Source organism: Bradyrhizobium sp. 14AA (genome assembly GCF_054185205.1).
Genome location: NZ_JAVAYM010000035.1, coordinates 1 through 57,671 on the forward strand (window position 1 = coordinate 1; position 57,671 = coordinate 57,671).

46 protein-coding genes and 2 pseudogenes (1 of these 48 running past the window's edge) are annotated in these 57,671 nt (G+C 57.8%); 41 read left to right on the top strand and 7 right to left on the bottom strand.

Annotated elements, in window-relative coordinates; all coding sequences use genetic code 11:
• Positions 1-220 precede the first annotated feature (220 nt).
• A complete protein-coding gene (locus tag RAD15_RS39070) occupies positions 221-394 on the bottom strand; it encodes a hypothetical protein (protein ID WP_458184028.1) in 174 nt (57 codons plus the stop codon).
• Between the two features lie 501 nt (positions 395-895).
• Here RAD15_RS39070 and RAD15_RS39075 point away from each other — a divergent pair.
• Positions 896-1,903, top strand: coding sequence for a D-2-hydroxyacid dehydrogenase (locus tag RAD15_RS39075; RefSeq protein ID WP_458184029.1), 1,008 nt, complete (start codon positions 896-898; stop codon positions 1,901-1,903).
• A 374-nt stretch (positions 1,904-2,277) separates the two neighbouring features.
• Here the strand turns inward: RAD15_RS39075 and folD are convergent, their stop codons facing one another.
• On the bottom strand, positions 2,278-3,231 hold the full coding sequence (folD, locus tag RAD15_RS39080; RefSeq protein ID WP_458184030.1) for a bifunctional methylenetetrahydrofolate dehydrogenase/methenyltetrahydrofolate cyclohydrolase FolD: 954 nt from the start codon (positions 3,229-3,231) through the stop codon (positions 2,278-2,280).
• Between the two features lie 590 nt (positions 3,232-3,821).
• Here folD and RAD15_RS39085 point away from each other — a divergent pair.
• From RAD15_RS39085 to RAD15_RS39140, 12 genes and pseudogenes are all read left to right on the top strand, one after another.
• Positions 3,822-4,010: a hypothetical protein gene (locus RAD15_RS39085; protein WP_458184031.1), complete on the top strand. Its 189-nt coding sequence runs from the start codon at positions 3,822-3,824 to the stop codon at positions 4,008-4,010.
• Between the two features lie 494 nt (positions 4,011-4,504).
• Complete coding sequence (locus tag RAD15_RS39090; protein ID WP_458184032.1) at positions 4,505-5,578, top strand: ABC transporter substrate-binding protein; 1,074 nt, start codon at positions 4,505-4,507, stop codon at positions 5,576-5,578.
• A gap of 47 nt (positions 5,579-5,625) precedes the next feature.
• Positions 5,626-6,474: an ABC transporter permease gene (locus tag RAD15_RS39095; RefSeq protein WP_458184033.1), complete on the top strand. Its 849-nt coding sequence runs from the start codon at positions 5,626-5,628 to the stop codon at positions 6,472-6,474.
• A gap of 8 nt (positions 6,475-6,482) precedes the next feature.
• Complete coding sequence (locus tag RAD15_RS39100) at positions 6,483-7,322, top strand: ABC transporter permease (RefSeq protein WP_458184034.1); 840 nt, start codon at positions 6,483-6,485, stop codon at positions 7,320-7,322.
• A gap of 713 nt (positions 7,323-8,035) precedes the next feature.
• Positions 8,036-9,220, top strand: coding sequence for an ABC transporter ATP-binding protein (locus RAD15_RS39105; protein WP_458184035.1), 1,185 nt, complete (start codon positions 8,036-8,038; stop codon positions 9,218-9,220).
• Between the two features lie 136 nt (positions 9,221-9,356).
• Positions 9,357-9,883: pseudogene (locus RAD15_RS39110) on the top strand (IS5/IS1182 family transposase); the annotation flags it as partial.
• Positions 9,884-10,928: 1,045 nt separating this feature from the next.
• Positions 10,929-12,065 carry a M24 family metallopeptidase gene (locus tag RAD15_RS39115; RefSeq protein ID WP_458184036.1) on the top strand — a complete coding sequence of 379 codons (1,137 nt, stop codon included), beginning with the start codon at positions 10,929-10,931 and terminating at the stop codon, positions 12,063-12,065.
• 1,161 nt (positions 12,066-13,226) lie between these two features.
• Positions 13,227-14,384, top strand: a complete 1,158-nt coding sequence (locus tag RAD15_RS39120) for a M24 family metallopeptidase (protein WP_458184037.1) — start codon at positions 13,227-13,229, stop codon at positions 14,382-14,384.
• Positions 14,385-15,145: 761 nt separating this feature from the next.
• A complete protein-coding gene (gene ehuB / locus RAD15_RS39125) occupies positions 15,146-16,030 on the top strand; it encodes an ectoine/hydroxyectoine ABC transporter substrate-binding protein EhuB (protein WP_458184038.1) in 885 nt (294 codons plus the stop codon).
• Positions 16,031-16,052: 22 nt separating this feature from the next.
• Positions 16,053-16,703, top strand: a complete 651-nt coding sequence (locus tag RAD15_RS39130) for an amino acid ABC transporter permease (RefSeq protein ID WP_458184039.1) — start codon at positions 16,053-16,055, stop codon at positions 16,701-16,703.
• On the top strand, positions 16,700-17,359 hold the full coding sequence (locus RAD15_RS39135; RefSeq protein WP_458184040.1) for an amino acid ABC transporter permease: 660 nt from the start codon (positions 16,700-16,702) through the stop codon (positions 17,357-17,359). Before RAD15_RS39130 ends, RAD15_RS39135 begins: the two co-directional genes overlap by 4 nt.
• A gap of 74 nt (positions 17,360-17,433) precedes the next feature.
• Positions 17,434-18,198: an amino acid ABC transporter ATP-binding protein gene (locus RAD15_RS39140; RefSeq protein WP_458184041.1), complete on the top strand. Its 765-nt coding sequence runs from the start codon at positions 17,434-17,436 to the stop codon at positions 18,196-18,198.
• Positions 18,199-18,398: 200 nt separating this feature from the next.
• Here the strand turns inward: RAD15_RS39140 and RAD15_RS39145 are convergent, their stop codons facing one another.
• Positions 18,399-18,710: a hypothetical protein gene (locus RAD15_RS39145; protein ID WP_458184042.1), complete on the bottom strand. Its 312-nt coding sequence runs from the start codon at positions 18,708-18,710 to the stop codon at positions 18,399-18,401.
• A gap of 192 nt (positions 18,711-18,902) precedes the next feature.
• Between RAD15_RS39145 and RAD15_RS39150 the strand changes: the two genes are divergently transcribed.
• The 18 genes from RAD15_RS39150 to RAD15_RS39235 all read left to right on the top strand — a co-directional run bounded on the left by RAD15_RS39150 (position 18,903) and on the right by RAD15_RS39235 (position 45,014).
• A complete protein-coding gene (locus RAD15_RS39150) occupies positions 18,903-19,256 on the top strand; it encodes a hypothetical protein (protein ID WP_458184043.1) in 354 nt (117 codons plus the stop codon).
• 276 nt (positions 19,257-19,532) lie between these two features.
• Positions 19,533-20,783: a sarcosine oxidase subunit beta family protein gene (locus RAD15_RS39155; RefSeq protein ID WP_458184044.1), complete on the top strand. Its 1,251-nt coding sequence runs from the start codon at positions 19,533-19,535 to the stop codon at positions 20,781-20,783.
• A 15-nt stretch (positions 20,784-20,798) separates the two neighbouring features.
• Positions 20,799-21,074: a sarcosine oxidase subunit delta gene (locus RAD15_RS39160; protein ID WP_458184045.1), complete on the top strand. Its 276-nt coding sequence runs from the start codon at positions 20,799-20,801 to the stop codon at positions 21,072-21,074.
• The gene (locus tag RAD15_RS39165) at positions 21,071-24,052 is read left to right on the top strand and encodes a sarcosine oxidase subunit alpha family protein (RefSeq protein WP_458184046.1); all 2,982 of its coding nucleotides are present in this window, start codon (positions 21,071-21,073) and stop codon (positions 24,050-24,052) included. Before RAD15_RS39160 ends, RAD15_RS39165 begins: the two co-directional genes overlap by 4 nt.
• Positions 24,045-24,665, top strand: coding sequence for a sarcosine oxidase subunit gamma (locus RAD15_RS39170; protein WP_458184047.1), 621 nt, complete (start codon positions 24,045-24,047; stop codon positions 24,663-24,665). The genes RAD15_RS39165 and RAD15_RS39170 overlap by 8 nt, the downstream gene beginning before the upstream one ends.
• 74 nt (positions 24,666-24,739) lie before the next feature.
• On the top strand, positions 24,740-25,603 hold the full coding sequence (purU, locus tag RAD15_RS39175) for a formyltetrahydrofolate deformylase (protein ID WP_458184048.1): 864 nt from the start codon (positions 24,740-24,742) through the stop codon (positions 25,601-25,603).
• Positions 25,604-26,168: 565 nt separating this feature from the next.
• Positions 26,169-27,053, top strand: a complete 885-nt coding sequence (locus tag RAD15_RS39180; protein WP_458184049.1) for a 3-keto-5-aminohexanoate cleavage protein — start codon at positions 26,169-26,171, stop codon at positions 27,051-27,053.
• Between the two features lie 98 nt (positions 27,054-27,151).
• Complete coding sequence (locus tag RAD15_RS39185) at positions 27,152-28,348, top strand: acyl-CoA dehydrogenase family protein (RefSeq protein ID WP_458184050.1); 1,197 nt, start codon at positions 27,152-27,154, stop codon at positions 28,346-28,348.
• Between the two features lie 46 nt (positions 28,349-28,394).
• Positions 28,395-29,552, top strand: a complete 1,158-nt coding sequence (locus RAD15_RS39190) for an acyl-CoA dehydrogenase family protein (protein ID WP_458184051.1) — start codon at positions 28,395-28,397, stop codon at positions 29,550-29,552.
• A 300-nt stretch (positions 29,553-29,852) separates the two neighbouring features.
• On the top strand, positions 29,853-30,671 hold the full coding sequence (locus tag RAD15_RS39195; RefSeq protein WP_458184052.1) for an enoyl-CoA hydratase-related protein: 819 nt from the start codon (positions 29,853-29,855) through the stop codon (positions 30,669-30,671).
• 1,419 nt (positions 30,672-32,090) lie between these two features.
• Positions 32,091-33,149, top strand: a complete 1,059-nt coding sequence (locus RAD15_RS39200; RefSeq protein WP_458184053.1) for a polyamine ABC transporter substrate-binding protein — start codon at positions 32,091-32,093, stop codon at positions 33,147-33,149.
• 977 nt (positions 33,150-34,126) lie between these two features.
• Positions 34,127-36,205, top strand: coding sequence for an acetate--CoA ligase family protein (locus RAD15_RS39205; RefSeq protein WP_458184054.1), 2,079 nt, complete (start codon positions 34,127-34,129; stop codon positions 36,203-36,205).
• A complete protein-coding gene (locus RAD15_RS39210; protein ID WP_458184055.1) occupies positions 36,198-36,977 on the top strand; it encodes a carnitinyl-CoA dehydratase in 780 nt (259 codons plus the stop codon). The genes RAD15_RS39205 and RAD15_RS39210 overlap by 8 nt, the downstream gene beginning before the upstream one ends.
• A gap of 64 nt (positions 36,978-37,041) precedes the next feature.
• Positions 37,042-37,962: an acyl-CoA thioesterase domain-containing protein gene (locus RAD15_RS39215; protein WP_458184056.1), complete on the top strand. Its 921-nt coding sequence runs from the start codon at positions 37,042-37,044 to the stop codon at positions 37,960-37,962.
• A 1,470-nt stretch (positions 37,963-39,432) separates the two neighbouring features.
• Positions 39,433-40,389 (top strand): D-2-hydroxyacid dehydrogenase, encoded by a 957-nt coding sequence (locus RAD15_RS39220; protein WP_458184057.1) that lies wholly within the window; start codon positions 39,433-39,435, stop codon positions 40,387-40,389.
• Between the two features lie 889 nt (positions 40,390-41,278).
• Positions 41,279-42,316 carry a 3-hydroxyacyl-CoA dehydrogenase NAD-binding domain-containing protein gene (locus RAD15_RS39225; RefSeq protein WP_458184058.1) on the top strand — a complete coding sequence of 346 codons (1,038 nt, stop codon included), beginning with the start codon at positions 41,279-41,281 and terminating at the stop codon, positions 42,314-42,316.
• 447 nt (positions 42,317-42,763) lie between these two features.
• Positions 42,764-43,858 carry an ABC transporter ATP-binding protein gene (locus RAD15_RS39230; protein WP_458184059.1) on the top strand — a complete coding sequence of 365 codons (1,095 nt, stop codon included), beginning with the start codon at positions 42,764-42,766 and terminating at the stop codon, positions 43,856-43,858.
• Positions 43,859-43,946: 88 nt separating this feature from the next.
• Positions 43,947-45,014, top strand: coding sequence for an ABC transporter substrate-binding protein (locus RAD15_RS39235; RefSeq protein WP_458184060.1), 1,068 nt, complete (start codon positions 43,947-43,949; stop codon positions 45,012-45,014).
• 430 nt (positions 45,015-45,444) lie between these two features.
• On the opposite strand, the gene RAD15_RS39240 is transcribed toward RAD15_RS39235, so the two are convergent.
• Complete coding sequence (locus RAD15_RS39240; RefSeq protein WP_458184061.1) at positions 45,445-46,203, bottom strand: SDR family NAD(P)-dependent oxidoreductase; 759 nt, start codon at positions 46,201-46,203, stop codon at positions 45,445-45,447.
• 408 nt (positions 46,204-46,611) lie between these two features.
• Here RAD15_RS39240 and RAD15_RS39245 point away from each other — a divergent pair, with 408 nt between their 5' ends.
• From RAD15_RS39245 to RAD15_RS39270, 6 genes are all read left to right on the top strand, one after another.
• Positions 46,612-46,899: a hypothetical protein gene (locus tag RAD15_RS39245; protein ID WP_458184062.1), complete on the top strand. Its 288-nt coding sequence runs from the start codon at positions 46,612-46,614 to the stop codon at positions 46,897-46,899.
• A 257-nt stretch (positions 46,900-47,156) separates the two neighbouring features.
• Complete coding sequence (locus RAD15_RS39250) at positions 47,157-47,588, top strand: TOBE domain-containing protein (RefSeq protein ID WP_458184063.1); 432 nt, start codon at positions 47,157-47,159, stop codon at positions 47,586-47,588.
• 134 nt (positions 47,589-47,722) lie between these two features.
• On the top strand, positions 47,723-48,787 hold the full coding sequence (locus RAD15_RS39255) for an ABC transporter substrate-binding protein (protein ID WP_458184064.1): 1,065 nt from the start codon (positions 47,723-47,725) through the stop codon (positions 48,785-48,787).
• 83 nt (positions 48,788-48,870) lie between these two features.
• On the top strand, positions 48,871-50,124 hold the full coding sequence (locus tag RAD15_RS39260) for an ABC transporter permease (protein ID WP_458184065.1): 1,254 nt from the start codon (positions 48,871-48,873) through the stop codon (positions 50,122-50,124).
• A 2-nt stretch (positions 50,125-50,126) separates the two neighbouring features.
• A complete protein-coding gene (locus tag RAD15_RS39265; RefSeq protein WP_458184066.1) occupies positions 50,127-50,957 on the top strand; it encodes an ABC transporter permease in 831 nt (276 codons plus the stop codon).
• 383 nt (positions 50,958-51,340) lie between these two features.
• On the top strand, positions 51,341-52,213 hold the full coding sequence (locus tag RAD15_RS39270) for a Crp/Fnr family transcriptional regulator (protein ID WP_458184067.1): 873 nt from the start codon (positions 51,341-51,343) through the stop codon (positions 52,211-52,213).
• 21 nt (positions 52,214-52,234) lie between these two features.
• Here the strand turns inward: RAD15_RS39270 and tnpB are convergent, their stop codons facing one another.
• A complete protein-coding gene (tnpB, locus tag RAD15_RS39275) occupies positions 52,235-52,459 on the bottom strand; it encodes an IS66 family insertion sequence element accessory protein TnpB (protein ID WP_458184068.1) in 225 nt (74 codons plus the stop codon).
• A 237-nt stretch (positions 52,460-52,696) separates the two neighbouring features.
• Between tnpB and RAD15_RS39280 the strand changes: the two genes are divergently transcribed.
• Positions 52,697-53,062, top strand: a complete 366-nt coding sequence (locus tag RAD15_RS39280) for a LysE family translocator (RefSeq protein WP_458184073.1) — start codon at positions 52,697-52,699, stop codon at positions 53,060-53,062.
• Between the two features lie 227 nt (positions 53,063-53,289).
• A complete protein-coding gene (locus RAD15_RS39285) occupies positions 53,290-53,742 on the top strand; it encodes a pyridoxamine 5'-phosphate oxidase family protein (RefSeq protein WP_458184069.1) in 453 nt (150 codons plus the stop codon).
• Here the strand turns inward: RAD15_RS39285 and tnpC are convergent.
• A pseudogene (gene tnpC / locus RAD15_RS39290) lies at positions 53,721-54,463 on the bottom strand (IS66 family transposase); the annotation flags it as partial. The gene RAD15_RS39285 and the pseudogene tnpC sit on opposite strands and share 22 nt — an antisense overlap.
• A 414-nt stretch (positions 54,464-54,877) precedes the next feature.
• Between tnpC and RAD15_RS39295 the strand changes: the two are divergent.
• Positions 54,878-56,449, top strand: coding sequence for a porin (locus RAD15_RS39295; protein ID WP_458184070.1), 1,572 nt, complete (start codon positions 54,878-54,880; stop codon positions 56,447-56,449).
• A 709-nt stretch (positions 56,450-57,158) separates the two neighbouring features.
• On the opposite strand, the gene RAD15_RS39300 is transcribed toward RAD15_RS39295, so the two are convergent.
• Positions 57,159-57,347, bottom strand: coding sequence for a hypothetical protein (locus RAD15_RS39300; RefSeq protein WP_458184071.1), 189 nt, complete (start codon positions 57,345-57,347; stop codon positions 57,159-57,161).
• Positions 57,348-57,519: 172 nt separating this feature from the next.
• Between RAD15_RS39300 and RAD15_RS39305 the strand changes: the two genes are divergently transcribed.
• Positions 57,520-57,671, top strand: partial view of an IS66 family transposase zinc-finger binding domain-containing protein gene (locus RAD15_RS39305; protein WP_458184074.1) — the 5' portion only. Its footprint extends 64 nt past the window's final position; only the first 152 of its 216 coding nucleotides appear in the window; its start codon is at positions 57,520-57,522; its stop codon lies off the right edge, out of view.

Consider the following 57,671-nt stretch of genomic DNA (forward strand, 5'->3'; position numbering starts at 1 on the left):
GAGCAATGCCGCACGGGGATATTCTCGGATTCGCCCCACCTCTCGTCGTATCCGAAGCCGAGATCGACGAAATCGTCGATCTCGCCTACCGAGCCACTAAGCAAGTCATGGACGAAATCGCAAAGAAACCGGCGTAACTGCGTCTTTGCTTACCGCACTTGAATTGTCGCCCTACAATGCCGGTGGGCAACAGCAGGTGTTTGGTACAAAGGGCATGCCATCAATCGGATGGGCTGGTTTTAAAAAGGCATCCTGTTGCTCCAAAGAGGAAAAGTTGACCTTCTTCCCCTAGCTTCACCGCATTTGCCATCCAGCAGGCGATGATCAATGGCGTTCCTTGAGTCGCTCTCCAAAGGACGGACGTATCGATAGCCTCTGCAAGCTGCACCTGCATGTGGGCCCACCCCATCCAGCTGCGAGCGCAGAAGGGCCGCCTGTCTCCAATATTGTGTCGCTCTCTTCTCGTCCTGCATCATGACATCGGATACCCCCGGGTTGGCGAGATAAGCTAGAACTCAAACTCACGCTTCTCTCGGTACAAGCCAGGGCATATCCTTCGGCCGATTCTGTCCTTGTAGCTCGTCGATATACTGGATCCCGCATCTTGGGCCGATTCCATTTTTTGGGCTGATCGGGACGCTTTGTCGCGCTCTGTTGAGTCGATCCGAAAGTAACGTGGAGAGTTAAGGCTGCTACGCTGCTCTTGAGCGGCGCGTCAGCAAGCGCGCAAGCAGCCGGTTCTGCGCGGTATCGCGGCGCTGGCGCGCTTTGTTTTGCACAGTTCCTCCAGAAAACTCGTCAATTTTGCAGTATTTAAGCGCTAAACAGCTTCTAAGGTCCGGCTTTGCTAGGCTACTCTAGAATGAGAGAGGCCTTGGGGAACAAGGAGAGACCATTGGCAGATAAAGGTGAGGGAACCCGTTATCGTCTGATTGATGTCAACCGCGCGGACAAATCCCGCCTTCGGGTGCTGATATATCACCCTAAGTGCCGCGAGTTCGTTCATGTGCTCGGCAAGGATCTACGCATCGAGGACGTCACAGGCAGTCTGCTCGATCAGGAAAACCTAGCCGATGTCGACGTGCTATTCGCCTTTAGTTGTCCTGGCGATGTTCTTGCTCGCTTGACCTCTCTCAAGTGGATCCAGAGTACCGGGGTCGGGATCGACGCCTTTGTTCCCCATTGCCGCAGCAATCCGCAGATCCTGGTCACGGCTGCGAAAGGTTTTGCCGCTGAATCGGCAGCCAGCGTCGTCCTGATGGCTACCCTTGCGTTCCACTGGAATTTGTTTGGCAGGTTGAAGGACCAGCAACGGCATCATTGGGAGCCCCACGCGAATTACACGTTGGAGCCGCTGATTTCGACCCGCACCATGGGCGTCATCGGCCTGGGGCAGATCGGAGCCATGATTGCCAGCCACGCAAAGCACCTTGGTATGCGTGTTGTTGGTACCAAGCGACAGCCTACGCCCGTTGCCGACGTCGATGCCGTCTATGCTCCCGAGGAACTGCACCGCCTGCTGGGCGAGTCGGATTTCGTAGCAGTTGCACTTCCGCTGGTTGCGGATACGCGCATGCTGCTCGGTCCGGCCGAATTCAAGGCGATGAAGCGAACCGCAGTCCTCATCAATGTCGCGCGCGGAGGAGTAATTGACGAGGCGGCGCTTCTGGCGGCCTTGCGTGATGGCACGATCGGAGGCGCTGCGCTCGACGTGTTTCCCGTCGAGCCGCTTCCATCGGACAGTCCGTTCTGGGATGCGCCGAACACCCTTATCACGCCGCACATCGGTGGGAACCGGATCGATGTCTACGATGCAAGTGCGGCCCTCTTAGCCAGCAATTTGAAGGCCTATCCCGATAAGCAAAACATGTCCGGTCTCTGTAACACCACACTCGGCTATTGAGGTGGCGCTTGGGGCGGTAATCCTCAGCGTCGATCAAACCGGACGGTGGCCCGAGGCAGGCTCCGGCCCGGGTCTCGCTCCCGAATAGCCTTGCGGCTGTCGGGCCTGGGAAAGTCCATGGTATCGTGATCGCGGTCCCAAACAAACATCGACATGTCGGTCGACTACGGGCGAATTGGTCGCGATCTGAAGATCTTTCCGGAAGGCGAGCTCATTACCACTCTTTCGGCGCAAAGGCGCTCCATTGGAGTGGTCTTCCGGGCAGAGCTGATATCCACAATCGACGGCAGCCTCGCTCGCGGTCTGGTAGCTGACCAGACCCCCGCCCTCAACGACGTAGGAGGGCGTTCCTTTCTGTCTCATCTAGCAAGCTGTCAAGTCTGAAGGGGGACAGCGCCTGTGCTCCACACCGGCCCCACACCAATGGGCGATTGAACCCCGCGACGCCGACAGGCGGCTTCGATCGTATTCCTAAGTAGACAAGCAATCGTCATTGGGCCAACTCCACCCGGCACCGGCGTAAGTGCGCCGGCTACGGCGCGGGCGCTTTCGAAATCCACATCACCTACCAGGCGCTGCGTTCCGTTACGTTCGACGCGATTGATCCCTACGTCGATTACGATCGCACCGGGCTTTATCCAATCGCCACGAATTAGCCCGGTCCGTCCGACCGCGGCCACTAGAATATCCGCGCGGCGACAGGCCGAAGAAAGATCTTCAGTTCTGGAATGCGCGACGGTGACCGTGCAATTTTCGCGAAGGAGAAGTTGCGCAAGGGGCTTTCCGACGATATTGGAGCGGCCAACTATTACAGCATTGAGTCCAGCGAGATTGTTCCGAACTCCCTTAATTAGCATCATGCACCCGAGCGGAGTGCAAGGGATCAGCGCATCTGCCCCCAGCGAGAGATTACCCACGTTCATGGGATGAAAACCATCCACGTCCTTGGCCGGATCAATCGCAGCCGTCACCACATGTGCGTCGATATGAGAGGGTAGCGGCAGCTGGATGAGAATGCCGTCGACATCGGGAGCTGCATTCAGGCGAACGATCAATGACAACAGATCTGCTTCGCTCGTAGTGCTCGGCAATTCATGATGAAACGAACGGAACCCAGCCTCAATAGATCGACGTATCTTGTTGCGGACATATACCGAACTAGCTGGGTCGTTGCCGACCAGAACCACGGCCAATCCGGGTGTAAGACCGCGCGATGCAAGATTCTCTACTGCGCTTCGCAACTCAGAATGTAGCTTTGCCGCCTCCGCGGCGCCATCGATGAGAATGGCCTCCCCTTGCTGCGTGGCCGGAATAGTTTGGATACTCATCGATAGATCACCGTACATTAGAACTGATGTTTGTTTTCCGATGGGACATTCGATTTGAACTTGGCGTATTTTGCCAGTTTTCCCACCTAGTCACAAAGAGAGCGCGCTCGTGCGGCAAGCTCGGATCATGGCCCCCGGCGATTGCTCGCTCGTCGCCGTTGTTCTCTCGCAACTCAGCAAGCGTGCACGCGCGACCTGTTTCCCAGAGCTTACCCGTATCGTAAGTTAAGTTCGTGCTGTTTTTGCAAATACTGGGATCATTTCCTGCGCAGTGGTCGGAGCTAGCCATGAAATTCACCACAAGTGCGGGGCGGGAGACTTACGAATCGACGCTCGCATCATGGAGCTTCTGCAAATGATCAAGTCGGACTAAACTCGATGTGTGAGGCTGACGAGGTCGTGACGCTCAGCCCGCGGCACCCGCGTGCTATTGAATTGCGATCAAGCGACCGTGCTAAGAAACAAAGCCCTTGCATCGCAGGCGGCTTGATCTTGTCGGTCCTTCTGCGTGGATACGCGCGAGGTCGCGATCGTCATGGGGTCGCTCTGCGCTGAGAATCTGCAGAAAATGCAGACTTTATGCAGTATTTATGCGCAAACTGCTGGCTTTTAGCCTGTTTTGGGCGATCACTGTCGCCTATGTTTTCGCCCCGTCAAGCTTCCAAAGAAGAGGCTGGCTGATGTTCCTAATCGGTAAAATGGCCGGATCGCGGATGTCTGCTCTGGGAGGTGTGATCTATGTGCAAGCCGCCGATTGCGATCGAGCCAATGATCGATGAGCCTGCACGACTCCCTCGACTGGTCGCGCAAAGCTTGCTGGCTCGCGCTCGAGATGAGGCGCCCCCTGCGCCGGGCCTTGATAGGCAGGAGATCTGCGCAGAGGCGCCTGCGCCCGGAAGGGGGCGACGCGCTGTTTTGTGCGCTCAATGGCGTGGCGGTCGGTGAGGTGCCCTTCACGATCCATTGCGCATGGAAGCTCGCGGTCTGTGGTCCTATTGGATCCTGGCAGTCGAGCTCTCGTCCGGCTTGCTTATCGACGAAAAGCGCGCATTTGCCTGCAGGGCCGGAAGTCAGTCTCATGGGCACGTATCAACGCCGTGAGTCGTGGCCAGAAGACCGGTTTTGGAGGCGCGATAGTTTGAATGGTGGCTCATTGTAGCCATCGCGGCGAAGTGGGCATTGGCAATCGAGCTTCATTGAGAATGGCTCGGTGTTCCGAATTGCGCTTTTCCCTCTGACCTGAAAAAGCACTGTTCTTAGGAAAGGAAACGTTATGTCATTGAACAAGAGACCCGACCTTCAGCGGCGCAGGTTAGTTCAAGGTGCCGGTGCAGCGATCTTGTCCGGCGTGATCGGGGCGCCCATGATTATTCCCTCTCGTAAGGCGTTTGCCGCGAGCAACCTGATTCTGGTTTCGTGGGGCGGAAACTATCAACGCGTCATTGAGGAAGTGTATGTCAAGCCTTTCGAAAAGGAATTTGGGGTGCGGGTGACCATAGTCAGCACGCCGGATCTTGCGAAGGTGAAAGCGCAGATGATGACTGGTAATGTGGAGTGGGACGTCTTCGAGGGCACTGGCGCAATGACGTTCAGTGGGTCGAAGAACGGTTACTGGGAACCGCTAGATCCGGCGCTCTTTAAGAGCGAAAACCTGATTGCGCCAATCACCAAGGATGCTGTGCCGATTGAAGCATCCTGTGGTGGCATCTGTTGGGATAACAGCAAGTTCCCGGATGGCAAACATCCGGAGACATTCATCGAGTACTTCGACGTAGGGAAGTTCCCCGGCCCGCGCACGCTGCGCAACCGACCTAGCGAAACGCTCGAGATCGCGTTGCTCGCTGACGGAGTGCCGCCCGACCAGCTCTATCCGCTCGATGTCGATCGTGCATTCCGTTCGTTGGATCGCATCAAGCCGCACATTGCGCACTGGGTCGAGCAAACTCCGCAAACGGGGGCGCTCGTAAAGACTGGTGAGGTCGATTTCAGCTACACTTATCCCGGGATAATGCTTGCAGCGCAGAACCCCGCCAAGTCACTCCGCTTCTCGTTTAAGCAGAACTTGCTATTCTTTAACTATCTCTCGGTGATGAAGAACGCGCCGAATAAGGCCAACGCGGTAAAGTATCTCCAGTTTGTGCTGCGACCCGACCGGCAAAGTGCACTTGCGAACGCGTACTTCGGGATTGTCCCGTCGAGTCGAGCCGCGGTGCAGTCGCTCACCTCCGAAGCGCGCAAATGGCAGCCCGACTTGGACAACAAGATGAACGTAAAGCTCAACGACAATTGGTGGTCTGATCACTTTGATCAGGTGACGCAGCGATTCAAGGAATGGCAGTTGAGCTAGGTCGAAAGCATGATCTCGGGGCAGGTTTCCAGTTGGAGAACGAAGAAATGAAGGGGCGTAACGACGTGCTGCTGTATGTCGGGCCTGCAGCCCTGCTCTCTGTTGTCGTGCTGTTGCTGCCGCTGATCTACGTCGTATACACCAGCCTCTGGACAGAAACTGGGTTGTCTCTGTCTGCCTATGAGCGGTTATTTGGGAGTTCGTTGTTTCTCCGTACGTTGTGGAACACGTTCGCGATCAGCATCAGCGCGGCTGGTGTGAGCCTGCTACTTGGGTACCCGATCGCGATGCATTTGGCGCGCCAGGCGCCGCGCGCGCGTGCGGTGTACAGCGTGCTCGTGCTGGTGCCGTTTTGGACAAGTATTCTCGTGAAGAGTTATGCATTTTTGGTGCTACTTGGCCGCGACGGGCTCGTCAATCGAATGCTGTCCGCGCTCTTTCACGTACATGTCGAACTGCCGATGCTCTTCAACCGGTTCGGTGTTATCGTCGGCATGACAAACTATCTGATCCCCTTCATCGTGTTCCCGGTGTTGGCGAGTTTGCTCGCGATCGATCGGTCGCTCTATCTCGCCGCAGAGATCGCGGGTGCGAAGCCCGCACGGATCTTCTTTCAGATCACGTTGCCGCTCAGTATGCCGGGGGTCGTGGCCGGCGCGTTCAGCACGGCGGTAATGTCATTGGGCTTCTTCGTAATTCCAGCCCTTCTCGGCGGACGCAAGGAGGCGATGATGTCTAATCTCGTCGACTTCTACACGCGTGAGGTGCTGGACTGGAATATGGCCTCAGCAATCGGTGTGGTGCTCCTTGGCATCGTGACCCTCGCCGCGGTCGGATCGGACTGGCTTCAGAAGCGCAACAGTAGACTTGGGGCACAGAGGCGAGTGCTGGTATGAGGGCATCCATGGAAATGGACGCGTTTGCGAAAGGCGGCGAGCTCCTAGTTGATCGGCTCGCGCGGCGTTATGCGCGGTTGACTAGTGCGATCGCGTTCGCTGTCTATCTATTTATTCTTGTGCCTACGTTGATCGTGATTCCAATCTCTTTCGGCGGTGGTGGGGAGCTGAGTTTTCCCCCGCGTGTGTGGACGCTCGAATTATATCGAGAGCTGTTTTCGTCGAGCAGCTGGATGAGCGCGATTCTTCAAAGCGCGAAGGTCGCTTCGATGACGACGTTGGTGGCCACGTTGATCGGCGTGCCCGCCGCCTACGGCCTCGTACGGTTTGAATTCCTCGGCAAACGCTTGGTGATGCTTATCTTGATGAGCCCGATCGTTGTGCCGGTGATCGTGGTTTCGCTTGGACTGTATTTGTACTTATCGCGCTTGCATTTGGTTGGCACAACCGCAGGCTTGGTCATGAGTCACATAGTCTATGTGACGCCTTTCGTGCTGATGACCGTAATGGCTGGCGTCAAAAAGCTTGACCCGGCGCTCGAATTCGCAGCATCAATTCTGGGGGCGAAGCGGATCATCGTTTTGGTGAAGGTGGTCCTGCCGCAGCTCCGTCCGTCTATCTTTGCGGGGGCGCTCTTCGCGTTCCTCGTGTCGTTCGATGAAGTGGTAATTGCCTGGTTTATCACCGGCCCGACCACGACGACCCTACCAGTGAAGATGTATAGCAGCGTTCAATGGGAGATCTCCCCAGTGATTGCCGCGGTTTCCACGCTGCTGACCGTGCTCTCAATTATATTCTGCTGTGCCTCGACGTTTCTGCAACCCGGTACGCCGGAGCCCACACGTTAATGCGGGCCCAAACGATCTCACAGTCGTTGATGAAAGACGCAGACCCGTGTTTGGCCGTTCAATCACCCGAATACGGGAGGTCGCGCAGGGCGTCCGCCGCAGCTGGCACGAACAACAACCTGATCCTATTTGCCGGGCTGGGCAAGACATACGAAGGCTGGAGCTCCTTTACGCCAATGAACTGCCGTGCGCGAGGACGAATTCCGGAGCTGGCTTGGGCCGAGCGGCTCGGCGGAGGACTACAGCCTTCAGCGTCATTGCCGGCCCGATCGCGCAGTCGAAAGGGCAGATTTTTGCTAAGCAGCAGGGGCCTCTTCAGTGCAGCACTGCGCGACCGGGACTTGGGCGTCGCCTTCCAACATTATGCTCTGTCACCGCATCTGAATCTGTTCGCGGATGTTGCGCTCCCCTTGCGCACTCGCGCTTTCGGAAACGAGGGGATTAGAGGACGCGCGAGTAATGTGCTGCAGCGCGTCGGCTTGATCCGCTGCTCGCCGGTGCGCCAGTCACGGTTAGCTCGGCTGTTAGCGAGGGCAAGGTATTCAAAAGCTGGACCAGGCGCGAGACGTGCTGAATCGTTGTCCAATCGCCTTGGTTTTGAGGAGGGAGGGCGGCGGCTCGACTCTCTCGTCGCGTCTCACCGTTTCGCCGGTCGTCCGGTGTTGCCTCTCAAGCATTCCGGACATGGCTCTCATTGAAGGCTCGAAGAAATCATGGGCATGTCCAGAAAACCGTCTCTCGCACTGATCAACTCACAACCAGCCGGGCTCCAATCGCCGGTTCGTGGAACGCAGGTCGGCGTTGCCGACGTTCATTGTGAGCGCAACATGATCGTGCTTAAGGGCGTTGGAAAATCGTACGGCTCATTTGTGGCGGTTCACGAGACAGATCTCGCCGTACGTGAGGGGGAGTTCTTGAGTCTGCTCGGCCCTAGCGGCTCTGGCAAGAGCACCATTCTTAACATCATCGCCGGCGCTGTTTCGCCGACGAGCGGGCAGATTCTTCTAAATGGCCGAAATGTATCGAGGATGCCTCCGCGCGAACGCGGCCTTGGAATGGTGTTTCAGAACTATGCACTTCTGCCGCATCTGAATGTTTTTGACAACATCGCCTTTCCGTTGCGCATCCGGCGAGTTGGAAAAGAGGAAATCGGGAAGCGCGTGCGCGACGCCCTGGATCGCGTGGGCCTTGTTGGTTACGAGCACCGCAAGCCCAGGGAGTTGTCAGGTGGACAGCAGCAGCGGGTGGGAATCGCTCGATGTATCGTGTATTCTCCGTCGGTTATCCTAATGGATGAACCGCTGGGCGCGCTGGACAAGAAATTGCGCGAGCAGCTGCAGGTCGAGATCAAACGGCTTCACAGGGATCTTGGCACGACGATTGTGTACGTCACTCACGACCAAGAAGAAGCGCTAGACCTGTCCGATCGCGTGTGTTTGATGAACCGTGGCCGCATTGCGCAGATCGGTGCGCCTCAAGAACTCTATTTCGAGCCTACTAACACGTTCGTAGCGGATTTTGTGGGTGAATCGAATCTTATCGAGGGGATAGTGAGCGATAAGGATACGGTAATTACGGGGGGCGGCCTCACGCTCGCGGTGCGCAGCACAGAAGGGCATCCCCCCGAATCAAAAGTCAAAGTGCTGGTGCGGCCCGAGAATATTCGCGTGACTGAGGGCATTGAACAACGGGTCGTGCCGGCTCAACAAAACCATTGCACCGGCGAAATAACACAAACGTCCTTCGTCGGCGGTATGACTCGAATCGAGGTTTGGTGTCAGGGAGACATGATCTTGCGTATCAAGACAGTCTCGTCGCGCGCCGCCGATCGTTTGCCCCCCGAGGGTCAGGTCACGGTCAGCTGGACGGCGAACGATAGTGTGGTGCTCAAGAGCTAGAGCACATGTGGGAGGTATTCGCTGGTGATCGGACCACCGAACAAGCTAGGCGCGATGAGGCGGTCGCAGCGCAAAGCGCCAGGATCAGTGTCCGCCAGTGGCCGTGTGGCGCGAAGCTCCGCACCGGCTCGCCTTTTGGCCCCACCGCGCAGTGGGGCCATGTTGGACTCAATCCAGGTCTCGTCGATTAACACCAGATCTCGTGCTGGCGCAGCCCAAGATGAAGAAGCTTCTGTCGAGCGATCACTTCTTCACTTCTCCGTCGATGGCACGCTGATCGAGGCTTGGGCCTCGATCAAGAGCGTCAAGCCGAAGGGCGGCTCTGGCGAACCTCCGGCCTCACGGCGGCGGGCACATGCCGAAGCGGACTTCCGTGGCCAGAAACGCGCGAACGACACCCATGCTTAGACCACGCCGCATGCGGCGCAGAACACCAGCGGACGCAGCCCTGCGATTGACGGGAGAACGCCCCGGCTCGGCGGCTACGCCGTCAGCCAGCGCATCCGCAAGCTCATCGAGGAGACATTTGGCTGGATCAGGACGGTCGGCGGGCAAGAGCAGACCAACTTCCGTGGTCGTGATCGCGTTGGATGGACCTTTGCCATCGCTGCCGCCGCCTACGATCTGGTGCGGTTGGCCAAGCTGATAGAGGAGGCCGGCTGATAGCCAAGGTGCCCCGGTTCGCCAAGGCTTTTGCCGGCCGCGGGCGTATCGTCGAAATGGACGCTGTGACGGCGACTTCCTCGATCGCGTGGAAGAGGGCACCTCACGCTTGCGCGGAGTTCTCATGGAAATGGCACGACGGGTACAATCCCGCCTACAGTCGCGGATGGGTTATGATCGGCACTGCTGGCAGACTCGTTGGCCATCTCTACGTACGCCACGGCGACGATTCAGGCTTCGTTTGCGAGCGCGGCTTTGAGTTCTTCAACAGCCTACTTGGATTATGCCCTGCGCTGTTACCTTGTGCGCGATCCTTCGAGCGCGGCTTGCTCCGGCGGGAGGCTAATATGGCCAGCATGTCTCTGGCCTATATGGCCAGCAAAGTTGCTCATACCGCGGCGCTCTTCTATAGCGCGACAATCTGGATGCCTGGATCCGAGGTGGACCGCTAGTACAGCCGCTTCCACAATCTGCTCTGCATTTGGCACTGCGTCCTTTAAAGGCGCATATCTTCAGATAGGCGGTAAGCGTCGTCCACCGCGCGGTCTCCTTTTAGATCTGGGCGCATACCTGCAAATCGCAGAAGTAAAGCAGTGCGACCATCGAAGTTGCAGAATTCCTGCGTCTAAGGGGAAAGGAATGGCGTCAATGATGACGAGGGACTGAGATAATAGCAACGTCTTTGACTTTGAACCTCGCGACTTCGAGGCAACTATATCTCCACAGAGGTTGAAGTTTCAAAGCTTGTTGACACGGGCAGGATTCGAATTGGCAAAAATTCAGCGGTCGGACGATGCTTAAAAGATTGTCGCGCGGATAATCCGGGCGCCGAACTCGACAGCAGAGTTCGACGCTTCGATAAGTCTGCGTCGGCCAAACCGCAAAACGAGCATGGATTGCTCTTTAGCCCACGATCTCCTCCATGAGTCGTCGTTTGTGGACACAGTGAAGTATCGCGGAAGCAAGATCATCTCATTATGTGACGCCAAACGTTCGCTTGAGGCTTCCGGTTTCAGATTCAGTAAAACTCATAAGGAGCAGGTCGATGACAATATCGGTCGGAGAGTATCGTCGCCGCGTTGTTAGAACTCAAAGCGAGATGGAAAAGGCTGGACTTCCGGTCCTGCTCCTGCATCAACCTCAAAACATCATTTATCTGACGGGTTTTGATATTGGCCCCGGATTTTACGCTTACCATGCGGTCGTTCTACCGGCGAAAGGCGATCCAATCCTGATCGTTCGCGACGTCGAAATTCCTGCGGCAAAACTCGGCTCTTGGGTCAAGGAATGGACGTTCTATAGTGACGCCGTTGACGCGCTCGAACCAGCAATAGGCGCGGCGAAACGAGCACTCGATCAACTTGGGCTTGGCGGTGGAAAGATTGGAGTAGACGAGCACTCCTGGTTTTTGACACCAGAGCGATATAAGCGTCTACGATCTCAGCTGCCTCACGCGTCCTTTGTTGCAGAACCCAAGATCGTAGACCACCTGCGAATTATCAAATCACCGATCGAGGTGGAATGTATTCGCAAGGCAGCCGCTTTTGTCGAGGCCGGCGTTAAAGCGGGCATTGAACGAGTTAGGGTTGGCACAACAGAACGCGAGCTCGCAAGCATCGTTTTCGGCGAGATTATCGTAGCCGGGGGCGACCCGCCGATCAATGGAGTAATCATCTCGGGGGATCGGGGCGATGTGGTCCATGGCGGTTATACCGACAGGCGGCTCCGGCGCGGAGAACAAATCTACTTCGAGCCGACCGGCATCCATCAAAACTACCATGCTCGAATCATGCGGACTACCATCGCAGGTAAGCCGAATGCGGATCAGCTGAGGACGGCCGAAGCTCTCATTCGTATCCAAGATGCTGGGATCGCGTTGATGAAACCGGGAACAAGTGCGGCGCATGTTGATAATGCATTTCGGGAGCCTGTATTGGCAGCGGGGCTGCGGGAAAGCTATACCAACAAGACAGGTTATTCTCTAGGGCTTAACGTGCGGCCATCTGCAACCGAAGAGTTGAGAGAGTTCTCGCCTGGCGCCAATTGGGTCTTGGAGCCTGGAATGGTGTTCCACATGCTCGTGATGGCAAAGGGCATCGGTATCAGCGAGATGGTGCTCGTCACACAGGACGGCCCTGAGCGGATCACGAGCATGGAGCGTAAGCTCTTTTGGAACGAATAGGTCCTCTCGGCTAATTGGCTGCCCTCAGTCGATATGCTGCTAATCCCTCCTTGCGACCCAGAACGGCGTTGATTCCGACAAATGACTTTACCTATTGAGGATAAGGATCAGACCGAGCACGCCGCCATGCACTTGGTTGAGGTGTTGGCGGCAGTGGTCCGGGAAGATTGCTATGACAATGCTCATGGAGACCTTCTTTCACACCCTCAAGACGGAGCTCGTCCAACACAGGCACTATGCAACACGGGCAGAAGCCACACGGTCACTCGGCTATCGGCTTTATCAGCGCGATTGAGATGGAGTTAAAAGCAGCTTCGTCGAGTTTTTCGGGGGAAGATCACTATGATGGACATCTCCTCGGGTTGGATGCGTCAGCGCTGTCTTCATAGGCAACGTAACTATCTTCCGCGCTCAGCGGCCGGTTAGTAGTTAAGCTCGGGCGGCGTGCTGCTAGACGGTTTTCTGGACCGTTCTCGGTGCAAACTGTTGAAGCTGCTCGCCGCCGGATTTCGCAGCCTACTATGTTGCGAGCCTTGGCCGCCATAACCATTCCAAAGAAAGTTACCGGGGCTGAAGAGAGTCCATCGCGTGCGATGGGCGTGCGGCAACAGCCCCAATGCGATCGTCACATCACCCAAACATACTAGCTGTTGGACGCAGGAAGATGTGAGGTAAGAGCCGGTGATCGGCCGTGTTGAACGCTGGCGCAATGTGCCGCCGTCCTCCGCAGAGCACGCCCGATCGCGGCTTGCTATCCAGATTGTCGGCGCGACACGCCAGGTATCCTCGCGAGAAGCGTACGGCCTCTTTCGGTCGGGACCATTACGGCGCCGTTATCCCCTTCTGCGAAGGATTCCCGAAATTCAAACTCCGGGTGCCTGGTGATCGGCGTCGAAGACGCGGCGTTTCAGGGGCTGTGGTCACACAAACCAAGTATGCGATTGGATCGGAAGCGTACCACCACAGATCCAAGCTCGCTGGCTGTGGTGGCGCAACTGCGTGCATTTGGCTTGCAATGAGGAGCCGAATTCTGCAGGATTCCGGCGAAACTTGCCGTCGTTTACGGTTTTTGTGCGTCTATACGTGTTAGTTCTTGAGGATCGCCGCGTCGGCAGATGCCGTGCATTGCCGAGAAGCAACTAACGTCAGGAGAAAGCACACATGCCCGCATTCGGTCAACAGGAGTACCGCCAGCGCACTGCTCGGCTGCGCCAGCGCATGGCCGAACGCGGTTTGGACGCGATCCTGGTCCTTAGCGAGTCGAACATGAACTATCTCACCGGCTATGAGGGGTTTTCGGATTACGTTCCGCAACTCGCTCTTGTCTGTCAAGATGAGGAAGATCCGTGGCTGATTTTACGCGAGATGGATGTCGCATGCGCCGCGGCCAGCTCGTACCTGCCCCAATCGCGTGTCCTCAGTTATCCCGAGAAATACATCGGTTCGAGCCAGCGAACTGCATGGCAGCCGATTGGCGATCTGATCCGCGAGCGTGTCAAGTCGCGCCGAATCGGCCTCGAGCTAACGGCTAGGCTGTTTGGAGTGAAGGCCCATGCCGCGTTAAGCAGCAGCTTGGACTTGTCGCAGTCCGTCGATGCAGATGGGATGATTTCCGAACTGAAGGCGATAAAATCACCAGCTGAGCTGGCCTACATGGAGCAAGCCGGAAAGATCGCGGATAGGGCCGTTCAGGTCGGCCGCCTCGCAATCGCTGTCGGTGCCCGCGAATGCGACGTGGCCGCTGCCGTTACGCATGCGTTGTGCGCGGGTACACCGGAATTCCCGGGCGGAGCCAATCGATATCCTCTCACCATGCCGGTTGGCTCTCCAGCCAATGCGCCACATCTTAAGTGGTCCGATGGACACTACAAGGCGGGCTGTCAGACCAATTTCGAGATCGGTGCCTTCCGTCACCGATATTGCTGCGGCTTGTCACGGACGGTCTTTCTGGGGGAGCCATCTGTTCGGGCGCGGCACGTGCACCAAGCATGTCTCGATGGCTTCCTTGCGGCATTTGAAACTATACGGCCGGGGGCGCAGTGCGGCGATGTTGAGCAAGCGTTCCGACGAGTGTTTGCTCCTCGTGGCGTACGCAAGGAATCCAGGATTGGCTACTCGATTGGCATCGACTGGACGGATGGGGGGCCAAGCTTTCAGGAGGGAGATGAGACCATCATTCAACCCAATATGACCTTCCACCTCCTTATGGGTATCTGGGAGAAAGATGATGGCTACATCTTCAGTGAAACGGTTCGCGTTACGGAGCATGGCGCGAAATCGCTGAGCAGCATGTCACGCGATCTGCTGGTCAATTACTGACTTTCCGCCGTCTCTCGCGGACGCCGACGCCTTGCAGCGTCAATGTGTTAGCGTGCAGGATCATCGTCCGCGTTGGACCTCCAAAGATTGCCCGACGGCGGCCGGTAATTCTTTTCCCCTGGCGCGCCCGGGTGCTCTGAAGGAGCCGATTTAATCCCCTTCTCTGCCGAGATGGAGGCGCCGGAGCCGGCAGAGTGCCTGAGCGCGCGGGCCGCCGCATAGAGCGTAACCTCCGCGCGACGAGCTTTGAGAATGATCAGTGAACTGACAAACCCGTGCACGGTTGCTCTCTCGAAAGAGGCGCTCTGGTGCACGGGTTTTGATGGGACCTGAGCCCAGTTTGCTCGCCGTGGACAGAGGCGCGAATGCAATCAATCAGCGCTTTTTTCAGGGAGGTTGGGAAAGTGCAATTCCTCCTGTCCAGTGACACGACTGCGATCTCTAATTGGCGCGTCGCCTCATGATCATCTGTTGGACGTCCGGCGTGAGCAGGGCGACGGCGCGTCGCCATTGAATGGCGGTCCTAATACATATATCGTTGAACTTCATGCCGCCGCGGGCGATGCTGACCGGTCGTCACACCGATGCACGGGAGCCGGGCGATGCGCCGTCGTCTGTGTGGGTACGCCAGCGCCGGAATTCCTTTCGTTTTGGGCGCTTCACGCCGAATGTCTGCGCCGATATACCGAATCCCGCTCGAAATGGCCGGCGAGGTACTGTCAAAATACTCCTGTCCATCACCAATAATATCGGGAGGTTAAATGACGGGACACGAGTTGGGCAGGCGAGCAATATTGCTCGGTGCAGCCGTAATGATGGTCAGCGTTGGGGCTTCTGCCATTGCGCAGTTGATCCCTAATCGTGTGCTCAAGGAAGGTAAGATCACGATAGGTATCCACAACCGGCCGCCGTGGGGATTCAAGGCAGAGGATGGTAGCGCTTCCGGCTTTCAGCCGGATTTGGTCAAGGCGGTGCTCGCTCCGCTTGGGGTCAAGGAAATCGACTTCGTAATTACCGATTTTTCCGCTCTTATTCCCAGCCTCATGTCCAAACGAATTGATGCTATCGCCTCTGGTATGTATATCACGAAGTTACGGTGCGATCAGGTCATTTTCAGCAACCCCGATCTTGCAATCAAGGCTGCACTCGGCGTCCTCTCAGGCAATCCGCACAACATTCACAGCTTTGCCGATGTAGCAAAGAACCCGGCCCTTCGCATTGGTGCTATTCGAGGCGCAACCGAAGCTGATCTTGCCACCAGGGCAGGTGTCCCAAAAGAGCGCACGCTACTGCTCCCGGATTACAACGCACTTGTCAGCGCACTTTTGGCTGACAGGATCGAGGGGATCCTCTTGCCTTCCGCGTCTGTCGGCGAACTTCTCAAAGATCCAAACCTGAGGGGGAAGCTCGAGCGCGCAGTTCCCTTCGTTGGACTGGTCGAGAATGGCCGAGAAGCGGCCGGCTACACGGCTATTGTTTTTCGGCCGGAAGACTCGCAACTGCGCGATCTCTACAATGACGGCTTGGCAAAGCGGAAAGCCGACGGGACGCTGAACAAGATAGCAGAAAAATATGGTTTCACCGATGCCGACATTGCTCCGGAAGGTGTAACAGCCAAAGACCTATGCCCTGATAACTACCACTAGACCGAGTTAGCAGAGCGAGCGGATGAGCTTTTTTGAAATCATGCGCGCCATATACCAAGGCTTTGGAGTGACTGCGAGCGTCACTATTCTCGGCCTCCTATATGCGATCCCGTTCGCTCTGCTGGCTGGCGTGCTGCAGCACTTCTCAACTGGTGCGTATCGTGGAGCGATTACTGCGGTCATTGAGTTTTGGCGAAGCTCTCCGGTCATCGTTCTACTCTACGCGTTCTACTATTCGTTACCAGCTTTTGGCATCTATCTCTCAGCAATTGCCGTTGGCGCAATGGTGCTCGGGCTGAATGTCGGGGGGTACGGTAGCCAGTCTGTCCGTGCGGCATTGCAGGCCCTTAATCGTGGGCAGTGTGAAGCTGGGCTGGCTTTGGGCTTGAGCCGCTTCGATGTTCTTCGCTTGGTCGAATTGCCTCAGGCCATCGCGGCAATGATCCCGACGTTTGTCAACGAGGCGATCCAACTGATCAAAGGAACATCATTGGTCTCGCTCATCGCGCTCACGGACATGACCTTCCGCGCAAAGGAAATCTCCGAATTGAGCTACAATCCAGTCGGGGTCTATTCCGGTCTCCTCCTTGCGTATCTGATTATCTGCTATCCTGTCACTATTCTCGGCCGCTATCTGGAAAGGTCTTTCGGCGAAGGACGAGCGCGCTCATGAAATTTGACTTTGTGTTTGCCGTACGAATTGTGCCACTGGTGTTGGAAGGGGTCGAGAACACGATTCTGGTCACGATACTGACGTTCTTCGGCGCGACAGCACTCGGCTTCTTCTGGGAGATGCTGAGGCGCTCTCATCGGCTTGTGCGTCCGCCCACGCAGTTTTTAATCGACGCGATCCGATCCACACCCGTCCTGGTTCAAATTTATTTCCTATTCTTCGTTTTGCCCTATTATGGCGTAACATTACCAGCACTGTCTGTAGGCGTTTTCGGCTTAAGTTTTTACTTCTCCGGATATATATCGGAAGTCTTCAAAGCTGGGATAGACGCCGTACCGGCGGGACAGAGTGAAGCTGCGCAAAGCCTCGGGCTTTGTCGGCTCGACACGGTCGTGTTCGTGGTCATGCCGCAGATGTTGCGTAACATTGCAGCGCCGCTCGGCGCCTATTCGATCTCTATCCTCAAAACCACGCCACTACTTGCGGTGATTGCGGTTCCGGAAATGCAGGGGAGCGCGTTTGATGTGGCGTCGGAAACTTATCGGTATGCCGAGCCGATGTTTGTTACGGAAATTCTCTTTCTTATTCTGGCCCTCGTCGCAGTTGCTTTAATCACAATCCTGGAAAGGCACCTCCGACTCGGCGCGCGCTCTTGATAGAAATAAGTAACGAAGATGGTCGCGAACGAAATATAGAACCGACCCCGCGGTGTGGTCGCGGAGGAGCGAAGATGGCTAGTGCCGAACTGCCGAGAATCGCGGTCCCGATCGCAGTGCTTATTGATAGCGTTTCAAAGTACTACGGAACTTTTCAGGCGCTGCGTGACGTCACACTTGACGTCCGCGTGGGAGAACGGGTTGTGGTGTGTGGCCCGTCAGGCTCGGGAAAGTCCACTTTGATCCGGTGCATCAATCAGCTTGAAAAGCATCAGAAGGGCAGGATCGTCGTGAACGGGGTCGAACTACGCCCCGGCATGAAAGGCTTACAGGAAGTCCGGCGTGATGTTGGGATGGTTTTCCAGCAGTTCAATCTCTTTCCGCACTTGACGGTCATCGATAACTGCACTCTGGCTTTAGTCCGTGCGCGTAAGGTGGCGCGCGATGTGGCAAAAAAAATCGCGATGGAAAACCTCGATCGAGTCCGAATACCCGAGCAGGCGAGAAAATATCCAAGTCAATTGTCAGGTGGTCAACAACAGCGTGTCGCCATCGCTCGCGCGCTTTGTATGAACCCGAAGATCATGCTGTTCGACGAGCCGACCTCGGCGCTTGATCCGGAGATGGTGAAAGAAGTGCTCGATGTAATGGCCGCACTTGCGAAAGAGGGCATGACAATGATTTGCGTGACACACGAGATGGGCTTCGCTCGCGAGGTCGCCGACCGAGTAGTGTTTATGGATGGAGGCGAAATAATCGAACAAGCAGCGCCCGCGCGTTTCTTCAGACATCCAGAGCATGCCCGCACCAAAAAATTTCTTAGTCAATTATTGCATTGACCCGCACCAAATAGATGGGACGTAGAGGCGGGCGAGGCTTCGAATGCAGGCGCGATCTTTTTATCAATCACGAGCGAAGCCTCTCGAAAAAAGGTCTAAGTTTTAGGATGCGAATTGATGTGCGCTCGCTCTTCTTGCGCGGCGCGCTCTCGCTTGGACTGCGCGAAACCCAAAGAGACTTCAGAACACCAGGGGCGCCGCTAGGACCGAACTGGCGCAACGGAAGGGCTAATGATTGCCGTGTCCTGTACGCCCTTGGGCAGCGAAATTACCGACCGGCGACATTTGGAATCATTTCCGTGTGCCCGACGAAGGGCGGCCATGACTTCGTCTACCGTCTCGATCTCTTTGATACTCTCCGGAAATTCCACTGCTTTCCGTTGCCGCGCTTTTTCCAACACGCCTTCCGTGCATTGGAAGAACTTCTCACGTAGATCCGTATCGAAAATGCGTGTCGACTTATCCTCGCCGAGCGGCTCGCCGCCAGCGACCGCGGCCTTCAGCGTCGCCACGTCGACCGCGCCCGCAATCCGATCCGAGCCGCGGCCGCAAACTCGATCTCGGTCGCGCCGCCGCCGATAGGCCCGATTAGACGCCCTTGGTTCTACGACTACCATTTGCTGGTACGAAGCCCAGTTGATGTGTGGCATCCCTTCGGCTCCGGGCGAAACGACCGCAGCCATCGCAGCAGCAACGAGCGCGACATGCCGTATCGCCGCACCGTGGCCGCGACCTGGCGCGGCGCCTATAACCTCTCAAGGATAATCTTGAGCTTCTCATCCTCGAACCGGCACCGCTGGCCCGTGTCCGCCATATCAAGCCGTTCGATCTCAGCACTGCGTCGTTCACTGTCCATAGGGAAAATCAACAACATGCCTCATTCGGCGATGGCTCTGACGGCCCGTCCCGGTTCAGCGGTCAAGTACTCATTTGGACCTGATGTGCTGGATGAAATTCGGCGCGAAATCGCGGCGCTTTGCATAAAATCGTCTCGGAAGGCGCAGAATGCGCGCAAATATCTTGATAAGATAGGTATCGTGAACCCGCAGACACTTTAGATGAGCCGATGACCTTTCAAGTAGTCGATACACAAATCCACAGTTTGGTCGGGTGCGGAGAGCCGCTCGCAGGGCCTGCGGCTGTGTGAGTTTGTTGCGGAGTGTAGCGTGGTCGCATTCTCGTTAAGCTCCCTCGAGCTGCTTGCCCGAACAGCTTTGATGTGGCGTTTGGCGACAATGAAAGGCGTCGCCTCTCGCGAGGTCTCCGACGTCGGCCGGTTGGCCGTTGTGGAAGCCTAAGAGTATGGTCCTGCAGCTTGATATGGAACGAGCCCAATGCGCTATTCTTTCCTCACTCTAATTGCCGAGACTTTGAAGGGGCATACTGGGTGGCAGCCGGCGTGGCGCGATGCTGCCCCTAAATCCGCATACGACGTCCTGATCATCGGCGGCGGCGGTCATGGTCTCGCTACAGCTTACTATCTTGCCAGCCGATACGGCATCAACAACGTGGCCGTGATCGAGAAAGGCTATATTGGTTCTGGTAACGTGGGGCGCAACACAACAATTGTCCGCTCGAATTATCTGCTGCCTGGAAATACGCCGTTCTACGAATTGTCGATGAAGCTCTGGGAGGGGCTTGAGCAGGAGCTGAACTACAACGCGATGGTCAGCCAGCGCGGGGTGCTGAACCTCTTTCATTCGGATGCTCAGGGTGATGCATACGCGCGGCGTGGCAACGCGATGCGGCTTGCTGGCGTTGATGCCGAGCTCATGAACGCCGAGCAGGTGCGCACAATGGTGCCCTTCCTCGACTACGAGACGGCACGCTTTCCCATTCGGGGTGGCTTGCTGCAGAGGCGTGGCGGTACTGCGCGGCACGATGCCGTTGCCTGGGGTTACGCGCGAGCCGCGGACAGCCGCGGGGTCGATATCGTGCAGAACTGTGAGGTGACCGGTATCACCCTGAAGGATGGCTGTATCACCGGCGTCGAGACGACGCGTGGGCAGATCAAGGCAAAGAAGATCGCGCTCGCTGTCGCAGGTAATTCTTCGCGTGTGGCCGCTATGGCTGGTTTGCGTCTACCGATTGAGAGCCATGTTCTGCAGGCGTTCGTGTCCGAAGGGCTTAAGCCGTTGATCGACTGCGTGGTGACCTTCGGGGCGGGCCATTTCTACGTCAGCCAGTCAGACAAGGGCGGTCTCGTCTTTGGCGGCAATATTGACGGCTATAATTCCTACGCCCAGCGCGGGAACCTCCCGGCGATCGACGATGTAATGGAAGCGGCAATGGGCCTGTGGCCTGCCTTAGGTCGAGTGCGGCTGCTGCGCCACTGGGGCGGCGTCGTTGACATGTCTATGGACGGCTCGCCGATTATCGACCATGCGCCGGTCCAGGGGCTCTACTTGAATGCGGGCTGGTGCTACGGCGGCTTCAAGGCAACACCGGCTTCTGGTCTCTGCTTTGCCCATTTGATTGCCAAAGACGAGCCTCATCCCGTCGCCGCTGCGTACCGGCTCGACCGCTTCGCTGCGGGGCGCTTGATCGACGAGAGGGGCGTAGGCGCCCATCCAAACCTGCACTGATGGATCCTTAATCAAATGCGCATTGCCTGCCCCCATTGCGGACTTCGTGACGTCCAGGAATTTACCTATCTGGGCGATGCGGGCCCGCAGCGTCCCGATGGCCTCGCTGCAACGGAAGCTGCAATGTTCGATTATGTTTATCTGCGCGACAATCCGCGCGGTCTTCACGAGGAGTTCTGGTATCATGGCGCCGGCTGTCATTCTTGGCTTGTGGTCCGCCGTAATACATTGACCCACGAGATCGACGCGGTGGTGTCGGTCAAGGACCGAAGGGCGGGGGCGCCAGCATGAGCAGGCAGCCCCTCCGTATCGCCAACGGCGGCCTGATAGACCGCAACCGGGCGCTTCGTTTTCGCTTCGATGGCAACAGCTATGACGGCTACGCCGGCGACACCCTGGCGTCGGCGCTGCTCGCCAATGGCGTGCGCGTCTTCGGTCGCTCGTTCAAGTATCACCGCCGACGTGGCCTCTTGTCGGCCGGCCCTGAGGAGCCCAACGCGCTCGTGGAGCTGCGCACCGGGGCGCACCGTGAGCCGAACACGCGAGCGACCACAATCGAGCTGTTTGAAGATCTCGATGCGACGAGCCAAAACCGCTGGCCATCGCTTGACTTTGATGTGCTGTCGATCAATGGCCTCGCTGCGCCTGCCTTGGTTGCCGGGTTCTACTACAAGACGTTTATGTGGCCCGCAGCGTTTTGGGAGAAGCTTTATGAGCCGCTGATCCGGCGTGCCGCTGGTTTAGGGCGCGCCGCCCAGCTCGAGGACCCCGACCATTACGAAAAGGCATTTGCGTTTTGCGACGTTCTGGTGATTGGTGCTGGCCCCGCGGGCCTGGCCGCCGCCCTCGCGGCAGGTCGCAGTGGCGCGCGTGTCATCATCTGCGATGAGGATTTTCGGCTCGGTGGGCAACTGCTCGCCGAAAGGCGGGAGATCGGCGGACGTCCCGCCGTCGATTGGCTCGCAGCTACGCTGGCTGAGCTCGCCAGCTTTTCCGACGTGCGCATCATGCCACGGACCAGTGTGTTCGGGGTTTATGATCATGGCGTCTATGGTGCGGTCGAGCGCGTCAATGACCATGTCGCCGTCCCGCCGGCGCATCAGGCGCGCCAGCGTGGCTGGCGAATTTATGCGAAACGGGCAATCCTTGCCTCCGGCGCGCTCGAACGCCCGATCGTCTTTCCGGGCAATGACCGGCCGGGCGTTATGCTGAGCGGCGCCGTGCGCGCATACGTGAACCGTTTCGGAGTTTTGCCTGGCCGCGAGGCGGTTGTCTTTACGGCGGGTGACAGCGGCTGGGCAACTGTGCGCGATCTCGCGGAAGCCGGGGCCCATTTGGCCGCGATCGTTGATTCTCGCAGCGAGGTCGATCCGGAGTTCAAAGCCCTCGCCTCGCGTATCGGTGCCCCGCTGTTCGCAGGCAGTGTTGTCGAGATGACCCATGGCCGCAGCAGCTTACGTGGCGTCACCGTCCGCGACGCCTCTGGCAAACGCGCGGCGCTGGCCTGCGATTTACTTGCGGTCTCGAACGGCTGGAACCCGACACTCCATCTCACATCGCACCTGAACGGCAAGCCGGTTTGGGAGGAGGCGATCCAAGCCTTCGTCCCGGGTGCACTACCACCGGGTCTCGCGGTCGCCGGCAGCGCCGCAGGCCGCTTCAAGCTCGCGGACGCGCTGCAAGACGGCACACGACTCGGCCGCGAGGCGGCGGCTGAGACCGGCTTCGCGTCGTTGCCGGCTGAGCCCATTCCCGCGACGGACGCGGAGACGAGCGGCCTGAAGCCGATCTGGCGCGTAAAGGGTCAAAAAGGCAAGGCCTTTGTCGATTTGCAGAACGACGTCACCGACAAGGATGTTGAGCTGGCGGCGCGGGAAGGCTTCCGCTCGGTTGAACATCTCAAACGCTACACAACACTTGGCATGGCGACCGATCAGGGTAAGACCTCAAATCTCTCTGGTCTTGCTATCATGGCCGAGCAGACGGGCAGGGCGATTCACCAGACGGGCACGACCACCTTCCGTCCACCTTACACACCGGTCGCCATCGGTGCGCTCGCCGGGCATCACCGCGGTAAGGATTTCCGGCCAGTACGTCTGGCGCCGACCCATGAATGGTCGCGCGAGCAGGGAGCTGTCTTTGTCGAGACTGGCCAGTGGCTGCGCGCGCAAACCTATCCCAAGCCCGGTGACCAGGACTGGCTCGCCACGGTCAACCGCGAGGTGCTCGCCACGCGCAGCGGCGTCGGTATCTGCGACGTGTCGACGCTCGGCAAGATCGATATTCAGGGCACCGACGCAGCCGAGTTCCTGGAGCGGGTGTACACTAATGTCTGGAAGACGCTGCCGATCGGCAAGGCTCGATACGGAGTGATGCTGCGCGAGGACGGATTCGTCATGGACGACGGCACCACCTCACGGCTCGGCGAAAATCACTTCCTCATGACCACAACGACAATCAATGCGGTCAAGGTGATGCAGCATCTCGAATTCTGCCATCAAGTCCTTTGGCCGGAGCTCGACGTGCAGATGGCCTCGGTCTCCGAACAATGGGCGCAGACGGCAGTCGCCGGTCCAAGATCGCGTGACGTTCTGCGCCGTGTGGTCGACGCCGAGCACGACATCTCCAATGACGCCTTCCCCTATCTCGCTGCGCGCGAAGTCACGGTTGAGGGCATCCCGGCTCGGCTGTTCCGGATTTCATTTTCGGGGGAGTTGGCCTATGAGCTAGCGGTCTCGGCCGATTATGGCGAGGCGATGATGCGGGCCCTAATGTCGGCAGGCGAGGCGTTCGGTATCACGCCTTATGGCCTGGATGCGCTTAACGTGATGCGCATCGAGAAGGGTCACGCCATCGGCAGCGAACTCAATGGCCAAACCACAGCTCGCGACCTTGGTCTCGGCAAGATGATGTCGTCCAAGAAGGACTTCGTCGGCCGCCTGATGGCAAAACGGCAAGCGCTCATACAAACTGATCGACCGACTCTCGTGGGTTTCCGGCCAGTCGATTTGAACAAACGCCTCTCGGCCGGTGCGCATTTCATCGGCATTGATCGGGCAGCTAACATGGAGAACGACGAGGGCTACATGACCTCCGTCGCCTATTCGCCTAACCTCAAGCACTGGATTGGTCTCGGCTTCCTGAAGAATGGACCGACCCGCATTGGCGAGCGCATCCGGGCCGTCGACTTGGTCCGCAATGGCGATGTCGAGGTCGAGATTTGCTCGCCGGTGTTTTTTGACCCTGAAGGTGCCCGTCTCCATGGCTGAGCAACTAACTTCGATTTGGCGTCCACGGAGCTGTTGGGCGGGTATTGCGCAGACGGGCTTCCTCGGCGCGAGCAGGGCACCCGGTGTCAATGTGCTAACCTTAGACGGCCTGGGTTTGGCGACCTTGATCGCGAGCGCTAGTTCACCCGGCCTAGAATGTGCCACCAAGCGGTTGCTCGGTCTCGATCTACCGCGGAGCCCCTCTGTTGTCCTGTCGGCGACGCACGGTTTGGTCTGCTCAGGGCCGGATCAATGGTTGCTCCTTGCGCGAAAGAGAGCGGGTTTTCCCGATCTCCTCAGTGCGCTTTCGGCTCATGCTGCTGTCATCGACCAGAGCCATGCCAGGGCCGCTCTTCGCCTGTCGGGAGAACGAGTACGAGAGGTTCTCTCGAAGGGCTCGATGGTCGATATACATCCCTCTGCATTTCCTGTCGGGGCCGCGGCGTCGACGAGCTTCGCGCATATTGGTGTGCAGTTCTGGCGTACCGAGGACGGACCGGATGGCGCCGTGTTCGAAATTCTGGTGGCCCGCAGCATGGCGGGGAGTTTTTGGTCCTGGTTCGCCGCGTCCGCAACGGAATTCGGCTGCCGTGTGACAACGGACCGAGGTTGATAGCGCAAAGCGTTTCATCCCGAGCCTCGACCTTTTCTCCATCGCAGTTCGCCTCTCTATCCACGGTAACACGTATGTCCGATCGTTTCATGGTTCTCGCCTTGTCCTGTCCTGATGGTGCAGGAATCGTAGCGTCTGTTTCAAACGCTCTGTTTGAGGCCGGATGCAATATCATCGACGCTCAGCAATTCGGCGATACCGAAACAGGTCGCTTCTTCATGCGTGTTGTCTTTGATCGACTTGAGCAGGCTAAGCCACAGGCCGAAATTGCTGCCTCGATCGAGGATCTCGCCAAGCGGCTCAACATGGCCTTCACTCTGAGGGCGGGTTCGGCAAAGAAGCGTGTGATGCTGTTGGTCTCGAAGTTCGACCATTGCCTGGCTGACTTGCTTTATCGTTGGCGAACGGGCGAGCTGCAAATGGAAGTGACGGCAATCGTTTCCAATCATGCGCTCGAGCATCTCTCCTCGAGCGAACTCGGCGAGTTGCCTTTCTACCATTTGCCGGTCACAAAGCAGAATAAGATGGAGCAAGAGGCGCGTATCTGGGAGCTCGTGCAGGAAACGGGGGCTGATCTGGTTGTTCTCGCCCGTTACATGCAGATTTTATCGGACGGTCTTTCAGCCAAGTTGTCTGGGCGCTGCATTAACATTCACCACTCCTTTCTACCTGGCTTCAAAGGCGCCAAGCCATATCATCAGGCCCATGAGCGAGGCGTCAAACTAATCGGTGCGACAGCGCATTATGTGACCTCCGATCTCGACGAGGGCCCCATCATTGAGCAGGATGTTGAACGGATCACGCATCGCGATACGCCCGAGGATCTGGTCCGCAAAGGCCGCGACATCGAAAGACGCGTGCTCGCCAGCGCCGTGCGCCATCACCTCGAAGATCGCGTGATGCTCAACGGCAGGAAAACTGTCGTCTTCACCGGGTGACTGAAGCTTGCCAAGCTCCATAAAGCGCTATTGTGATGATCGACGGTGGTTTTGAATTATTTATCGGATCGCCAATACGACAAGCTCGGCGCGGCCAACCTGAGAATTCCACCGCTCCATTCGTTCGCGATTGACGAGTGGCTTCTGCCCGTCATTGACGGCCCGTAAGCGAGCAGTGCAAGCCGGGATTTCTTACGAAAATCGTCATGGTGGTGGCGTTGTTACGGCATCGTCGCGACTTCGGCGGCGGGTCTGCCGTCCTAAAGAGCTCCTATCGCGTCCTGCCTCCTTCAAACTCGGGCCCAGCGTTGGTGGAAAGCTGCAGAATCGCTTGGTAAATGCTGCATTTCTTCGTGCCTGGAGGAAATCGCGCGCGGAACTTGTCTCCAACCATTTTAAGGTATGCCGCTTTTCGAAGCGAACATGAAAGCGGATGGGTCCACGCGTGGCAAGCGCAGAGGTCATCTTGTCGAATCGAGGCCAGCAACATGTGCTGCCCGAAACGAAGAAGATGCCAATAGCCTGCCAGCACTGGCTCTCACTGAAATTACAACAGGAGTTCTTGATGTCCCAGAAGGTCATCATCACGTGCGCGATAACCGGTGGCAATACTGCAGTTCTTGCGAAGCACCCGAACATTCCTAAAACGCCATCGCAAATTGCGGATGCGGCGCTGGAAGCTGCGAAGGCGGGGGCCGCGGTCGTCCATATTCACGTTCGCGATCCAGACACCGGTCATGCGTCGAACCAACTAGAACTCTATGAACGGGTCGTGAAGAAGATTCGGGATGCCGCGATTGACGTCGTCATTAACTTGACGTGCGGAATGGATGGCGAGCTGGTGCTCGATTCTATCGACCCCATAAAAATCGGTAAGGCCAGCACACTCAAAAATCCTATGGAGCGCTGTCTCCACGCCATCAAGCTGCAGCCGGAGCTGGCCACTTTGGATTGCGGCACGATGAATTTCGGGGAGCGAATCTTTGTTGGACGTATGTCCGATTTGCGAGAGATGGCGACCCTTATGCGACAAGCCGGGGTCAAGCCTGAGCTGGAATGCTTCGATGTAGGTCACGTGCAAACTGCCAATAAACTCGTATCGGAAGGCTTGATTGATAGTCCTGCTGTCTTCCAATTCTGTCTCAGTACTCCGTATGGCGCTCCGGGGACCCCGCTCGTTCTCCAGGCGATGCGCGAGCTGTTGCCTTCGGGGGCCGTTTGGGCTGGATTCGGCTTGGGCGCTGCTGAAATGCGCATGGTAGGGCAGATAGTGTCCATGGAGGGGCATGTTCGAGTGGGGCTGGAAGATAACATTTATCTTCGACGCGGTGTACTCGCGTCCAACGCCGAGCTCGTCGAGAATGCAGTCGGAATCATCGAACGCATGGGTGCCAGTGTTGCGACACCGGCCGAGGCGCGAGCAATTCTCGGAGTTGTGAAGCGCGGATAGCTACGCTTGGATTGCGCCGCGTAGTTGCGCTATGGGGTAGTGCTCCGCATTCCGGCATCACGATAGCTCGAAGCTGAATGGGTCGTTAGAGAGACAAAATGAACATCGCTTTCACAGAAGAGGAGCAGGCATTTCGTCATGAGATCCGTTGTTTCCTGCTTGATAACGTGCCGGAGGAGCTGCGGCGCAAGCTGGTTGAAGGCAGGCAACTGACAAAAGATGAAAGAGCGGTCGGCGCGTGCATCCTCCATAGGAAGGGTGTCCCGAGCTGGCCAAAGGAATATGGAGGAGCAGGGTGGTCCCCTCTGAAGCAATACATCTTCGAAGAAGAGGTGCGAGCGTGCTCTGCGCGAATTAGGTTCGGTTATGGCGTGTCCCTGGTGGGCCCTGTCATCTATACCTTTGGCAATGAAGCGCAGAAAAATTATTTTCTGCCGCGCATTGTCAACGCTGAGGACTGGTGGTGCCAAGGTTTCTCGGAGCCTGGCGCGGGTTCCGACCTCGCTTCTCTCAAAACCCGCGCCTTGCGCAGCGGCGACCACTACGTCGTTAACGGTCAGAAAACCTGGACAACGGGCGCCCAATACGCCGATTGGATTTTTTGCTTGGTTAGAACAGATCCCGACGCCAAGAAGCAGGCGGGTATCTCGTTCCTCCTTATCGACATGAAGACGCCTGGTGTCAGTGTACGGCCGATCCAGTTGATTGATGGTGGTTACGAAGTCAACGAGGTCTTTTTCTCTGACGTGCGCGTGCCTGCCGTGAATCTCGTCGGCGAAGAGAACAAGGGTTGGGGCTATGCCAAGTTTCTGCTCGGCAACGAACGCTTCGCCGACGCCGGCGTGGGCACATCGAAGGACTTCATCCAGCGCGCCAAAGATGTTGCCGCACAGTGTTGCATTGGTGGCGAGCGGCTGATTGATCAGCCGGCCTTCCGTGAGAAGCTCGCCGCAGTTGAAGTCCAGCTGAAGGCGTTCGAGATTACGCAGTTGCGAGTGGTCACAAAGGCGTCGAAGCAGCAGGAGGGTTCGCAAGACCCTGCGAGTTCCATCCTTAAGCTGAGGGGCTCGGAGGTCGAGCAGGCGGCAGCGGCCCTTCTGATGGACGTAGTCGGGCCGTACGCGCTTCCCGAATTTTTAGAAGAGCAACGAGAGAGTGGGAATGAGTTGCCGATCGGCCCCTCCTGGGCCGGGACGATCGCGCCCACTTACTTTTTCAGCCGCGCGGCGTCGATCTATTCGGGCTCAAGCGAGATTCAGAAGAATATCATCGCAAAGGCGGTCCTCGGTCTTTAGCTCGAGGCCAGGGCAACCTCGCCAGAATTCCGGAGACTTTTTCACAGTGAACTTTGATTTATCGGAAGAGCAGCGGCTCCTCAAGGAGAACCTCGAACGGTTGCTGCTGGATAAGTATGGCTTCGCGAACCGGCGCGTGTATCAGGCGGAAGGTCGGGGCTACAGCGGGGCGATGTGGTCGCACTATCTCGAGCTCGGCCTACTTGCGCTGCCTTTCCCCGAGGAATATGGCGGCTTCAGCGGCGGTGCCGTCGAAACCATGATCGTTATGGAGGCGTTCGGCAACGCGCTGGTTCTGGAACCCTATTTCGCAACCGTGATCCTTGCCGGCGGCATCCTTCGTCACGGGGCCAGCGAGGCACAGAAGGCAGAGTTCATCCCCGCCATCGCGGAAGGCCGGACGAAATTTGCCTTCGCGTATGCCGAGCCGCAGTCGCGGTATGATCTTTCTTGGGTCGAGACGCAAGCAAAGAGGAACGGAGGCGGATGGATCCTGAAGGGCACGAAAAGCCTCGTTCTCCACGGCGACACGGCCGACAGGTTCATCATATCGGCGCGAACGGCCGGAGCGACATGGGAGAAAGATGGAATCGGGCTCTTCATCGTCGACGGCAATACGCCGGGCCTGTCGCGCCGCGGTTATCCAACACAGGACGGTCTGCGTGCGGCCGAGATCAAGCTCGACAATGTGCGCGTTGAGTCAGTCAATGTAATCGGGGATCCGGCAGGGGCGTTTCCAGTCATCTCGCGTGTGGCCGACGAAGCGGTCGCAGCGCTTTGTGCGGAAGCGGTCGGCTCACTTGCTGGAATGCAGGCCATCACGCTCGAGTATCTCAAGACCCGAGAGCAGTTCGGTAGGAAGATTGGTAGCTTCCAGGTGCTGCAGCACAGGGCGGTCGACATGTTGGTCGAATTGGAGCAGTCGCGCTCGATGGCCATGTACGCGGCGCTTATGGTCAGCGAAAGTGACGCGAGCGAGCGCATGCGAGCGATTTCAGCGGCAAAGGTTCAGATTGGCTGGTCGGCCAAGTTGATAGGCCATCAGTCGATCCAGCTCCATGGCGGCATCGGAATGACAATGGAGTACAGCATCGGTCACTACTTCAAGCATGTCGCGATGCTTGAGACGCTCCTCGGCGATACAGATTACCACTTGGGACGACTAGCCGCGTTCGGAGGAATCAATGGCGAGAAGGCGAAGTAGATAGGAAGTTCAAGAAACTTGAGCGTGAGCTGATAGTGGAATGACCTGAGGTCGGCCACCAACGTTGCGTTCGCGCCCAACGTCAAGACGCCGATTGTGCTGGTGAGTACTGCTGTGACCTGAGATCGCTGTGTTCGGCGTCAACGCAGCAGCCTCTATCATCACGCTGCCGAATAAGAACGGATTTTTCGCTGGGACCCCGTCCCAGCAACGACGAGGATGCTGGCCCCACAAGGCCTGCCGTCGGGGCCTCTGAGGAGAAGCCGCCAACTGTGCGGCGTACTACATGGAGCGAGAAGCATGACAGAGAGTTTGGAAAGCAAATCAGGGGCAGGTGAGTTGTTGGCGGAAGTCCGCGATCGCGTCGCCATTGTCACGCTCAATCGGCCTGAGGCGCGGAACGCGTTGTCGGATCGTATGATCGCGAAATTGTGCGAGTTGATCAAGCGCTTCGGTGAAGATTCGGAAGTCGGTTCGATTCTCATCACCGGCGCGGGAAGCGCTTTCTGTGCCGGCTATGACGTAAACGGGATGGGCGAGACAAAAGCCGACCTGACTTTCGAACAACGGGTTGCCAATTTTCGGATCGAACAGCGAAAGCTAAACGGTACGCTGATCGCCATCAGAAAACCGACTATCGCGGCAATTCCTGGTGCAGCAGCGGGCATGGGTCTTGCGCTCGCCCTCGCCTGTGACATGCGAATAGCTGCACGGTCAGCCATGCTGACCACCGCATTTGCGCGCGTTGGTTTGGCTGGCGATAGCGGAATCTCTTGGCTGTTGACCCGACTGGCGGGATTCTCCCGCGCGCGCGAATTGATGTTACTGTCCGAACGGATCGATGCGCAGCGGGCGGAAGCGCTGGGTCTCGTCAACCGCGTGGTGCCGGATGCGGATTTGCTGGTGACGGCATTCGCCTTGGCGGCCTCGCTTGCAACAGGACCACAGATCGCGTTCGGTTTGATCAAGGACAGTCTGGATCATGCTGTGACCTCCACATTCTTGGAGTCGCTGGATTATGAGGCCGAGGCCGTGCTCAGGACAGGACAGACGCTCGATCACAAGGAAGCTGTTCGCGCGTTCGCGGAGAAGAGAAGGCCCATTTTCAAAGGACATTGAAGCTTAGTGTCGTCGAGGTAAGTATGAGTTCTGGGCCGTTCATCGCCGGTGCCGTTGCGGATACAGCGAGCCGGAGCTTTCATCTTCCAACGCCCCAAACGGATCGTTGGCGCTTCGCTCAAGGCGACGAGGCCGGTCCGGCTTGTGGTGCAGTTTCACGTGCGCGATCCGAAACCCGCCACCGCCGACAGATAACGTACTCTATCGGTGAGTGGTGCGGCGCATTAGAAATACGGATGTGAGTCCCTAGTTGGAGCTATCATCTTAGGCTTCGCGCGATAGCGCTCCTCTGCCGCAGAATTGGCGAGCACTCTTGAGTGACTGGAGCATTTAAAAGAGCTGCAGATCCGAGATCTTGCACACTGGATTGCGGACGATGGACTTGGGCGCCTGTAGTGACCGGTTCTTCCAAGTTCTCGATCCTTGTGCCCGATGCGCCGTCCAGACAGGGACAACACTCATGTAGAACTCTGTCGGAGTCGATCGTGCCTCGATAAGGATTTTGTCCAAAACAGACCATAGGTCGCGCAATGTTGGCCCTGACAGCTTTACATAGTATTCAGAAATGTCGGCCAACCTGCGCGCGTGCCGGCCATACGACCTATCTGCGGCCGAATTCGCGGAAAGGACAAAAGGCTTCACTTTAAGCATTAGCAGAAGTCGTCACATGATTCTGGAATAAGTCGCCGCATCATCGACCCAAAGCTCAGGGTCGGCTCTCCCCTGGTTGCACATGAAAGTCGCGTTTCGCCGAATTAACGCAGCATTGCGGCTCAGCGAGGCGCTACATCAACAAAATTCAGCTGTCGCAGACGTGTAGTGTTTCCTGAGAGACCGACGTCTGCCATCAAAGGTCGCCAACGAGCGCAGGAAAGGGAGGAAATGCGCCATCGGAGCAGCCTCAGAAGCGCATGCAGCGCTGTCCCTCGCGGTTTCGACCGTGGGCTCAGCAGACCGCTAGTTCCTGGGAAAGAGCATTGCGATTCGGTACCCGCCGGCGCCGGAACGGCAGAAGCGGAGAATGGGTCGATGTCAGGCAGCAATGGTGCCTTCTTCAAGCTTTTGGGATCCAAGAGACTTGCGGCCGTGAAACGCTACTCGTCGAATATCTCAACTTCGACATCGCCAGCGGTGAGTTCTTGAACGCGCTGGAACCCCTGGGCTCCGGCAGCGACGCCCCTCACGATGCTCACCATTTTCGATGCTCCGACACAAGGCGACTAGGCGATTTCTCCGCATAGACCTGAGAGGAGAATCTTGCCTTGCGGCTCAAGTTTCGCAATGGCGGGGAAGAGATCGCGCGGGTGCTCGAACGTTCGGTGGTAACCATATTTGACAGGGGATTGTTCGCATCGGTGCGACGGCTGCAAGCTTTAACGCCGCCTCGATCCTGGCGGCACAGCACGGAGAGAGTGGACCATGAAAAAATCATTGATAGTTGGGAGCGTCTTGGCTGTGGCCGCTGCGGCGGCGGGGGGGGCGGTGCAACGCGCGCTTGCGGGCGATCACTTGACGATCGTCTCCTGGGGCGGAGCCTTGCAGGAGAGCCAACGCAAGGCGTTTTTCGAACCCTTCTCAAAGGCGACCGGGATCGAGATCACCGACGACGAGTGGGCCGGCGAGGGTGCCAAAATTCGCGCTATGGTCGAGTCCAGGAGCGTGAGCTGGGACTTGGTCGACAACAGTGCGATTCAGACAACCAAACTATGTGCCGAGGGCATCATTGAGACCATCGATTGGAACAAGCTGGGCTTCGATCGTGCCAAATTCGCGGGAGCCGACAAGCAGGATTGCGGAGTTCCAACCGTGGCCGCTCCCAACGTCATCGCCTACGACCAAGACAAACTGCCGAACGGACCCAAGACCATCTCCGATTTCTTTGATCTGGAGAAATTCCCCGGCAAGCGCGGGTTAACGAAGGGTCCTCAAGGCATTCTCGAATGGGCGCTGATCGCTGACGGCGTGGCAGTAAAGGACGTTTACAACGTTCTCAGCACGCCCGAGGGTGTCGACCGAGCCTTCAAGAAGCTCGACACGATTAAGAAGGACGTGGTCTGGTGGACGTCCGGCGCCCAGCATGTGCAACTTCTGGCCGACGGTCAGGTCGTCATGACTCATGCCTGGAGCGGCCGCATCTACGATGCGGTCAAGAACTCCGGCAGGCATTTCCAGATTATGTGGGACGCTCAGCAACCGGAGTGGAATTACTGGACCATTCCCAAGGGTACTCCACGGCGGGATGCGGCGTACAAGTTCATCGCTTTCGCCGCTTCGCCCCAGGTGCAAGCCGCCCAAACTCGCTACATACCGTACGCTCCTAGCAACAAAGACGCCATGACGTTTGTTGATCCGGCGATCCTGCCTCAGCTGCCCACCACTCCCGACCATATGGCCAATGCGCTGATCAGAGACTACGCTTTTTGGGCTGAGAACCTTGACGCGCTGAGTCAGCGTTTTACCGCCTGGCTCGCAAAATAAATCCGAGCAAACGAATTACCGGCCGCGTAGAGGCGCTGCCTGGATCTCCAGGCCATGGGCGCGCTGATGAGCATCACCGGTCATATGGACGGCACCTTGGGGGTTGCCCGATGAGGGGCGGCCCCCCCGTCGTCGACTACGTGATCGGCGCGAAATTTCCAGCCCAATTCCGCCGTGCTCTTAGGCGCGTTCACCCAATTGCAAGCAGTTAGAAGCTTTAGCGACTTCAGTGTTTGCCGGCACCCCGAGCTTATGCGGATGTCCCGCTGCTGCCGCCATAGTTCATAGTTCAGTGCTCCGCACCCGCGCCTTTGCGATTCTCTGCGATCAATGCGCGCCGCTCGCTTACCATGCAAAGGCCTCATCGTTCTTCCACCGAGCAGACAGCTGCAAACTTGACCATTGACAAACCTCCTAGGCAGCATCTGTCTGACCACAACGCTAAGCTGGAGACGCAAAACCTCATGCCTATCCAACTGGGCGCAGAATTGCTGCTCGCGAACTCCGTATATTGGTTAAATCCGCAACTTGCGGCGCTGTAATTGTTTCGGGCGGCCTGACGACAGGTCGAGCTTTAGCGACGTAAAGGGTCGGAATGGCTTTCGCAGTGTACACTTCCTGCCAGTTCTCAACGGCTGGGGGAGCGGTTAGGCTTAGCTCGAGCATCCTAGTCTCCGCTGGAAAGCACGCGGAGTCGGTTACGAGGAGTACGCTGGCTGTGGTTCATATCAATGATGCAGCGCATTTACGAATTGAATGTGAATCCAGCCTGGCTGCGGAAGTGAGCGGTCAGTTCGTGCTCGGTGGCCCGGACTCTATCCAGGTTCTAAATTCACGGCGGCATTTACCTCATGCACGATCTGCCGTTGGAGTGCAGTTGGCTGGACGCTCGCATCGAGCACGCGTGGGGTGCCGCGCCGAAATTTCAGTGCCGCATCTTTTGGTTGCCGCGACTGCCCACGCGCGGAGTCGGATTAATGCTTAGACTGGAACGTCTTCTGCGGCCGAATTCGATCGCGGTGATTGGCAAGACGGCGGCCTATATCATCGAAGAATCAATCAAACTGGGGTTTTCCGGCGAGATCTGGCCAGTTCACCCGACTAAAGACGAGGTTGCCGGCCACAAGGCGTACCGTTCGGTGGCCGACCTGCCCGGTGCGCCTGATGCCGCCTTTCTTGGTGTCAATCGGCAGCTCACAATAGAAATGATCCAGGCGTTGGCTGCGCGCGGGGCTGGCGGCGCCATCTGCTATGCGTCTGGTTTCCGCGAAACGTCTGGCTACGATTCGGACGGCGAGAAATTGCAGGCCCAACTCGTCACGGCCGCGGGCAAAATGCCGTTCCTCGGGCCGAACTCCCTCGGCGTGATCAATTATGCCGACGGTGCGATCTTGTGGGCCGGTCGACACGGCGGTTTCCATTTGCCCCAAGGTGGTCGTGGGATCGGCATCGTGACGCAATCGGGCAACCTGGGTATCGACCTAACCATGCAGAGGCGTGGCCTCCCGATCGCTTTCCTTGTCTCTGTCGGCAATCAAGCGCAGGTCGGCCTTTCCGAAGCGGCGCTCAGCTTGATCGAGGATGATCGCCTCACAGCGCTGGGGCTTTATATCGAGGCATTCGATTCGGTCGCCGGTTTCGAAAAGCTGGCGGCGAGAGCCCGCGAGTTGAAGAAGCCAATAGTCGCGTTGAAGGCTGGTCGTTCCGATCTGGCGCGACAGGCGACGGTGTCGCATACCGCTTCGCTTACGGGCTCGGACGCTGCATCCGGCGCTTTTCTGAAGCGACTCGGCATCGGGCGGGTCGATTCCATTCCCGCTTTCGTCGAGACGCTGAAGCTTTTGCACGTCGGTGGACCCGTGTCCGGCTACCGTCTCTCATCGATGAGTTGGTCCGGCGGCGACGCCATGATCATCGCCGACAGTGCGGAAGGGCGCTTGGTGCACTTCCCCCCGCTGACGAACGAGCATCGTGCTCGCGTCGAATCGGCGCTCGGGCCATTGGTGGCGGTAGCTAACCCTCTTGATTACAACAACTACAACTCGGGCGACGAGCAGGTGATGACCGAGGCCTTCACCGCGATGCTCTCGGGTGGCTTTGACCTAAATATGCTCTTGCTGGACATCCCGCGTGCTGACCGCTGCTCGATTGGGCAGCAATATGGCCGGGCGAACATAAGCGCCTTCGAGGCGGCGCTGAAGGCCGCCAGGGCTAGGGGCGCGATGGTGGCTACCCTGCCGGAGAATATTCCGGAGGACTATGCAATAGGCCTGATGGCGCGAGGCGTTACGCCCCTATGCGGTATTTCGGAAGCTCTAGAGGCAGCTCAAGTCGCGGCGTCCATCGGCTTGGCTTGGCGCGAGCCGCTGGCGCCTCCGCTAGGCATCGAAGGTGCGGGCCGATCAAGCGGCGAATGTGCGACGCTCGATGAAGCTCAAGCTAAAGCAAGGCTGTCCGATGCCGGGCTTCCGGTGCCGAAAGGCGGGCGCGCGTCCAATGGGGTAGAGGCAATCGCCTTGGCCAAGGCGCTCGGCTTCCCCGTGGCGCTGAAGGCGCTAGGAGTGGCCCACAAGTCAGAAGTCGGGGCGGTGCGGCTCAACCTAAAAGATGCCGACGCTGTGAGCTCTGCCGCCCGGGACCTCTCGCCGCTCGCAAGAGGGCTCTATGTCGAACGTATGGTCGGCGACGGCGTCGCTGAATTGATCGTCGGCTTCACTCGGGATCCGGTGTTTGGTCCGGTGATGACGCTAGGCACAGGCGGCGTTATGGTCGAGCTGTTGCGCGACACGGTCACGGTCCTCCTTCCGGCGACACGCGACAATATCGAAGTGGCGTTGCGCAGCTTGAGGCTCTACCCACTGCTCGATGGGTATCGCGGAAAGCCCAAGGCAGACATAAACGCGGCCATCAATGCCATTGCAGCTATCGCCGACTTCGTTCGGAAGAACGCCAGCGAAATCGAGGAACTCGACATAAATCCGCTTATCGTTTGCGCAGAAGGCAAGGGAGCCTTCATTGCTGACGCGCTGCTAGTCCTTGGGGGACAGAATGACTGATGTGATCACCACCCGCCGCGACGGTACGATACTTGAAGTCGCGCTCGATCGCCCGAAGGCCAATGCCATCGATGCGGCTACGTCCCGGCTGATGGGTGAAACATTCAAGGCGTTTCGGGACGATCCAAATCTGCGCGTCGCCATTGTCAAGACTGCTGGTGACAAGTTCTTTAGCGCTGGCTGGGACCTGAAGGCTGCCGCTAGCGAGGCGGCAGGTTCGGACTATGGCGTCGGCGGCTTCGGTGGCTTGCAGGAACTGCGGGACCTCAACAAGCCGGTGATTGCCTGCGTCAATGGTATGGCGGTGGGCGGAGGCTTCGAGCTCGTTCTCTCCTGCGACTTGATTTACGCTTCTGAACACTCCTCCTTCGCATTTCCTGAAATCCGCGTCGGCACAGCGCCAGATGCCGGAACGATCAAGCTGCCGAAACGCATTCCTTATCACATCGCCATGGAGCTCCTGCTCACCGGCCGCTGGATGGATGCGGCCGAGGCACATCGCTGGGGCTTGGTCAACGAGGTACTGCAGAAGGAAAAACTGGAGCAACGCGTCTGGGAAGTCGCGCGGGTGCTGGCCAGCGGCCCACCATTGGCCTTCGCCGCCATCAAGGAGACCGTACGCGTGGCCGAGGCGCTCAGTTTCCAGGATACGATGAACCGGGTGAGACGTCGTCAGCTGGCAACTCTCGACACGCTTTACGGCTCAGAGGACAACCTCGAAGGTCCCCGAGCCTTTGCCGACAAGCGCGATCCGGTTTGGAAGGGCAAATAGTGGCAATGGAGCCGCGCCTCTCCGGTCGTTTCGAGTGGCGCGCAAATACTGAGCGCGACCGCTAATGATCGAAGCTCTCTCGCGCGAGCCGATCCAGAAATTTGGGGAAACTTTCAAAGTGCAAAGCAAGGCAGTTCCGTTGAGCCAGATGCTCGACGTTCTCGTGCCCGAACAGACCGAGGCGGACCAGTTCCGGGGTCACAGTCTCGACTGGGGGATGCCATACGTGTTTGGCGGCCAGTTCGTGGCCCAGGCGCTTGCAGCCGCCGAGCTGACCGTTCGGAAGGATCAGAGCGCACATTCGATGCACGGCTACTTCTTGCGAGCAGGCGACGCGAGCAAGCCGGTTATCTACCAAGTGGACCGCTTGCGCGACGGCAAGAGCTTTGCGACGCGCCGTGTTGATGCCATGCAGGATGGCCGCGCCATCTTTACTCTAACGGCGTCGTTCCAGTGCGAAGAAGCCGCATTCGAGCACCAAGATCTCAAGCCCAAAGTACCCGGTCCGGAAAATCTCCTGTCGCATCGTGAGGTCGTTCGCAAATACGTCGATAGGACCCCGGGCGCGATTGGCAGGGACCTATGGATTGAAAGTGCTATCGAAGTCCGTCCTGTGGGTTTGGACGACATCCTGACCCGAGAGGCAAAGCCGCCGCTTCACCGCGTTTGGTGTCGCGCTGTCGACAAACTACCGTGCTCCCCGGCTTTGCACCGGTATCTGCTGGCATTGTTGTCGGACGTGCAACTGATGTCCGTGGCAATGCAGCCCCATGCGCTCACATGGGATACACCTGGTTTACAAGCCACCAGCCTGGATCACGCCATCTGGTTCCATCGCCCATTCCGAATGGACGAGTGGCTCCTGCACGTCATGGAGAGCCCGTCTGCAAGTGGCGCTCGCGGCTTTGCTCGCGGCCAGTTCTTCACAAAAGACGGTCGATTGGTCGCCTCTACAAGCCAGGAAAGCCTCATGCGCCTGCTCTAGGCGCAGACGAATGGCCGCTCAACAGAGACAAAACACAAAGACGCTGGTGTTGCGAACGGCTGCATCGCAAGTGATCGCTTGCGAAGAATAAGCGCCTTCGTGGAAACCTTGCTGATCGTCCGCCTAATCATTCTGGGACTACTGTGTACGTTTGATTAAGCCGCGCCCTCCCGTGGTCAAGTTGGTCAAGAGAGAGAGCCGGTGCGAACTTCAGTGTGCGGCGCGACGCAATCAGGTCGAGCGAGTTGCCTTTTGAGGTTGTTCGCACACCCGTCCGTTTCTCCGCTTTCATGCATGCAACGGATCACTGACCCTGCCGTTGCCGGCAGGCTTTGCGTCGGCGTACACGTCCTGTCCCCCAGGCACGACTACAGGCAGTGACGCGCTGTTTGAAAGCACGAGTAGCGTCGCGCTCTATCTGAGGAAGGAGTGTTTTCCGAGCCGAACCCTTCAAGACGGGAGGTTGTCCGCCGCCAAGCTAAGCTCTCTCCGCCGAGCTCCATGCCACCGACCTATCGGTGTCGGAGGTGATTTCTTCTAAGTATTCTAACGGTCTATCGACGGCTAACCCGCCGGCCCCCCGGCTATTTCTCGGCCGCAGCATGGACGACCACATGAATACGGCGCGATCAATGCCGCGCGGGTACGCTTATCAACGCCTTGATGGAGGCACTTTGGCGCGACGCGGCCGATTGAGGCATGTGGTCACCAGCCTGTGTTGCGTTCGACAAGTTCGCGGTTGACCAGCATGCCGATTGCATCCTCAACACTAAAGGGCTCGAGATCGGGCATCGGCGCTGCTTCTCGAAGGCCTTGTCAGGCCTAGCCTGATCAACCGCTCGTGGGTTGGCTGGTTGAGAATGCTGGATTGCTTGCTTTGGTTGACGTAGTCGCCCCGTGAGCGCTTGTTTGACGATCTCCCGCACCTTGCCGATTCCGCCGCGTTCGCCTAGCGCTTGGCTAACTCCGACGGACTGATTAGATTATCTATGGCAAGTCGCATAGGGTAGTCCAACAGGTGCTGGCTCGTCTCAGAGGCTACAAGCATCGCGTCGCCGACAATAGGCGTCTAATCTCGCTAGCCAAGGCAAGGTCAGCCTTTCGGCAAGGACTATCGGCAGAATCGACAAACCAAAATCAAAGTGATGACGCTTTGCTGCCGATGAGTCCATTCTTTCCCTGCTCCCGCATCCGACGGCTTCCGCAACAGGCGGGTCGCTATTGGTACAAGTTTATGACCGCGATAGCGGCCCAAGAGTGAACCGGAGCGCGTGACGGATCGGTGCCTTGAAGCGCCGAACGGCGAGATTTTGCAGAAATTGAACATCTTTATGCGGATGTTCGCCCATTTTGGGCGAAGCCTTTAGAGTATTGCGTTGTCATGTTGCTCGAAACGGCCGACCAAGTCCGTACAGGAGAGAGGTTGTGACGTGCTTCGCCAGTCCCCAAGTCAACCAGGAACCCACTAATATGACCCAAAAGGCGCTTACCGTTCTCCTCAACAATCCCTCCGCCGAAGCATATGCGCGGCTTATAGGTGAGCGTTTCCCGCAAGTTCGTACAATCGTGGCCCCAGACTCTAGCCGACTCAAGCAGCACATAGGCGAAGCAGACGTGCTGCTCGCGTTTCATTTCCCAGTTGAGGTATTCGAGCACGCGAAGAAATTGCGCTGGTTCCAGTCCACCGGCGCTGGTGTCGATTCCATCGCGCCGATCCGCGATCAGGTGGGGCACATTACCGTGACCAATGCGCGCGGCATTCATGGTGAAATCATCACTGATTTTGTGATGGCCGGCGCAACGATGCTGCATTGGGATTTCCCGAGGTTCTTGGGCGAGCAGGCCGAACGAAAATGGAATCCGCGCTATGTGGCGCCATTGGCGGAGAAGACGCTCGGGGTAGTTGGGCTGGGTTCGATCGGCGCCACGATTGCGCGGCGGGCGAAGAGCGCCGGAATGACCGTCGTCGGATCAAAGCGGGACATTTCCGTCCCGGTCGAAGGTGTCGATCAGCTCTTCGCTTCCGACGCGCTCCATGATCTGCTGCCGCTCTGTGATTTCGTGGTCTTGGCTCTCCCCGCAACGGCGGACACAGTGGGGCTGATCGGCGCGGCCGAGATCGCGCGCATGAAATCAGGTGCGTTTCTGATCAACATTGCCCGAGGTAGTGTCGTTGATGAGGCGGAGCTGGTCAAAGCGCTTCAGGCAGGCAGGATCGCCGGAGCGATGCTCGACGTGTTTGAGCGCGAACCGCTGCCGCAGGACAGTCCACTCTGGGCCATGCCGAACGTGATTGTGACGCCGCATGTAGCCGGAAGCCCGACGAACTATGCAGAGCGCGTGTTTGGGATCTTTGCTGATAACATCGAGCGGTTCATGAAAGGGCAGCCGCTGAAGAATGTCGTGGATCTGGCGCGCGGCTATTGACACGAATTGCGCAGAGGAAGTGGCCTGACAATGTCCCTGACTTCCTCTAGCATGTTGGGTGCGCGCGCCTGAACATGTAAGGGATGCGTGAAGTCGAGAGACCGCCTGTATTGATGAGGTTCGGTGACATCAAGTCTGGCGCCTATGAGCTTGCCTCGATGGGCTCTACGCTTCCAAACTCGCACGTTACGAAAGATTGCCAAAAGAGCGGGAGTCGGTATTCGGCTCCCGCCGTTGCTTCAGGTAGCGCATCCGGTCCTTGTGCGGGATGTGCTGGGACAGCGCCACTTTCCCGGATGGCAAAGATCCGGAGACTTTCGCCGAGTATTTTGATTCAAGAACGTTCCAAGGCTGCACACCCTGCATAAGTCTCTGGGTGCCACTGGACCAAAAGCTACGCAGCAAGTGCAAAGGTAGGCGCACTCGCCACTATCGCAGCCCACTCGGCCGAGATGTTCCGCTGGGACGCGGTCGCGCGGCGTTGCCATTGCGAGCGCGGGCCGCCAGCCAAAGGGCATCGGCGAGTAAACCTCGCAGCAAAATCCACACCGAGCGACCGAATGATGCGTGCCGATTTCTGCGACGTCGCGCTTATTCGATTGACGCCCTGGCCCGCTGCCCCTGCTTATTAGATTGTGGACCATACACTTGGCGCCTCGCGCTCCTCACAGCTCACAGTCTGACGTCGCGCGCAGGATATCTGCTCGAAGTCGTCAAATATTAGCCAAATTCAGATCGCGCTCGCCGGTACGATAAACTTAGTCGCCGGTTTGGTGCGGCTCAACTCGTGAGCGACCCGTCGGGACGCAGGCTGCGGCGGTACCGAGAAATAGCACGCCGTATGGCGCGATCCGGAAGGTTAAAATCGATGTCTGAAAGGTCAAGGTTCATGTCTGAAGGTGCGACCCCCGTTTGCGAGAGGCTGCCGCGCGCAGTTGGACTGCTTGGGGGTGGGGTGATCGGCGGCGGGTGGGCCGCACGGTTCATTCTCAATGGGGTAAACGTGCGTCTATACGATACGGCGCCAGGTGCGGTCGATCGTGTCCAAGAACGGATCGATAGGGCGCGTCGCGCGTTTCGAAAACTGACGCAGGTGCCGCTGCCAACCGAGGGATCGATGACCGTCGTGGATTCGATTGCCGACGCCGTGGATGGCGTTGATCTTGTGCAGGAGAACGTGCCGGAGCGCCTTGAGCTTAAACAGCAAGTGCTCGCGACCGCGTGCCGAGCGACGCCGCCCGAGACCCTGATCTGTTCTTCGACCTCGCAGCTGCGGCCGACCCTGCTGCAAGCGGAGATGCCACGTCCTGAGCGTCTCGTCGTGGCCCACCCATTTCAACCCGTATATCTGTTGCCTCTGGTTGAGTTGTGTGCAGGCGAGCGCACCGCGCCCGAAACGGTTTCGCGGGCGGCCGAGATATATCGGGCGATCGGCATGCACCCGCTCATTGTGCGCAAAGAGATCAATAATTTCATTGCGAACAGATTGCAAACTGCGCTCTGGCGCGAGGCCCTTTGGCTCGTGAATGACGATATCGCCAATGTCCAAGAAATCGACGACGCGATTCGGTACTCGTTTGCGCTGCGCCTACCTGTATTGGGCCAAATCCTGACGTACTACGTTGGCAGCGGCGAGAAGAATATGCGGACATTCGTCGAAAAGTGGGGCAAGTGGGCCTCAGCAAATAAGGAGCCGCAAACCAAGCTAGGCGAAGCACCGGATTACACAGACGACTTCCTGAGCAAGCTCACGGAGCAGCAACTCGCGCGTGAGGCGGCTGAGAACATGAACATTGCTGAATATCACGAGAAACTGGATGAGGGCGTTGTCAGAGTATTGCAGGGCTTGCGCTCCGCGGAATGTGGCGCGGGGGAAGCGCTCGCGCGGTGGGAGCAGTCGCTGCGCAATCGCATTCCTTCTCCCTGACAAAACTCGCGCGGTAGCCAATACGCCGGATCTGCCGGCGGGGCCCTCGGCTAACGTGGTTCAGTAAACGACCCGGCTCCTCCGGGCCCCGCCATTCGATTGTGCAAGTTCCCGGCGACGTTATTTAAGAGGTCTGTTCAATCTAGTAAATCGATGCGGCTATCGCGTGTAACCGCAGTATCGCTCTATCGCCGTCTGCGACAACGGCATTCGCTTGATGGCTTGAGGTAGGACGAGCAGCTTATTCATTGGCGCTAAGGATGGTTTGAGAATCTTCGCGATTGCCAGTGCGAGCCCCAGGAAGCCAGCTCGGCCTTGTGCCGGCGCATTCTTGGGGGCTCGAGCCGGCGCGGAGGTTGCAATCGTCAGAAACAACAGTGTGGTCGAATCTTCGACGAGCTCCGCAGCAGCGAAAGCGCCAGCCGGGCAGGTGAGGGAAGGCAGGAGATGGGGGGCACGAACAACGCCTTTGTAAGGTTTTCCGATGTTCAGAAAACCTATGACGGCGAAACACTGGTCGTAAAAAATCTCAACTTGGATATTGCTGCGGGTGAGTTCTTGACGATGCTCGGGCCCTCCGGCTCGGGCAAGACGACGACTCTAATGATGCTCGCAGGATTCGAGGCACCAACTCAGGGTCGTATCCTTCTGGAGGGACGTTCCCTCGACAACATGCCTCCCCACAAGCGGAACATCGGCATGGTTTTCCAGAACTACGCTCTATTTCCGCATATGACCGTCGAGGAGAACCTCGCCTTTCCGCTCAAGGTGCGCAAGCTCGGCAAGAGCCAGATCGAGGCCAGGATCAAGAGAGGGCTCGACATGGTCCGGCTCGGCGCCTATGGCAAGCGCCGTCCCGGTCAACTTTCCGGTGGCCAGCAGCAGCGAGTCGCGCTTGCCCGCGCCCTTGTCTTTGATCCTAAGCTCGTGCTGATGGACGAGCCGCTCGGCGCGCTGGACAAGCAGCTCCGAGAGCAGATGCAGCTTGAAATCAAGCATATCCATGAGGATCTGGGCGTCGCCGTGGTCTATGTCACGCATGACCAGAGTGAGGCGCTGACCATGTCGGACCGCATCGCGGTGTTCAACGATGGGGTGATCCAGCAACTCGCCACCCCTGCCGAGCTATACGAGCGGCCGCAGAACACTTTCGTCGCCCAGTTTATCGGCGAGAACAATCGGCTGCGCGGCAAGGTCGTGGAGACGAACGGTACGACTTGCCAGGTGGAGATTGCAGGCGAAGGAAACGTACAGGCGCTGGCGATCAACATAGGGGCGATCGGTCGGCCGACCGTGCTGTCGTTGCGTCCGGAGCGAGTGAGGCTGAACCCTACGCCGGGTTCGCTACCGAATGTCTTCCGCGCGAAAGTTGCGGAGGTGATCTATCTGGGTGACCACGTGCGCGCCCGGGTTTCGGTCTGCGGCCATGATGATTTTGTGATCAAGTTGCCGAATTCGGAAGGCGCGGTGCAGGTCGAACCCGGTGCGGTGATCACTATCGGCTGGACCACGGAGGATTGTCGGGCGCTCGACGCCTCATGACGATGACAGAGGCACCGCCGACACGACGAGCCGCATGTTTGAGAAGCCGCTTCAATCTAGGGACGGCATAGAGGGGGAGAATAAGACGATGAGGACATCCTTGGTGATCGCGGTCGCGTTGTCCGTGATCGGACTTGCGATTAGCGCTCTCGTGCCGCTAAAGCCTGCCTTCGCAGGTGATCAAATGACAATCGTCTCTTGGGGAGGGGCCCTGCAGATGGCGGAGCGCAAGGCCTATTTCGAGCCGTTCTCGAAGGCGACCGGGATCAAGATCACTGAAGACGAGTACAGCGGAGAGGCCGCCAAGATTCGGGCCATGGTTCAGTCCAAGACCGTCAGTTGGGACGTAGTCGACGGGTACTCGCTCTGGATTCCTCAACTGTGCGCCGAGGGTGTGCTGGAGACAATCGATTGGAAAAGGCTGGGCCTCGATAGGACGAAGTTCACAAGCAACGACCAGTCTGACTGCGGGGTGCCCTCGGTCATAGGTTCTACGGTCGTCGCCTACGACAAGGACAGGCTGCCGAACGGCCCGATGTCCATCGCTGATCTATTCGACACCCAGAAATTCCCTGGCAAGCGCGGCTTATGGAAGAGTCCCATCGGCAATCTCGAATGGGCGCTGGTTGCCGACGGCGTGCTCATCAAGGACGTTTACAAGGTCCTCGGCACTCCCGAGGGGGTCAACCGCGCCTTCAAGAAGCTTGATACGATCAAGAAGGATGTTGTCTGGTGGACAGCCGGCGCCCAGCCGCCGCAACTACTGGCTGACGGCCAAGTCGTCATGACTGCGGTCTGGAATGGTCGCATCTATGATGCCATCAAGAACACAGGCAAGCATTTCCAGATCATGTGGGATGCCGCGGTATGGCAGGTGAGCAACATATGGGTGATTCCCAAGGGTGATCCACACTTAGACGATGCCTATAAGTTCATTGCCTTCGCCGCTTCGCCCCAAGTGCAAGGTAATTTGACACGCTACATTCCCTACGGGCCTGCCAACAATGACGCGGCAGCGTATCTCGATCCCGCCGTACTGCCCGATCTTGTGACTGCACCCGATCACGTAGGCAATGCTCTGCACATTGACGCAGCCTTTTGGGCTGACCGTCATGATGACCTAAACCAGCGCTTTACCGCCTGGCTTGCGAAATAAGGACACAGGACAGCGAGGAATTTTCGCTTTCCTCGCTGCCCTTCACCGACGAATTGAAACGAGATGAGATATCGATTGAAGCGACGATGGTGGTCCGAATACGGGAATTTTGGGAGAGCTTGCTCCCCGGTGTTTAAGCTGCAGCGGGTGAGCGGCATCGCAAGCTAGAATCGCCAGCATAGGGATGAGCGCAGCAGGAACGCCAATGCCCCGCCTGATGCATTGAAAAAGCAGCGGTATTGCGCGTTCCACGATGTGCTTGTCAGTCGTTTCGATGTGGGCTGGATGGGAAACATCCAGCTCGGCCTGACAACGCGCTTGTCGCATAGGCGTTGCAGCCCCGTGTCGTTTGAATGTGGTCGTTCCGGTGAGTTGGGATCACGAATTACGGGCCTCAGCCGGAAACTCAGGAGCAGCACAGGATCATTGTTCAGGCTAGTGTTAGACCGCCATCCACCGCTACCGTTGAGCCTGTAACCATGTTGGCACCGAAACCGAGATAGACAATCACTTCGGCAATATCGGCTGGTTCCGCAATACGTTTGAGCAGGGGCTTTTCAATACCTGCGCGCAGTGTCTCTTCTGGCCAGGTCATCCATGGGCTATTAATGAACCCTGGGGCGACGGCATTGACACGTACCTCAGGAGATAGTGCCCGTGCAAGGTTCTTCGTAAGGCTTACGACACCCGCTTTTGCGGCAGCGTAGCCTATGGTGCTGCCGCGCAAATCAAAAGCAGCGACTGATGCAACGTTTACGATCGCGCCCTTTGAAGCTTTCAATGCTGAAGCTGCAGCTTTACTGCATCGGAAAACGCTAACCAGGTTCACCTGAAGAAGAGTGTCCCAAAGTTCTTCCGTCACGAGATCCAGACGCGCCGGTGGAATGGGTTCTCGCACGCCCGGAGCGCCAGCATTGTTTACTAGCAAGTCCAGCCGCCCCAGTGCAGATAATGCGTTGGAGATCATCTCCTTGGCGGATTCCGGATTTCCGACATCGCCAGGAGCCGCGATCACTTTACCGATCGACTCCAGCTCTCCAACTGCCGCCGGTCCCCGTGGATCACCGGGCAAAAAATTCAAAGCCACGACTGCACCGGACTCGACAAGCATTTTCGTAGTGGCAAATCCAACACCACTTGCCGCGCCCGTCACAAGCGCGGCCTTTCCGTTCAGGTTGTAAGAGATCATCGACCTGCCCCTCTCGTTTGATGGCTCCCCACATTAGCTCCCCATTTCGCATCTAGGCCGGCAAAGAACTCGCACTTTCCGCAGAAATCAAGCGACCAACCTTGGAATATCAACGTTCGGCCCGAGCAGACTTTGAAGTGACAAAAGCCGGACAACCTCTGGTTCTTGTACGCTGCCATCACTGATCGGGACGAAGAACAGTCTCGCGGACAACGATACGGCGTCGCTCACCCGCCATCTGCATCTGAACGGAGCGCCATTTGCTGGCGGTTCTCGCTCGACAAAGGGGGAACCGAAATTACATCGCGTCGCAAGTCTGATGGACTAAAACAGAGCGAACTTATTCTAGTCGTCGTAGGTAGATTCGCCAGCCTGCCGACAGCCTAAAGATTCTAACGAACGCCGTTCGTGTTCCAGAACAGCTACGAGCATTTGGGCTTGGGTGTTCCCAATACTGCTCGCGGTGGCGATGCGTGGTTTGTGTCAAGGCAACTCGCTGCCGATATCCGCGAAATGATTAACGACGGATTGCGCATTTTCGCGACGATCATGGCAGAGTTTGCCGGTTTGGCGGCGTGCTCTTCGCAACGTCTCGATTCTACTTATTCACTAGCGGGGGCCAACAGCCGCTGCCGATCCGTGCCAGTACCCGGCCATTTTCCCTTCTGTAAATTATATCAGCTTTCAGCCATTTAGATCGTCTTCCCCTGCATTGGTGCAGAATTGCGGCCTCAGCAGGAGCCAAATGGACCATTTTCAGCTTGAGTGTGCATTTAACATCCTCGCCCGAGATAATAAGCGCTTGTGAGCTAAGTCACAGGGAAAAGACGCAACAAAAGGGAGGAAAAAAAGGGAGGCATGCGCGATATGTCCAGCTTGTTCGGTGTTATCCCGAGTTCGATCGTGCGCCCGTCAAACGGCCATTCGCGCTGGACAAGCAGCTCCGAGAGCAGATGCAGCTTGAAATCAAGCATATCCATGAGGATCTGGGCATCGCCGTGGTCTATGTCACGCATGACCAGAGTGAGGCGCTGACCATGTCGGACCGCATCGCGGTGTTCAACGATGGGGTGATCCAGCAACTCGCCACCCCTGCAGAGCTATACGAGCGGCCGCAGAACACTTTCGTCGCCCAGTTTATCGGCGAGAACAACCGGCTGCGCGGCAAGGTCGTGGAGACGAACGGTACGACTTGCCAGGTGGAGATTGCAGGCGAAGGAAACGTACAGGCGCTGGCGATCAACATAGGGGCGATCGGTCGGCCGACCGTGCTGTCGTTGCGTCCGGAGCGAGTGAGGCTGAACCCTACGCCGGGTTCGCTACCGAAAGTCTTCCGCGCGAAAGTTGCGGAGGTGATCTATCTGGGTGACCACGTGCACACCTAGGTTCAGTCTGCGGCCGGAGGATCGTCGGACGCTCGACGCTCGTGACGATGACAGAGGCACCGCCGACACGACGAGCCGCATGTTTGAGAAGCCGCTTCAATCCTAGGGACGGCATAGAGGGGGAGAATAAGACGATGAGGACATCCTTGGTGATCGCCGTCGCCTTGGCCGTGATCGGCCTTGCAGTGGGTGCGCTTGCGCCGGCGAAAGTCGCCTTTGCGGGCGATCAACTGACTGTCACCTCTGCGGGTGGCGCCTATCAGGCCGCCGAGCGCAAGGTCTATTTCGAGCCGTTCTCGAAGGCGACCGGGGTCAAGATCACTGAAGACGAGTACAACTTCGAGTTGGCGAAGATTCGTTCCATGGTCGAAACGAAGACCGTGAGTTGGGACGTCGTCGAAGCTTATGGGTCGATGACGCTGCGAATGTGCACCGAGGGCATTATCGAGACGATCGACTGGAAGAAGCTGGGCCTCGAACGAACGACGCTTATGGGCGCCGACACTCAGGACTGCGGGGTGCCGACGATGGCCGCTGCCACGGTCGTCGCCTACGACAAGGACAAGCTCCCGAACAGCCCGATGACCATCGCTGACCTATTCGACACCCAGAAATTCCCTGGGAAACGTGGATTATGGAAAGACCCCGTAGGTAATCTCGAGTGGGCGCTGATCGCGGACGGCGTGCCGATCAAAGACGTCTATGAGGTCCTCAACACGCCCGAGGGCGTCGACCGCGCCTTCAAGAAGCTCGATACGATCAAGAAGGATGTCGTCTGGTGGACGGCCGGCGCCCAGCCGCCTCAACTACTGGCTGACGGCCAAGTCGTCATGACCGCTGCTTGGAACGGCCGCATCGCCGATGCCGTCAAGAACTCCGGCAGGCATTTCGAGATCATGTGGGACGCTGCGACGATGGGCTATAACTACTGGGTGATTCCCAAAGGCGATCCGCGGCGGGACGATGCCTACAAGTTCATCGCCTTCGCCTCTTCGCCTCAGCCACAGGCCAATTTAACAGCTTATATACCCTACGGGCCGGCCAACAAGGATGCGATCGCGCTTGTCGATCCGGCGATCCTGCCCAACCTTCCGAATTCGCCCAATCATATGGTGCGTGCTGTGTGGAGCAATCTCCCCTTCTGGGTTGAGAAGGGCGATGAACTGCACCAGCGTTTTACCGCTTGGCTTGCGAAGTAGAACAAGGTCTGGTGAGGAGGACTTCCGTTCTCCTCACCGCCTCGAATGGACGATCTAGCATAAGAAGAGTGGGAGAGGAGTCGATGGCGACGATGGCCGTCCAAATCGCCGGCAGTCCCGACGGCATGCCGTTGCGGATCAGGCTAAAGCGGGTCGAGCGTCGGCGCGGCTTGAGGGCTTTCACCCTTGTCCTGCCGCTCCTGCTGTTCAACCTCGTTGCCTTCGTCTTGCCGATCGGCCGGATGATGTTCAACGCCATCCATGACGATACGCTGCTAGCGCTGATGCCGGCAACTACGACAGCGCTACGCGATTGGGATGGCAAGGACCTTCCCGAAGAGCACGCCTATGCCGCTCTCGCCGCGGACCTCAAGCAGGCTTCTGCGCAGAAAACCGCGGTAGCGATCGGCAAGCGGATTAACTATGAGCTGCCCGGCGTCCTCGGCAAGGTGATATTGAGCGCGCGCAAGGCGAGTACGCTTTCTGCTCCGCCCTACAAGTCTGCGCTGATCGAAACCGATCCACTCTGGGAGCGGCACGAGGTCTGGAGTCTGCTGAAGCGCGGACAATCGGCCTATACGGCCTTCTACCTTCTGCGTTCCGCCGATTACCAATATGGACCCGACAGCCAGATCGTCGCCTCACCGCCAGAGAACGCGATCTTCCGCGACGTCTTTTTGCGTACGCTTGGCATCAGCATCGCGGTGACCGCCGCGACTCTGCTGCTGGGCTTCCCCGTGGCCTATCTCCTGTCGACATTGCCGCCCAGGAGTAGAAATCTGCTCATGATTTTGGTCGTGCTGCCATTCTGGACCTCGCTGCTAGTGCGCACGACGGCTTGGGTCGTGCTCCTGCAGCGGCACGGCGTCGTTAACGACCTGCTGCTGGCGCTGCATATCATCTCGCAGCCCGCGGAGCTCATCTTCAACCGGATCGGCACGGTTGTGGCCATGACCCACATCCAGCTGCCCTTCACGCTTCTACCGATCTACAGCGTAATGAAGACTATTTCGCCCAGCAATGTCCGCGCCGCTCGTTCGCTTGGCGCCGGACCCTTCTACGCTTTCTGGAAGGTCTACTTCCCCCAGACCCTGCCGGGGATTGCCGCAGGTTGCCTGCTGACCTTCATCCTGTGCCTAGGCTACTACATAACTCCTGCGCTCGTCGGAGGACCGGCCGACCAAATGGTCAGCTACTTCGTGGCCCACTACACCAACGAAGAGCTCAACTGGGGTATGGCCTCGGCCCTTGGCGCCATCCTGCTCACTGCGACGCTAATGCTCTACTTTATCTTCAACAAGCTGGTCGGCGCCGACCGAGTCAAGATGGGGTCGTAGCCATGGCCGCTTCCGCCTATGCCTCGCCAATAGAGAGGGGCTGGTACTACCTGCACCGGCTGATCTGTGGGGCGGTGCTGCTGTTCCTGATTGCACCGATCCTCGTGATCATCCCGCTCTCATTCAATTCAGTCCCATTCTTCACGTATCCGATGCCGGGTTTGTCCCTTCGCTGGTATCATGAGTTTTTCTTCAGCGGCCGGTGGCAGGGCGCGCTACATAATTCGATCTTCGTCGCAATATCGGCCACGTTGCTGTCGACCGTGCTGGGGACACTTGCCGCGCTTGGGCTCAGCCGGCCGAATTTCCCCTGCCGCACAGCGGTAATGAGCGTATTGATCTCTCCCATTATCGTTCCGGTCGTCATCACCGCGGTCGGGGTGTACTTCTTCTATGCAGATGTAGGGCTGCTTAACACCTTTGCTGGATTGATCCTGGCGCACACCACGCTGGCCGCGCCGTTCGTTGTCATCACCGTGACTGCGACACTAACGGGCTTCGACCATTCTCTGACGCGCGCGGCGGCCGGGCTTGGTGCGCGGCCGATCACAGTTTTCTTCAAAGTGACCCTGCCACTCATACTCCCAGGCATGATCTCTGGTTCGTTATTCGCTTTCATCACCTCCTTCGACGAGGTGGTGGTCGCCCTCTTTGTGGCCAGCGCCGACCAGCGCACGTTGCCCAAGGTGATGTTTTCCGGCATCCGCGAGCAAATCAGTCCGACCATCACTGCCGCCGCCACGGTGCTGATCCTGTTCTCCATCCTGGTGCTGGCCACAGTTGAGCTGCTGCGCCGACGGTCGGAGCGGCTGCGCGGGATCCGTAACACCTGACCGCATGTTGTGACGTTCTTTTCCATCTCATGACGCTGCCTCATCAGCGTCATGCACCGCCACGCTATTCACCGCATCGGCCCTCCTGATAGCGCCAAACTCTGCAGGGGGGGGTGGGCTGGCCTGCCAATTCCTCGGCGACCAGATCCAATGATGAATGTCGACCAAAAATGGCGCCTCGTTATGAACGGGGCAGCCATGTCCATTCGCCTGTAGAGCGCAGGAAGTCCTCAAAAACAGGCCCCAAGTCACGGGATTTAGTCATAAATTGCCGATGTTTTGCATTAATCAACATCGACGGCGTTGCTAATTTCAGAACTCAAGAGTTTGTGAAGGTCACCAGGGTTGACCAATAGAACAGCTCGGCAGGAGGCGGTCGCACTATGACCAAGCACGTACCCGGCGTCTCCGAAATGTCTGAAATTTCCGTCCGTGCAGCTTTCGCGCGGACAGCTCACGGACCACAGCCGAGAAACCATCACGTTAATACACCTCGCGCGAACACGCGGTTCTTCGTCAAGAATGCGATCCTGGCAGCCCTTTCCTTGGAGGACCTCGCGGCGCTAGGTGAGTTCCTAGAGCCGATCGTACTCAGAGAGCGTATGCTCCTGCAAGAGCCAAGAAAGCCTCTTGATCACGTCTATTTCGTCGAGTCCGGCCTCGTCTCCTTAAGGATTGTTGCGCCGGGAAGCATCCTTGAGACGGCTGTAATAGGTCATCGAGGTGCGGTCGGAGCCACGGTGTTATTTGGAGCGCATCTTTCGACCCATCAGTCGGTTGTCCTCTTTCCGGGAAGCGCGCATAGGATACGCATCGAAGACTTGCAACGCCTGATGGATCGGTCTCCTGCTCTCCGAGAGCATCTGCTTCGGTACGTGCAGGCGCTGAGCTTGCATAGTGCTCAGACGGGGTTGTGCGGCGTTCGGCACGATCGCGAAAAGCGCCTTGCATCTTGGCTTTGTTTAGCCAGTGATGCAGTTGCTGCTCATGTTCTCCCGGTTACTCACGAATATCTCTCTTCCGTATTAGGGCTTCGCCGGGCAGGAGTTACCGAGACGCTGATCCGCTTTGAAGGACAGAATATAATTCGCAAAACGCGCGGCGTCCTTCAGATCGATCAACGTATCTGCCTCGAACATAGGGCATGCTGTTGTTACAAAGTCATTTCGGGCGCTTATGCTTCAACCGAGCCCGCGATTTCAGAAATCGAGTCAGTCACTAAAAAAGAAACTCGAGGGCTGTTGCTCTCGAGTTGAGACAATAAGCGAGGCCCACAATTATCCAGCTTGCGTCGGGACGACGGTCTCCCGTGCCGGGTGGACGCGCTGCCAATCAAGCAGTTCGAGCAGCGCCGATAATTCCGATGCCGACAAACGCATTACGCCATCCTCGATCTTCGGTCGGCGGAAGACGCCTTTCTCGAGCCGCTTGACGAACGGGCACAAACCTGTCCTGTCCCAGAAGATCAACTTGATCCGATCCGCGCGCTTGGCACGGAACACATAAACAGTGCCCTAGAAGGGATCGGCCTTCATGTGTTCGCGCACCAACATTCAAATCTCTCCATTTCCTTGCGGAAGTCGACCGGCTTGGTTGCCATGATCACCCGGACATGTGGATCTGCGCAGGTGCCTTGTCAGGAGTTGCCTTGGGCGGCGGCATTGGAAAATGCCTTGCTGAGTGGATTATCACGGGACGTGGTGCCATTCTCATCCAAACCGTTGCGCCGACGCGCTTCAATGGTGAAGATCCATCTAATTTGCAGGCTCGAGCCAAATCGGGCGTGCCACGTTCGCCGGTGGCTTGACAGTATTTGGCATCTTTCTAGGCGTCTTGTTCCAGGAACTCCTGCTCATGCTGGGAAACGCCTCTGTGATCAAGTTCTACGGAGCGCATTCGATGTCCTGCGCGCAGCTGGAGCGACGTACCTCGCCTATCTTGCCTACAAGAACTTTCGATTCTTCTTTTCCAGTAGCCGACCCCGCTTGAACACCGTTTATGTAAAGGATTCGAATGTCATCCTTCAGGGGTTCGTGACAAACATTACGAATCCCAAGGTTATACTTCTCCTATTGTGCCTTCATTCCTCAGTTCAACGCGGCTGATAGGGGCAATCTTGGACTGCAGATCTTGATTCTTCTGACCACCCTCAAGTTGAACGGCGTGCTTTTCAACGGACCGGTCGCGGTGCTAGCTGGTTACACCAAGCGCCGTCTGTCGCATCGCGATTCGCTTGTGAGCTGGAGTGCGTTACTCGCCGGCATTGTCTCCTCATCATCGCAGCCATTGTCTGGATTCAGATTCCATTCAAGTGGTTAACTTGGAGAACACCATGCACATCACCGAACAAATGAAGACCATTGCCGCCAACCACTCGGTCGGGGTTGTCGGCACTGTCAATGCTGACGGAACGCCAAATGTCTCTCCAAAAGGCACAATGGTGGTTCTGGACGACGATACGATCATCTTCGGCGAGATCGCGTCGCCAATCACTCTGGCTAACATCATTGAGCGGCCGGCAATGGAGATCAACTTCGTCGATGTCTTGGCGCGGCGCTGCTTTCGTGCCAAGGGCGAAGCTGAAGCGCTGCCCAAGGGCAGTCAAGAATTCAACGCGCTGCGGCCGCATTTCGACCGCTGGGGTGAACTGGCCGACCCTATCCGCCATATCATCCGCCTGCGAGTGACCAAGACGTCGGTCGTCGCTACCCGCGCTTACGCGCTAGGCAGAAATGAAGAAGAGCTTAAGGATCATTGGAAAGCTCATTTCGCTAACCTCACCTGAATCCCGTAACTAGTCACAATTCGCTTGGCCATGGCCTCGAGTGCTTGAGCGCGATACACCCAAGTCAGTAGCTGATCGATGTCGCGGTTTTGAAGTCCGTTGACGATCCTGGTCAGGACATCGGTGAGCCAGGCGAGCGGATCGATGTCGTTGATCTTGCAAGTCTCGACCAGGGACGCGACGACGGCCTAGTGTTCGGCACCACGGTCGTATCCGGCAAACAGTCCGTTCTTGCGACCAAGCTTGATGCCACGGATTGATCGTTCGACGGTACTGATCTCGAGTTACATATGGCCGTCATCGAGGAGCGCGTCAGACCTTCCAAGCGCGAGAGGGCGTAGTGGATGGCCTCGGCGAGCTTTATCTTCTACTGATGAGAGCCAGTTTGGCGCGCAGCCAGCCCTTGAAGGCGTCAGCCAGCGACCGGCTTTTCTGCTGCCGCACGAGGCGACGTTCCTCGACGCCGCGGCCGTGGATCTCCTTCTCGATCGCATAGAATGCGGCAATGTGCTTCAGGGCTTCGCTTGCGATTGGAGCAGGGCCGGCTGTCGCGAGTTCGTAGACGTTAAGCCGCATGTGCACCCAGTAGAAGTTGAGATCGACTCGCCAGGGCAAGCTTTGGGTAGGCGTTGTAGCCATCGACCTGCAGGACGCCTTTGAAGCCCGCAAGATGACTGAACACCCGCTCGGCTTTGCGGTCGGGTGCATAGACATAGGCGATGCGGATCGAGCACTGGCACGGTCACAGTAAAGTCGCATCGCCACGCAGGCGCATCCCACGCCAGCCGGGTATCCTTGAGATATTCACGGTCGCCCGCGCGTCTGCTGTGTTGATCGTACGAAATGTACGGCTGATGATATTCAAGGTACTAAACGGACGCTTGTGACGCCGCTAGAGCACGTTAAGCAGGAGAGCGCGCCTCTCCGTGCGTTTCGTACAAACGTTTCACTCCAATAATGAACGCAATCTGTCAACGTGACAACGCGAGCGGCGGAATGGTCCGCGCCGCGACGTCACTGGTTCGCTCTACTGGGTGGCCTTCGAACAAGGCCTGTCGTCGAAAATGCTTGGGGGCAAAGATGGCCAGTTTCTAAATGAGGCTGTCATCTTGAAGTTAAACATTGGAGGTCTTTTATGAAGATGATGAAGAGCCTTTTGCTAGGTTCGGCTGCGGGTCTGATCGCAGTAGGCGGAGCACAGGCTGCCGATCTCCCCGTTAAGGCCAAAGCGGTCGAGTACGTGAAGATCTGCTCCCTATATGGTGCTGGATTCTACTACATTCCTGGCACCGACACCTGCATTCAGTTGGGCGGCTACTTGCGCGCTGAGATGGGGGTGAACACGAACTCGCTGGTGACCGGAAATATTGCAGGCGCTGGTGGCGCGCAAAATCGGTTCACGAACGCCTTCACTTGGCGTGCCCGCATGCAGCTCAATGTGGATACGCGCACGGCTACAGAATACGGCCTGGTCCGTACCTATGCCAACATAGCAGACACTTGGACGGGCGACACCTACGCGGGCACTGGAGCTGGAGGGACCGTCTACTCGCTGAATCCGGGTACGACTAATGGCGGTGCGCCGGGGAATGGGACGGGAGGTGGTGTCGGCCTCGGCTCGATCGGGCTCTACTATGCGTTCATCCAGTTCGCTGGGTTTACGATTGGTAAGGCGCAAGGTGCATTCAGCATGCCGTGGTCGGCCTATCCGGGCAATAACTTCGACGGTCTGGTCGGTGGCGGTGGCAACTGCTGTGGTGTCAACCAGTTCACCTATACCGCCCAGTTCGGTGGTGGTGCATCTGCATCGTTTTCGGTGCAAGATCCGACCGCGTACACTCAAGCTGGCGTACAGAACGTCGGCATCGGCGCAGGCGGAATTGGCACTGCTGCTCTCGGTCCGTTTGGAACAAACGACCTGGCCGGAACAACTGCTCCTGACCTCGTAGCTGCGGTTAGTGTCGATCAGGCCTGGGGCTATATTCAAGGCTCAGTCGCTGCACATGACAACCATGCCGCCTACTACGGTGCCACCGAACCTACTGGCCATCCGAACGATAAGTGGGGCTGGGCTGCTCAGCTGGGTGTCTCGATCAAGAACATCCCGACTGGGGCTGGAGATACGATCAACGTTTCAGGCGTCTATACGGACGGAGCGACCCGCTATAACTTGTCCGAGTATGCCAGTCAGGCTTCCGGCGCGACGGTCTTTGGCGGCACAAATCTACCTGGAGCCTACCAGAGTATCGCTTTCGGCTTGGCGCCCGACACAGTGTTCGGAAATAACGGAGGTTCTCAGCAGCTGATCCAAACTTGGGGTATGCGCGGCGCGTATAACCACAATTGGGATCCCTACTGGAGCAGCTCACTCTACGGCGCATACGCTCGCGTCAGGTACAGTGACGGTGCCAAAACCTTGATTTGCGGCAATGGTGTTACCGGCGGCTCATTCCAAGCCTATTACGGCGCGGGTGTCACCTCATGCAACCCGAACTACAGCATTTCGCAGCTTGGTTTCGTTACCAGGTGGACACCCGTGAAGAACCTGACGTTCTCGACTGATCTTACCTACACTCATCTCGCTCAGAATATGGCGGGCACGATCGCTTACCCTGGCAGCAATTCCATCGGTAAGCCAGCAACCACTTACGAACTCAAGAGCCAGGACACCTTTACCGCCCTGCTCCGAGCTCAGCGCAACTTCTGATTAGATTAGCAGCAAAGGAGAAGCACCACACCGACGTTAACCTCCAAGGAAGGCCTCCGGTGTGCCCATCGGAGGCCTTTTCCTTTTTGCAGAAAGCTTCCGTCTATCTCCGTTGCCGTGCCGTCGGAATTTCTGAGATCGCCGTGCGGCCGGCTACTGTTTTTCGACTGGACCCTTAGCGCAACAACCGCTGGACCAATTGGTGCGCATTCACCGAGCAGCAGGTCGCCGGGCGCAACAATCTGGCTTTCCCAATCACAGAGGCTTCCTAAGATCTGCGCAGAGAATGCGCGCGACGCGGCTCAGCTACCGATCGTAACTGGCATGAGCTTCCGCATCGGCCGTGATTAGCGGGCCGTTGGTAGCGGATCGGCATCCAGTACTGTTGCAGCACTTCGACTGCCGCCAGAATGCTAAGGTGGCATTAGAGAAGCCACTGTTCTCACCGACTGTTTTGGCCGTGCTTCGAGCAGCGGACGGTCCTCATCGTCGCGGCAATGCAGCAGAATGGGCTGTGACAGACCGTGATGGAGATTGCTGGCGTCCAGCAACTGCACACCGATATCTTGAGCCGCATCGCAGCGTAGAGGCCTTGGCACCAGGGCCGTGCATCGATGTAGCCACTGGCTCCGCGCTGATGCATCGTCCGGGGCGGTCGACAGGGTGTTGTTGATCTCGTTGTGGCGCAGCGCGACGGCCGCAGCGGACTCTAGGATGCCGCCATGGTTGAATGCGTGGCGTCGACGGCGAGTACCGGGCAGATCCAGACGGGCGGCCTGATCGACACCGGCCCGGTCAAGATCGCGGCGACGTAGCCGTCGAGCACGGAAAGTCTAGTGGCGACGGGGTGCCGCTCGGCACGCGCCTGCAGCCAGCGCTCGAGTTCGTCGAGCGACATCGCGGCTGCCGCTATCGATGGTGAAGAAGATGACGAACGGCGGCGCCGATTGATGGTAAGCGTCGTTCCGCTCCCACCTTCTCGCGGCGCGTGGGATAGCGAGTTCACGATCTCTTTGAAGGCTTGTGTCCATGCTTGACCATAGGCTTAAGTCGGACACCGGACCGAAGACATCGGCGAGGTGCTGGACGTCGTCCCGGCGATCCTGCGGGTACTGCGCACGATTCGTCACAAATACGCCTGCCGCGGCTGGACCGGTCAGATCGTATGCAATCAGCGGTCGGTGGCTCCGCCCGGATACGTGCCCCTCCCAGCTCTATCTCG

Coding starts and splice junctions, on each gene's coding strand:
- RAD15_RS39070 (WP_458184028.1), bottom strand. CDS start 394: ATGCAGGTGCAGCTTGCAGAGGCTATCGATACGTCCGTCCTTTGGAGA.
- folD (WP_458184030.1), bottom strand. CDS start 3,231: ATGAGTATCCAAACTATTCCGGCCACGCAGCAAGGGGAGGCCATTCTC.
- RAD15_RS39085 (WP_458184031.1), top strand. CDS start 3,822: ATGCGCAAACTGCTGGCTTTTAGCCTGTTTTGGGCGATCACTGTCGCC.
- RAD15_RS39090 (WP_458184032.1), top strand. CDS start 4,505: ATGTCATTGAACAAGAGACCCGACCTTCAGCGGCGCAGGTTAGTTCAA.
- RAD15_RS39095 (WP_458184033.1), top strand. CDS start 5,626: ATGAAGGGGCGTAACGACGTGCTGCTGTATGTCGGGCCTGCAGCCCTG.
- RAD15_RS39100 (WP_458184034.1), top strand. CDS start 6,483: ATGGAAATGGACGCGTTTGCGAAAGGCGGCGAGCTCCTAGTTGATCGG.
- RAD15_RS39105 (WP_458184035.1), top strand. CDS start 8,036: ATGGGCATGTCCAGAAAACCGTCTCTCGCACTGATCAACTCACAACCA.
- RAD15_RS39115 (WP_458184036.1), top strand. CDS start 10,929: ATGACAATATCGGTCGGAGAGTATCGTCGCCGCGTTGTTAGAACTCAA.
- RAD15_RS39120 (WP_458184037.1), top strand. CDS start 13,227: ATGCCCGCATTCGGTCAACAGGAGTACCGCCAGCGCACTGCTCGGCTG.
- ehuB (WP_458184038.1), top strand. CDS start 15,146: ATGACGGGACACGAGTTGGGCAGGCGAGCAATATTGCTCGGTGCAGCC.
- RAD15_RS39130 (WP_458184039.1), top strand. CDS start 16,053: ATGAGCTTTTTTGAAATCATGCGCGCCATATACCAAGGCTTTGGAGTG.
- RAD15_RS39135 (WP_458184040.1), top strand. CDS start 16,700: ATGAAATTTGACTTTGTGTTTGCCGTACGAATTGTGCCACTGGTGTTG.
- RAD15_RS39140 (WP_458184041.1), top strand. CDS start 17,434: ATGGCTAGTGCCGAACTGCCGAGAATCGCGGTCCCGATCGCAGTGCTT.
- RAD15_RS39150 (WP_458184043.1), top strand. CDS start 18,903: ATGCCGTATCGCCGCACCGTGGCCGCGACCTGGCGCGGCGCCTATAAC.
- RAD15_RS39155 (WP_458184044.1), top strand. CDS start 19,533: ATGCGCTATTCTTTCCTCACTCTAATTGCCGAGACTTTGAAGGGGCAT.
- RAD15_RS39160 (WP_458184045.1), top strand. CDS start 20,799: ATGCGCATTGCCTGCCCCCATTGCGGACTTCGTGACGTCCAGGAATTT.
- RAD15_RS39165 (WP_458184046.1), top strand. CDS start 21,071: ATGAGCAGGCAGCCCCTCCGTATCGCCAACGGCGGCCTGATAGACCGC.
- RAD15_RS39170 (WP_458184047.1), top strand. CDS start 24,045: ATGGCTGAGCAACTAACTTCGATTTGGCGTCCACGGAGCTGTTGGGCG.
- purU (WP_458184048.1), top strand. CDS start 24,740: ATGTCCGATCGTTTCATGGTTCTCGCCTTGTCCTGTCCTGATGGTGCA.
- RAD15_RS39180 (WP_458184049.1), top strand. CDS start 26,169: ATGTCCCAGAAGGTCATCATCACGTGCGCGATAACCGGTGGCAATACT.
- RAD15_RS39185 (WP_458184050.1), top strand. CDS start 27,152: ATGAACATCGCTTTCACAGAAGAGGAGCAGGCATTTCGTCATGAGATC.
- RAD15_RS39195 (WP_458184052.1), top strand. CDS start 29,853: ATGACAGAGAGTTTGGAAAGCAAATCAGGGGCAGGTGAGTTGTTGGCG.
- RAD15_RS39200 (WP_458184053.1), top strand. CDS start 32,091: ATGAAAAAATCATTGATAGTTGGGAGCGTCTTGGCTGTGGCCGCTGCG.
- RAD15_RS39205 (WP_458184054.1), top strand. CDS start 34,127: ATGCTTAGACTGGAACGTCTTCTGCGGCCGAATTCGATCGCGGTGATT.
- RAD15_RS39210 (WP_458184055.1), top strand. CDS start 36,198: ATGACTGATGTGATCACCACCCGCCGCGACGGTACGATACTTGAAGTC.
- RAD15_RS39215 (WP_458184056.1), top strand. CDS start 37,042: ATGATCGAAGCTCTCTCGCGCGAGCCGATCCAGAAATTTGGGGAAACT.
- RAD15_RS39220 (WP_458184057.1), top strand. CDS start 39,433: ATGACCCAAAAGGCGCTTACCGTTCTCCTCAACAATCCCTCCGCCGAA.
- RAD15_RS39225 (WP_458184058.1), top strand. CDS start 41,279: ATGTCTGAAGGTGCGACCCCCGTTTGCGAGAGGCTGCCGCGCGCAGTT.
- RAD15_RS39230 (WP_458184059.1), top strand. CDS start 42,764: ATGGGGGGCACGAACAACGCCTTTGTAAGGTTTTCCGATGTTCAGAAA.
- RAD15_RS39235 (WP_458184060.1), top strand. CDS start 43,947: ATGAGGACATCCTTGGTGATCGCGGTCGCGTTGTCCGTGATCGGACTT.
- RAD15_RS39240 (WP_458184061.1), bottom strand. CDS start 46,203: ATGATCTCTTACAACCTGAACGGAAAGGCCGCGCTTGTGACGGGCGCG.
- RAD15_RS39250 (WP_458184063.1), top strand. CDS start 47,157: ATGCAGCTTGAAATCAAGCATATCCATGAGGATCTGGGCATCGCCGTG.
- RAD15_RS39255 (WP_458184064.1), top strand. CDS start 47,723: ATGAGGACATCCTTGGTGATCGCCGTCGCCTTGGCCGTGATCGGCCTT.
- RAD15_RS39260 (WP_458184065.1), top strand. CDS start 48,871: ATGGCGACGATGGCCGTCCAAATCGCCGGCAGTCCCGACGGCATGCCG.
- RAD15_RS39265 (WP_458184066.1), top strand. CDS start 50,127: ATGGCCGCTTCCGCCTATGCCTCGCCAATAGAGAGGGGCTGGTACTAC.
- RAD15_RS39270 (WP_458184067.1), top strand. CDS start 51,341: ATGACCAAGCACGTACCCGGCGTCTCCGAAATGTCTGAAATTTCCGTC.
- RAD15_RS39280 (WP_458184073.1), top strand. CDS start 52,697: ATGGTGAAGATCCATCTAATTTGCAGGCTCGAGCCAAATCGGGCGTGC.
- RAD15_RS39285 (WP_458184069.1), top strand. CDS start 53,290: ATGCACATCACCGAACAAATGAAGACCATTGCCGCCAACCACTCGGTC.
- RAD15_RS39295 (WP_458184070.1), top strand. CDS start 54,878: ATGAAGATGATGAAGAGCCTTTTGCTAGGTTCGGCTGCGGGTCTGATC.
- RAD15_RS39300 (WP_458184071.1), bottom strand. CDS start 57,347: ATGTCGCTCGACGAACTCGAGCGCTGGCTGCAGGCGCGTGCCGAGCGG.